This is a genomic window from Ruegeria sp. CDSB136 (genome assembly GCF_059610965.1).
In genome coordinates, this window is the sequence record NZ_JBXWOP010000009.1 from 1 (window position 1) to 57,377 (window position 57,377).

Annotated in this window: 55 protein-coding genes and 1 pseudogene (1 of these 56 running past the window's edge); 35 read left to right on the top strand and 21 right to left on the bottom strand. The window is 55.8% G+C overall.

What is annotated here, in order from left to right; translation table 11 throughout:
* The 8 genes and pseudogenes from AC2FIR_RS10975 to AC2FIR_RS11010 form a co-directional block, all read left to right on the top strand.
* Window positions 1-183 (top strand): annotated as a pseudogene (locus tag AC2FIR_RS10975) (hypothetical protein); the annotation flags it as partial.
* A 202-nt stretch (window positions 184-385) separates the two neighbouring features.
* Window positions 386-847 carry a hypothetical protein gene (locus AC2FIR_RS10980; RefSeq protein ID WP_282121544.1) on the top strand — a complete coding sequence of 154 codons (462 nt, stop codon included), beginning with the start codon at window positions 386-388 and terminating at the stop codon, window positions 845-847.
* A gap of 55 nt (window positions 848-902) precedes the next feature.
* Window positions 903-1,517: a hypothetical protein gene (locus tag AC2FIR_RS10985; RefSeq protein WP_282121543.1), complete on the top strand. Its 615-nt coding sequence runs from the start codon at window positions 903-905 to the stop codon at window positions 1,515-1,517.
* A gap of 53 nt (window positions 1,518-1,570) precedes the next feature.
* Complete coding sequence (locus tag AC2FIR_RS10990; protein ID WP_170710079.1) at window positions 1,571-1,876, top strand: hypothetical protein; 306 nt, start codon at window positions 1,571-1,573, stop codon at window positions 1,874-1,876.
* A gap of 42 nt (window positions 1,877-1,918) precedes the next feature.
* Entirely contained in the window at window positions 1,919-2,092 is a 174-nt protein-coding gene (locus tag AC2FIR_RS10995) for a hypothetical protein (protein WP_170486445.1), read from the top strand.
* A gap of 120 nt (window positions 2,093-2,212) precedes the next feature.
* Entirely contained in the window at window positions 2,213-2,857 is a 645-nt protein-coding gene (locus AC2FIR_RS11000) for a protein-tyrosine phosphatase family protein (protein ID WP_170710078.1), read from the top strand.
* A 19-nt stretch (window positions 2,858-2,876) separates the two neighbouring features.
* Window positions 2,877-4,310, top strand: a complete 1,434-nt coding sequence (locus AC2FIR_RS11005) for a hypothetical protein (RefSeq protein ID WP_282121542.1) — start codon at window positions 2,877-2,879, stop codon at window positions 4,308-4,310.
* Window positions 4,311-4,371: 61 nt separating this feature from the next.
* Window positions 4,372-5,241: a metallophosphoesterase family protein gene (locus AC2FIR_RS11010; protein WP_496762351.1), complete on the top strand. Its 870-nt coding sequence runs from the start codon at window positions 4,372-4,374 to the stop codon at window positions 5,239-5,241.
* On the opposite strand, the gene AC2FIR_RS11015 is transcribed toward AC2FIR_RS11010, so the two are convergent.
* Complete coding sequence (locus AC2FIR_RS11015; RefSeq protein WP_282121540.1) at window positions 5,242-6,000, bottom strand: DUF4956 domain-containing protein; 759 nt, start codon at window positions 5,998-6,000, stop codon at window positions 5,242-5,244. It abuts the gene before it with no gap.
* 182 nt (window positions 6,001-6,182) lie between these two features.
* On the opposite strand from AC2FIR_RS11015, the gene AC2FIR_RS11020 reads away from it, so the two are divergent.
* The 5 genes from AC2FIR_RS11020 to AC2FIR_RS11040 all read left to right on the top strand — a co-directional run bounded on the left by AC2FIR_RS11020 (window position 6,183) and on the right by AC2FIR_RS11040 (window position 12,673).
* Complete coding sequence (locus tag AC2FIR_RS11020) at window positions 6,183-7,112, top strand: SdiA-regulated domain-containing protein (protein WP_282121539.1); 930 nt, start codon at window positions 6,183-6,185, stop codon at window positions 7,110-7,112.
* Window positions 7,113-7,331: 219 nt separating this feature from the next.
* Window positions 7,332-8,876, top strand: a complete 1,545-nt coding sequence (locus AC2FIR_RS11025) for a ShlB/FhaC/HecB family hemolysin secretion/activation protein (RefSeq protein ID WP_282121538.1) — start codon at window positions 7,332-7,334, stop codon at window positions 8,874-8,876.
* A gap of 922 nt (window positions 8,877-9,798) precedes the next feature.
* Window positions 9,799-10,095, top strand: a complete 297-nt coding sequence (locus AC2FIR_RS11030) for a hypothetical protein (protein WP_282121536.1) — start codon at window positions 9,799-9,801, stop codon at window positions 10,093-10,095.
* A gap of 220 nt (window positions 10,096-10,315) precedes the next feature.
* Window positions 10,316-11,092: a 2-keto-4-pentenoate hydratase gene (locus tag AC2FIR_RS11035; protein WP_271952844.1), complete on the top strand. Its 777-nt coding sequence runs from the start codon at window positions 10,316-10,318 to the stop codon at window positions 11,090-11,092.
* A 60-nt stretch (window positions 11,093-11,152) separates the two neighbouring features.
* Window positions 11,153-12,673 (top strand): DUF2779 domain-containing protein, encoded by a 1,521-nt coding sequence (locus AC2FIR_RS11040; protein WP_271952846.1) that lies wholly within the window; start codon window positions 11,153-11,155, stop codon window positions 12,671-12,673.
* 372 nt (window positions 12,674-13,045) lie between these two features.
* On the opposite strand, the gene AC2FIR_RS11045 is transcribed toward AC2FIR_RS11040, so the two are convergent.
* Window positions 13,046-13,816, bottom strand: coding sequence for a lysophospholipid acyltransferase family protein (locus AC2FIR_RS11045; protein WP_282121584.1), 771 nt, complete (start codon window positions 13,814-13,816; stop codon window positions 13,046-13,048).
* A gap of 389 nt (window positions 13,817-14,205) precedes the next feature.
* Window positions 14,206-14,430 carry a hypothetical protein gene (locus tag AC2FIR_RS11050; protein WP_282121583.1) on the bottom strand — a complete coding sequence of 75 codons (225 nt, stop codon included), beginning with the start codon at window positions 14,428-14,430 and terminating at the stop codon, window positions 14,206-14,208.
* A gap of 31 nt (window positions 14,431-14,461) precedes the next feature.
* On the opposite strand from AC2FIR_RS11050, the gene AC2FIR_RS11055 reads away from it, so the two are divergent.
* Window positions 14,462-15,412 carry a LysR substrate-binding domain-containing protein gene (locus tag AC2FIR_RS11055; RefSeq protein ID WP_282121582.1) on the top strand — a complete coding sequence of 317 codons (951 nt, stop codon included), beginning with the start codon at window positions 14,462-14,464 and terminating at the stop codon, window positions 15,410-15,412.
* A 168-nt stretch (window positions 15,413-15,580) separates the two neighbouring features.
* The gene (locus tag AC2FIR_RS11060) at window positions 15,581-16,222 is read left to right on the top strand and encodes a GNAT family N-acetyltransferase (protein WP_282121581.1); all 642 of its coding nucleotides are present in this window, start codon (window positions 15,581-15,583) and stop codon (window positions 16,220-16,222) included.
* Between the two features lie 88 nt (window positions 16,223-16,310).
* Here the strand turns inward: AC2FIR_RS11060 and AC2FIR_RS11065 are convergent, their stop codons facing one another.
* A complete protein-coding gene (locus AC2FIR_RS11065; RefSeq protein ID WP_282121580.1) occupies window positions 16,311-17,237 on the bottom strand; it encodes a DMT family transporter in 927 nt (308 codons plus the stop codon).
* Window positions 17,238-17,562: 325 nt separating this feature from the next.
* On the opposite strand from AC2FIR_RS11065, the gene AC2FIR_RS11070 reads away from it, so the two are divergent.
* Together AC2FIR_RS11070 and AC2FIR_RS11075 are read left to right on the top strand one after the other, a co-directional pair.
* Window positions 17,563-18,630 (top strand): DUF1214 domain-containing protein, encoded by a 1,068-nt coding sequence (locus tag AC2FIR_RS11070; RefSeq protein ID WP_282121579.1) that lies wholly within the window; start codon window positions 17,563-17,565, stop codon window positions 18,628-18,630.
* 18 nt (window positions 18,631-18,648) lie between these two features.
* Complete coding sequence (locus AC2FIR_RS11075) at window positions 18,649-19,644, top strand: DUF1254 domain-containing protein (protein ID WP_282121578.1); 996 nt, start codon at window positions 18,649-18,651, stop codon at window positions 19,642-19,644.
* Window positions 19,645-20,187: 543 nt separating this feature from the next.
* Here AC2FIR_RS11075 and AC2FIR_RS11080 read toward each other — a convergent pair.
* Window positions 20,188-21,060: a bile acid:sodium symporter family protein gene (locus tag AC2FIR_RS11080; RefSeq protein WP_142639611.1), complete on the bottom strand. Its 873-nt coding sequence runs from the start codon at window positions 21,058-21,060 to the stop codon at window positions 20,188-20,190.
* Window positions 21,061-21,254: 194 nt separating this feature from the next.
* Between AC2FIR_RS11080 and AC2FIR_RS11085 the strand changes: the two genes are divergently transcribed.
* From AC2FIR_RS11085 to AC2FIR_RS11100, 4 genes are all read left to right on the top strand, one after another.
* Window positions 21,255-22,265 carry an AraC family transcriptional regulator gene (locus AC2FIR_RS11085; protein ID WP_142639613.1) on the top strand — a complete coding sequence of 337 codons (1,011 nt, stop codon included), beginning with the start codon at window positions 21,255-21,257 and terminating at the stop codon, window positions 22,263-22,265.
* 161 nt (window positions 22,266-22,426) lie between these two features.
* Window positions 22,427-23,293 carry a cysteine hydrolase family protein gene (locus tag AC2FIR_RS11090; RefSeq protein ID WP_058282012.1) on the top strand — a complete coding sequence of 289 codons (867 nt, stop codon included), beginning with the start codon at window positions 22,427-22,429 and terminating at the stop codon, window positions 23,291-23,293.
* A 48-nt stretch (window positions 23,294-23,341) separates the two neighbouring features.
* Window positions 23,342-23,827, top strand: a complete 486-nt coding sequence (locus tag AC2FIR_RS11095; protein WP_142639615.1) for a YHS domain-containing (seleno)protein — start codon at window positions 23,342-23,344, stop codon at window positions 23,825-23,827.
* A gap of 137 nt (window positions 23,828-23,964) precedes the next feature.
* A complete protein-coding gene (locus AC2FIR_RS11100) occupies window positions 23,965-24,534 on the top strand; it encodes a carboxymuconolactone decarboxylase family protein (protein ID WP_142639617.1) in 570 nt (189 codons plus the stop codon).
* Between the two features lie 19 nt (window positions 24,535-24,553).
* Here AC2FIR_RS11100 and AC2FIR_RS11105 read toward each other — a convergent pair whose 3' ends face one another.
* A complete protein-coding gene (locus tag AC2FIR_RS11105) occupies window positions 24,554-25,519 on the bottom strand; it encodes a LysR family transcriptional regulator (protein ID WP_496762355.1) in 966 nt (321 codons plus the stop codon).
* Window positions 25,520-25,601: 82 nt separating this feature from the next.
* On the opposite strand from AC2FIR_RS11105, the gene AC2FIR_RS11110 reads away from it, so the two are divergent.
* The 7 genes from AC2FIR_RS11110 (at window position 25,602) to AC2FIR_RS11140 (ending at window position 32,377) form a co-directional block, all read left to right on the top strand.
* The gene (locus AC2FIR_RS11110; protein WP_281995598.1) at window positions 25,602-26,228 is read left to right on the top strand and encodes a pyridoxamine 5'-phosphate oxidase family protein; all 627 of its coding nucleotides are present in this window, start codon (window positions 25,602-25,604) and stop codon (window positions 26,226-26,228) included.
* A gap of 60 nt (window positions 26,229-26,288) precedes the next feature.
* On the top strand, window positions 26,289-27,269 hold the full coding sequence (locus AC2FIR_RS11115; protein ID WP_281995597.1) for an alpha/beta fold hydrolase: 981 nt from the start codon (window positions 26,289-26,291) through the stop codon (window positions 27,267-27,269).
* A gap of 54 nt (window positions 27,270-27,323) precedes the next feature.
* A complete protein-coding gene (locus AC2FIR_RS11120) occupies window positions 27,324-28,235 on the top strand; it encodes a PhzF family phenazine biosynthesis protein (RefSeq protein WP_496737885.1) in 912 nt (303 codons plus the stop codon).
* Between the two features lie 301 nt (window positions 28,236-28,536).
* Complete coding sequence (locus tag AC2FIR_RS11125) at window positions 28,537-30,093, top strand: ATP-dependent nuclease (protein WP_496762357.1); 1,557 nt, start codon at window positions 28,537-28,539, stop codon at window positions 30,091-30,093.
* Between the two features lie 22 nt (window positions 30,094-30,115).
* Window positions 30,116-30,898, top strand: coding sequence for a hypothetical protein (locus AC2FIR_RS11130; protein ID WP_496762359.1), 783 nt, complete (start codon window positions 30,116-30,118; stop codon window positions 30,896-30,898).
* Window positions 30,899-30,901: 3 nt separating this feature from the next.
* Window positions 30,902-31,606 (top strand): hypothetical protein, encoded by a 705-nt coding sequence (locus AC2FIR_RS11135; RefSeq protein ID WP_496762361.1) that lies wholly within the window; start codon window positions 30,902-30,904, stop codon window positions 31,604-31,606.
* Between the two features lie 9 nt (window positions 31,607-31,615).
* Window positions 31,616-32,377, top strand: a complete 762-nt coding sequence (locus AC2FIR_RS11140; protein ID WP_496762363.1) for an HNH endonuclease — start codon at window positions 31,616-31,618, stop codon at window positions 32,375-32,377.
* A 144-nt stretch (window positions 32,378-32,521) separates the two neighbouring features.
* On the opposite strand, the gene gyrB is transcribed toward AC2FIR_RS11140, so the two are convergent.
* Both gyrB and AC2FIR_RS11150 read right to left on the bottom strand, forming a co-directional pair.
* Entirely contained in the window at window positions 32,522-34,939 is a 2,418-nt protein-coding gene (gyrB, locus tag AC2FIR_RS11145) for a DNA topoisomerase (ATP-hydrolyzing) subunit B (protein WP_170615467.1), read from the bottom strand.
* Between the two features lie 102 nt (window positions 34,940-35,041).
* Entirely contained in the window at window positions 35,042-35,614 is a 573-nt protein-coding gene (locus AC2FIR_RS11150) for a TetR/AcrR family transcriptional regulator (RefSeq protein ID WP_480914988.1), read from the bottom strand.
* Between the two features lie 100 nt (window positions 35,615-35,714).
* Between AC2FIR_RS11150 and AC2FIR_RS11155 the strand changes: the two genes are divergently transcribed.
* Window positions 35,715-36,281 carry a carboxymuconolactone decarboxylase family protein gene (locus AC2FIR_RS11155; RefSeq protein ID WP_170615471.1) on the top strand — a complete coding sequence of 189 codons (567 nt, stop codon included), beginning with the start codon at window positions 35,715-35,717 and terminating at the stop codon, window positions 36,279-36,281.
* Here AC2FIR_RS11155 and recF read toward each other — a convergent pair.
* The 6 genes from recF to mutM form a co-directional block, all read right to left on the bottom strand.
* A complete protein-coding gene (recF, locus tag AC2FIR_RS11160) occupies window positions 36,278-37,390 on the bottom strand; it encodes a DNA replication/repair protein RecF (RefSeq protein ID WP_170615473.1) in 1,113 nt (370 codons plus the stop codon). The two genes, AC2FIR_RS11155 and recF, sit on opposite strands and share 4 nt — an antisense overlap.
* Before the next feature lie 43 nt (window positions 37,391-37,433).
* Window positions 37,434-38,555: a DNA polymerase III subunit beta gene (gene dnaN / locus AC2FIR_RS11165; RefSeq protein WP_170615475.1), complete on the bottom strand. Its 1,122-nt coding sequence runs from the start codon at window positions 38,553-38,555 to the stop codon at window positions 37,434-37,436.
* 226 nt (window positions 38,556-38,781) lie between these two features.
* Window positions 38,782-40,173, bottom strand: coding sequence for a chromosomal replication initiator protein DnaA (gene dnaA, locus AC2FIR_RS11170; RefSeq protein WP_496746741.1), 1,392 nt, complete (start codon window positions 40,171-40,173; stop codon window positions 38,782-38,784).
* A gap of 557 nt (window positions 40,174-40,730) precedes the next feature.
* Window positions 40,731-40,994 (bottom strand): 30S ribosomal protein S20, encoded by a 264-nt coding sequence (gene rpsT / locus AC2FIR_RS11175; RefSeq protein WP_170575014.1) that lies wholly within the window; start codon window positions 40,992-40,994, stop codon window positions 40,731-40,733.
* A 231-nt stretch (window positions 40,995-41,225) separates the two neighbouring features.
* Window positions 41,226-42,002, bottom strand: a complete 777-nt coding sequence (gene acuK, locus AC2FIR_RS11180; protein WP_170681949.1) for an acryloyl-CoA hydratase — start codon at window positions 42,000-42,002, stop codon at window positions 41,226-41,228.
* 66 nt (window positions 42,003-42,068) lie between these two features.
* Window positions 42,069-42,920 carry a bifunctional DNA-formamidopyrimidine glycosylase/DNA-(apurinic or apyrimidinic site) lyase gene (mutM, locus tag AC2FIR_RS11185; RefSeq protein WP_480914981.1) on the bottom strand — a complete coding sequence of 284 codons (852 nt, stop codon included), beginning with the start codon at window positions 42,918-42,920 and terminating at the stop codon, window positions 42,069-42,071.
* A gap of 86 nt (window positions 42,921-43,006) precedes the next feature.
* Here mutM and ubiE point away from each other — a divergent pair, with 86 nt between their 5' ends.
* Together ubiE and ubiB are read left to right on the top strand one after the other, a co-directional pair.
* Window positions 43,007-43,759, top strand: coding sequence for a bifunctional demethylmenaquinone methyltransferase/2-methoxy-6-polyprenyl-1,4-benzoquinol methylase UbiE (gene ubiE / locus AC2FIR_RS11190; protein WP_480914979.1), 753 nt, complete (start codon window positions 43,007-43,009; stop codon window positions 43,757-43,759).
* A gap of 3 nt (window positions 43,760-43,762) precedes the next feature.
* Window positions 43,763-45,292, top strand: coding sequence for a 2-polyprenylphenol 6-hydroxylase (ubiB, locus tag AC2FIR_RS11195; protein ID WP_496762366.1), 1,530 nt, complete (start codon window positions 43,763-43,765; stop codon window positions 45,290-45,292).
* Window positions 45,293-45,388: 96 nt separating this feature from the next.
* On the opposite strand, the gene AC2FIR_RS11200 is transcribed toward ubiB, so the two are convergent.
* On the bottom strand, window positions 45,389-46,564 hold the full coding sequence (locus tag AC2FIR_RS11200; protein ID WP_480914977.1) for an acetyl-CoA C-acyltransferase family protein: 1,176 nt from the start codon (window positions 46,562-46,564) through the stop codon (window positions 45,389-45,391).
* 117 nt (window positions 46,565-46,681) lie between these two features.
* Here AC2FIR_RS11200 and AC2FIR_RS11205 point away from each other — a divergent pair, with 117 nt between their 5' ends.
* The 3 genes from AC2FIR_RS11205 (at window position 46,682) to tdh (ending at window position 49,583) form a co-directional block, all read left to right on the top strand.
* Complete coding sequence (locus tag AC2FIR_RS11205) at window positions 46,682-47,245, top strand: helix-turn-helix domain-containing protein (RefSeq protein ID WP_170615489.1); 564 nt, start codon at window positions 46,682-46,684, stop codon at window positions 47,243-47,245.
* 110 nt (window positions 47,246-47,355) lie between these two features.
* Entirely contained in the window at window positions 47,356-48,540 is a 1,185-nt protein-coding gene (locus tag AC2FIR_RS11210; RefSeq protein ID WP_321250517.1) for a glycine C-acetyltransferase, read from the top strand.
* Between the two features lie 14 nt (window positions 48,541-48,554).
* Complete coding sequence (gene tdh / locus AC2FIR_RS11215; protein WP_480904236.1) at window positions 48,555-49,583, top strand: L-threonine 3-dehydrogenase; 1,029 nt, start codon at window positions 48,555-48,557, stop codon at window positions 49,581-49,583.
* A gap of 64 nt (window positions 49,584-49,647) precedes the next feature.
* Here the strand turns inward: tdh and infB are convergent, their stop codons facing one another.
* From infB to pip, 6 genes are all read right to left on the bottom strand, one after another.
* On the bottom strand, window positions 49,648-52,122 hold the full coding sequence (gene infB, locus AC2FIR_RS11220) for a translation initiation factor IF-2 (RefSeq protein ID WP_496746744.1): 2,475 nt from the start codon (window positions 52,120-52,122) through the stop codon (window positions 49,648-49,650).
* 8 nt (window positions 52,123-52,130) lie between these two features.
* Window positions 52,131-52,754, bottom strand: a complete 624-nt coding sequence (locus AC2FIR_RS11225; RefSeq protein ID WP_170615495.1) for an RNA-binding protein — start codon at window positions 52,752-52,754, stop codon at window positions 52,131-52,133.
* Window positions 52,755-52,776: 22 nt separating this feature from the next.
* Window positions 52,777-54,390 carry a transcription termination factor NusA gene (gene nusA, locus AC2FIR_RS11230; RefSeq protein ID WP_480914968.1) on the bottom strand — a complete coding sequence of 538 codons (1,614 nt, stop codon included), beginning with the start codon at window positions 54,388-54,390 and terminating at the stop codon, window positions 52,777-52,779.
* Entirely contained in the window at window positions 54,390-54,980 is a 591-nt protein-coding gene (gene rimP / locus AC2FIR_RS11235; RefSeq protein WP_480914966.1) for a ribosome maturation factor RimP, read from the bottom strand. The genes nusA and rimP overlap by 1 nt, the downstream gene beginning before the upstream one ends.
* A gap of 160 nt (window positions 54,981-55,140) precedes the next feature.
* Window positions 55,141-55,962, bottom strand: coding sequence for an ABC transporter substrate-binding protein (locus AC2FIR_RS11240; RefSeq protein ID WP_496746746.1), 822 nt, complete (start codon window positions 55,960-55,962; stop codon window positions 55,141-55,143).
* Complete coding sequence (gene pip / locus AC2FIR_RS11245; protein WP_480914963.1) at window positions 55,959-56,939, bottom strand: prolyl aminopeptidase; 981 nt, start codon at window positions 56,937-56,939, stop codon at window positions 55,959-55,961. The genes AC2FIR_RS11240 and pip overlap by 4 nt, the downstream gene beginning before the upstream one ends.
* A gap of 48 nt (window positions 56,940-56,987) precedes the next feature.
* Between pip and ubiG the strand changes: the two genes are divergently transcribed.
* Window positions 56,988-57,377 carry the 5' portion of a bifunctional 2-polyprenyl-6-hydroxyphenol methylase/3-demethylubiquinol 3-O-methyltransferase UbiG gene (gene ubiG, locus AC2FIR_RS11250; RefSeq protein WP_480914961.1) on the top strand. It continues 357 nt past the right edge of the window, so 390 of the gene's 747 nt are visible here — the first part of the coding sequence; the start codon lies at window positions 56,988-56,990; the stop codon falls past the right edge of the window.

Consider the following 57,377-nt stretch of genomic DNA (forward strand, 5'->3'; position numbering starts at 1 on the left):
TTGCGAGATGTAGCCAACACGACGAACAATTCGCAAGTCGTGGTGCTCTCATCCGCGTTTAGCGAGGCGGGAACACAAGTCACTGTAGGCGTTGGCGAGGATCGTGCCCCTTGGAATTGCATTGCTTACAGTGATGGCGCGACAGCTGGTATCGAGTTCCTGGGCGACGAAGGCGCATTGTGAGCAGTCTGTTGCGTAACCGAAAACGGCTGCGCAGCACTGTCTCGGTCTTAGGATAGTTCGACTTGGTTTGTAGAATAACCACCATCGTATTTGCGATCCTTTACCTGTTGGCGTTGATTGCATTCTTGACAGGCACATTTGGCTGGCTGGGACAGGAACAAGACCCTTTGTCCGGGGTGTTCCTTTTGCCGTTGGGACTGCCTTGGATATTTCTAGCGGACTTGGTCTCGGAGTCAGCCAAGCCTTGGTTTGCGGCGATTGCACCGATGCTCAACCTGTTGGCGCTGGTCATGATTTGCAGATGGGCACGCAGATTGCGCCAGTAGTGGTGGCTGAACTCTTTCTCACCAAAAGGGAGGAAAACATGGGAAAAGTAATCTTGGGAATTGTGATCGGGCTCGTCCTCGGCGTGGTTGGGGCGATGACCTTGGGTGGCGGGGCCGCGGTGGGTGTCGGCGTTGCGACAGGCTTGTCCGCCGGTGTCTGCACCACATTGAAAGGAGCACAAGCCGAGAACCTGATCACCGCCGAGCAAGCGGATCAGATCCTCAACCGCGTAAATTCTGAAATGGCGTCACTGCAAGGAATTGAAACGACGGACGAGATCGTCGGCAGCGCGCAGGCATGCGATGAATTTCTGTCAAGTTTACGAGAAGCCAAGTGAGGTTCCGATTTGCACGGAACAAAACTCCAAGGATTAGCCAGCAAGGGACCATCTGATGAAACTCGATTTACTCAAACTCCTCACACCCATGTTCGCAATCGCAGGCACGGCTTCGTTTGCAATGTCTGAAGCAGACGATGCGTGTATCGATCATTTGCGACAGGTTGGAGGACCAGACGGTCAATCAGGTACGATTGAAAGCTCAGAGTTCTCAGAAGCGGGCACGCTCGTCATGTTACGTGACGCAGGCGGAACACTTTGGCGTTGCATCGCGTACAAGGATGGAAGCATCGGCGAGATGTCGGTTGTCGAAGCGATGGATGATGGCGGTGGAGCCATGGCAGGCGCCGCCGGGTCTACTGGTAGCCAACGCGTCAAATTTGATTCTGGTTCCACTGGCGCAGAACTCGTTGGTGAACTCGCGCCCGGAGCGTCTCAGCAGTATGCTCTAGGTGCTAAAAATGAACAGTTCCTTTACGTTCGCGTTGCTCCGCGAAATGGCTCCTTGGACTACGTTATTCGCAACCCCGATGGATCTGAACTGTTGGGATTGATGTCGGCGGACAAGGAGTATCGAGGACAGCTTTGGCAATCCGGTGATCATGTTGTGGAGGTTATCAATCGCAGCAACTCTTCTGTCGACTACAACGTCATTTTCGGAATTGAATAGGTGATCAATCAGAAACCCTGGAACGCAAGTCCAAAAAAGCGAGGGAAAAACAGATGAAACCCAAGGTCCTATTGGTGATCGGCACAATGTGCATTTCGGCGCTTGCAGCATGTGATGAGAGTAGCGGTTCGGTGGATGCAAGTGCATCAACTGTTGGCAGTTCTAGCGATCTTTCGTCATTTGAAGGGGCAAGAGCGGGCCAAGCTGAAATGGGTATTCAAAGTCTCGGGTTTGAACTCATCCGAAGCGAAGGGCTGACCTCGTACTGGTTTAACAAGGATACTGGTGCATGTGCTCGGATCACGACATCTGACGGAAGGTACTCAGATGTAGCTATGCTGCCATCAGGTGACTGCTGACACATTTTCATCTAGCTAACATCTGCATAAGGGAGCTCTAGTTTGCATTTCGACCTGGCACATGCGGCGGTCATCATTGCCGCTCTAGTTATCACAAACCTGGCAATGAAATCGGCCGGCGTGATCAACGAAGAAAACAAACACCAATTGAACTGGAAAGTTTTTCTGGCCTACTTCGTGGTCGTCTTTATCATCAATCTGGTGTGGCCGATTTAAAGCTTCACGGCAGAAAGATTATCGTCCACTCGATATAGCTGCCGAGAATGAGCCTCTCCAACAGACCACCAAGTGTGAAGCGTGTGAGAATATGGCGCGTGAGAAAAGAAAGGAACTGACATGCGGTTTTTGACGTCCCTCATATTCATTGGTGTTCTCGCAACCGCTGCGAATTCCGACGTAACAAGCCGAAACGGCGGTCCAAGCAACAGTCAAATGCTATCAAAGGGCGGCGATGGAGGTGTTGATGGCGTCGCTTTCTTTCGACCCGTATTGAGCGGAGTGTTGTATCGCTCCGGTTTCAAAGGCGGCGACAAGGGGCGAACGGGCCTGAGTGAAGGACAACGCGAAGCTTTGTGTGATGAGGGGTTTTCAACCGGGTTTTATGCGGACTTCGGCAAAAACACTGAATACGGTCGCACCAGTTGCGGAAACGGATCCTTTGACTATCAAGGCGCCAGATCCTCCCGACCCGATGCTGTCATGGCGTCCATACACGAGGTGATTAAAAACCCTGGAAAGGGTCCTGTCCTGGTGCACTGCATGTGGGGCGTTCATTCCTCGGGTGCATTGTCGGCAATGGCGCTCGTTCAGTTTTGCGGTTGGACGGAGAAAAGGGCCAAGGAATATTGGAATGATGCCCGAAACGGGGCCCCATGTTCAGGCGGATGCGACCAGTGGATTGATTCAAAGTTCTCCAACTTCAGCGTCGACCCCAAATTGAAGATCTCCACCGAACAACAGGCAGCGATTTGCCCTAAATGATTTTGGGAGGACTATCCAAATGAAGTTCAATCTTCTGTGGTCACTTGCTCTCATTGCGCCCACTGTCTTGTGGGCGAACGACGATGTTATCGGTGAAGCCACGACATTTGATAGTCCCAACGGCGTTACTGAACGCTGTATTCGGATCGAAAAAGTTCCAACGGGCGAGTATAAGAAAAGCGATCTTGAGGAAGAAACTACCTATTGCGAGATCGATTTCTATGCCTCCGAAATTGCTATTTGTCCTAAAACCTGGAGCACCAGTCCAGGAATGGCCGTCTACGATATTTCGGAAGGACCCTACGTGGGGAACCGTTCTGAATTCGAGAGAAACGCTTGCAAAGAGGGGAAGGCAGCAAAAGATCTGGCCAAGGACAGGGTGGCCAAATTCAAATCCACCATGAACCAAAAGGGCACCAGTGGAACCTTTTCCACCTCGTCGCTGCTTTACTATCATTTCTCCCGATATTTCGACACGACTGTCAAAGTTCCTGTCGCCGTTTGGCGCAGCATGGACGCCCAGGCGCATTTTTCAGAGGTCGCAGAGCCTGGCCTTGCGATTTCTGGTGGCTCTCGCGGCGGGCGCATGAACCATGAAGGCTGGCGGGTCTTTGCAGCTGCGGACGCTGACCCGAACTCATACCAACCAACCGACGATCTGTTCACCGCAGATCGAACGCAAATATACGGTGTGCTGCTTGATAGCCCTGGGCATCGATACGGCTCGGAAATCAACGGCACCCGTAAATCTGGTTGGGGGAAAGGTCAGAACCGCGATTTTCAGGAAACTCCTGCTTTCTTGGCTTTGCGTTCTTCAAAACCCTTGCCAGAGGCCATTGTAGAGGGCGTCGGAGAAGGTCGAAGAGACCGGATGATCAACAAGGATCTCGGTCCCGATGTCAGCGACCAACAGATGGCATTTTGGATGCAAGAACTTACCGAGATTGTACTCCTCGATTTCATCTTTAGCCAGCAGGACCGCGTAGGAAACATAGACTTCACACCCTATTGGTATTGGGTCGAAGACGGAGAACTGAAGCATAAGAAAGCCAAGCACCATGAGCCAAACGATGGAGACGTTCCCGCCGACGCGTTATTGATCCGTCGCAGCAATCTAAACGACAACGATGCTGGCGGGCGTGTCGAGTATGCCAACTTCGCGAAATCTACTCAAATGCTGGAGAAAATTCGCCACTTCTCTCCAAGCACATATCGGCGCTTGGTTGCATTGAATAGTGAACTCCAAACCCAAGGCCCAGTCTATGACTGGCTATCGCAAAGCTTTGGGTTGTCAGACAGTCAGATTGCACAAGTTGTCAAAAATACTGCGCTGGCAACGGGCATCCTCCAGAGCAATTGTTCAAATGGCGATTTGATGTTCGACTTGGATCCTGTCGCATTCTTTTTGAGAAACGACACCGAGGTAGAGGCTGTGGACTGTAATGCCCCGTAAGCTTTCCACCCTTTTTGCGGCGTTCATTTGGACCGCTCTGATCGCCTGCAAAGCGGTGGCATTGGATGTTATCGTCATATCGGATCTGAACGGAAGCTATGGTTCGGTAAGATACGATGCCCGCGTCGACAAAGCGATTGAGCGGATAGTCGAGATTGATCCAGATCTGGTTATTTCGACCGGAGATATGGTTGCGGGACAGCGCATCCCCAACTTATCCGACAAACAGGTCAGGGAGATGTGGAAGGCGTTTCACGAGGCCGTATCAGATCCTTTAGAGGCTGCCGGCATTCCATTTGCGGTCACGCCAGGAAACCATGATGCCTCCGCCTACCGTGGGTTCGAGCGTGAAAGAAAAATATACGCAGAGGAATGGACACCGAGAAAACCAGACGTCGATTTTCTGGTTTCGGATGACTACCCGTTCTTCTACGCTTTTGAGATGCAGGGCGTAACGTTTGCGTCTTTGGACGCTACGACCTTGGGACCTCTATCCGGCGACCAGCAGGACAGGCTTGAGGAACTGGGCGCAAATGGAGACCCGATTGTCACTTTCAGTCACCTCCCACTCTGGCCCTTCGCGATTCAGCGCGAACGCGAAATCATCGGTGACCCAACACTTGAAAAGATCTACCTGGAAAGCGGTGTCGTTCTGCACCTTTCAGGCCACCATCATGCCTTCTATCCAGGTTGGAAAGACGGCGTGGCTTATGTCTCCCAGGCTTGCTTGGGCGGTGGCCCGCGGCGGCTTATTGGCGATAACGCCAGATCACCTCATAGCTTCACTCATGTTACATTCCAGCCAAACGGAGAATTTGGGATAGCAGTATATCGAGGACCTGATTTCGAAAGGTCGGTAAACTTCAAGTCGCTTCCGAAAGAGATCAGATCCCCGAACGCGGTGTTGAAACGTTTGGACCTTGTCAAATGACTAGAGGTTGAGCTTCAGTTCAACTTTTTCAGGAACCATGTCGTTTATCATCTCTTCTATCCGGGCTTCCGAAAGTCCACCCGAGGTGATGAAAAGCAATGAAACGCGAGATTTGCCGGGAACGTGGTGTTTTCTGACAAGCTTCCAGCCAGCGTCTGCGGCCATGGCTTCAATGTCTCCGCTGACTTTCAACGAGTGCTCTTCGTCTGTGGCCTTGAGCGAAATTTCCACGCCCTTGTTTCGCCCTCCGAGCCAAATAAAACACCAACACACAATCGCCACCAGTGTGGCCATCAGCGGCAAGCCCAAACCAACCGCAAGACCAAGAACCGTTACGATTATCATTTCGACTGTATCGACCGGATCATCCAGATTGGAGCGAAACCTGAGCAACGCGCCAATGCCAAAGATAACGAAACCAATCATTGACCCATGCTGAACTACCAGAAAGCCAACCGCCATGCCGATAAGCGCATAGAGAAAGAAAAGCCTTGGCATGACGATATCGCTGACACTTCTACGGGCTTTGCGTCTCACCGGATGATAGACGATCAAGCCAGCCAGAATGATTGTGACGATCACATCGAGAGTGAAAAAATACAGTTCCTGTTTGCCCCGAAACTGTATCCAACGTCGTTCGATAAGTATTTCCGACTCTGAAGTACCGGCCAGCATCGTCGCGGGGTCGACTTGTGCTACCGCAGCACCTGGCAACAGCACCATCAATAGCACGGCCATGAGTGGGAAAGTCTTGTTCAACTTGTCTTCCTTCCTGCTCACGCCAAAGGCTTACGCTTCACCAAAGGCACTTCGTGCCCCATTCAATTCAATCGCAACAGGCGGGATCAGGTAAAGAGATTTCCGTGCATTCTTCGGACATCGCATCCGGACTGTGATACGAACGCTGATACAGGGATATGGTCCAAGCGCGAGAAAATCCAATGTCAGAACACAAGCTGCTTCGGTCGAAACTTGGGTTTTCACGGTGCTTCCCCAAGCTTGGGACACTGGCTTCTTTTACAAGCACTGCTTTTGCATTGCTGGCTTGGATTGAGCGCGCCCATGCCGAGAGTCCTGGCTTGACACTCGTCGACTCCTTCAAGGTGGCGGGTAAATCGGAAGGCTTCTCGGAACCTTCCGGATTGTCTCTGTCCAACGCTGAAGGCTTCTTGTGGTCAGTAAGCGACGCTGAACCTAAACTGCACCTCCTTGGAATCGACGGGACATTGGGAAACTCCTTTAAGTTGCCATCATTGGAGGGATCAGATCTGGAGGGCGTTGCATCAAGAAAAGATGGATCTGTTTTGGTGGTTCAGGAAACTGACCGATCAATTCTAGTTGTTCACCCAACCAACCCCGTTCGACTGACCACAATCCCTCTCACATCTCTCAAAGGTTACTCGGCCGCCGCTGAATTACTTGTCGGCAACCCATTGAACAAGGGGCCCGAAGGGATCGCCGTTGACCCGGAATCCGGGCGGGTCTTCATTGGCATTGAAGGACAACCAAGGCTGTTAATGGTCGTATCACCAGCGCTAGACGAAATTGTTGAGATGATTCCTTTAGCCCGCGATGCAGGTTTTATCTCCGAGCGTGTAGATGATGATGGACTGGATTTGAGCGGCCTGGCATGGTCCCCGTCCTCACGTTCTCTTTGGATTGTGAGTGACAAAGGCCGTGAAATCTTCGTTTTCAATCCAGAATCCAAGTCCGTAAGAGCTATCAGTTTGACGTTCACGGAAGATGGAAAACAAAAAGAAGTTAAACATCCCGAAGGGATCGCGCTCGATGAGACCAAAGGGCTTCTTTATATTCTGACAGACGATGCCAAGAAATCGCGGCTTTATGTTTTTGAGCAACCAGAATTGTGAGGACTGTCCTACTAGTTCTCTACTCTAACTTGTTGAAAAGCCGGGTTGTGTAAGTGAGCGCCGTCGTATGTGCGGCATATTAAGTAAATCTGCGTTCTGTTCACTGTGTTTCTTAAAAACATCACCCATCAATACATTCGAGTAGCGTCAGGTTCACACATGCGAACCACATAATAACATTGGACTTCAACATGCTCAGTCACTTTAAGGTTGTCAAAAATGCGCGTATTCAGCTCAGTTGTTTTTGCGATCATTTGCACTCTTGTGGCCACTGCATCAGTTCCAAGAAGTAGCATTGCCCAAACCTGGGACATCGCGTCCCAGCACTCGGTCAGCGGCGTAACGGTGTATGATGCGGATGAGCTGTTAACTTTTGCCGGTCAATTGGCCTTCAATCGGTCAGGGCGCATCACAGCGGTGGAGGTCGCATCAACGATCACTCAGATCTACCGAGAAGACGGTTACTTCTTGGCTGAGGCCTGGCCCGGTCCCGATGGGCAGAGCATAATTGTTGATGAAGGGCGCATTCAAACCATCGAAATTGAAGGTGTAGATACGCGCACGTTCCAAACCCTAGAGAAGATTTTTCAGCCCCTCACCACCTCCTATCCCATAACGCTGAAACGATTTGAGCGGGCGGTTATGCTAGCCGAGGACATACCTGACTTGGAGTTGTCGACCGAACTTGATTACCCGGATCAGGCTGGTGCTCGGCTGAGAGTATTGGGAGAGCCACTGCGAAAACAAGCCGGTAGTGCGACACTCGACAACCCTCCGCGTGAGCTTGGAGAAGCGCTCAGCTTCTATGTCGTGCAAGAGTTTTATTCAACGCTGACCGTCGGGGATTTGCTGCGATTTGAGGGATCAGGCAATTACAATTGGGACAAAGACGATGAGCACTCTTTATGGGGCGCTCTTACCTATCGCACGCCGCTGAACAGCAATGGTCTGTACGGTGAGATCTTCTACGGGAACATAAACGCAAAACGTGACCTCTCAGGGGACTTTGCGAGAACAGATATTGACGGCGAGAACTTCACAGTCGCGATGGGTTACCCCGTGATCCGCGATGTGGCCCGTTATGGATATCTTCTGCTGGACTATCGCCTTTCAAAAGCGGATTCAGTCAGTGGTGGCGTTCCACTATCCAGTGACGCGAGTGTCGTTGGCCTTACATATCTTTACGGGCAAAACTATCCAAAGGGACAAGCTCTGGAAGCGGGGCTAACCTTATCTTTTGGTGACAATGACAACGACACGACAGACGCGAATTTTGACGACGGGGACTCTTCGTTCTGGCATCTACGAGGCGGCATCGGATACGAAAGCCCACTAACGGGCTTGTCGCCCAACACAGCTTGGCGCACCGAGATTTGGGGGCAGTACACAACAGACCGGCTGCCCTCTGTCGAAGAGTACTTCCTTGGTGATCGCTATGCTTTGCGCGGATATCGTTTTGACGAAGTGGATGGTGATTCCGGGATTTCCGCGATTTTCGAAGTGTCTCATTCCTACTTCCCCAGTTCCCAGAGCATACATCGCTTAACGCCCTTTGCCTTTTTCGACGTGGGTTACATCTCGAACAATGACCCTGCGAGTTTTGAAGTTGACAATGCTACACTGGCATCGACAGGTCTTGGGTTGGACATTGAGTTTAAGCAAAATCTATTCCTGTCCGGATATGTCGGTGTCCCTTTGAGAGACGGTCCGTTGACCGACTCAGGCGATCCTGGCGCGTATCTTGCTCTGACAACAAGTTGGTGAGGATGTTATGAAACTGAACCGAATTGCTGTACTTACCGCAACTTGTCTAATTGCAGAACTGGCCGCTACTCAGGTCTTTGCCCGCGGAAATCACTACGGGTGGTGCCGAGGCGTAGGGAACCCACACCAGTCGAGCCAAGGGTGCGGGCAGGCTGGTGGGCAAGGGGCAGGTAATCAAGTTACTGGCCCAACTCAGCCGGTGGCAAATCAGTTACCGCCTAAGGGAACGCAGCAAACGCCCACGTCCGTTACTGTTCCAGTCCTTACGCCGGGCGCGGTCCCGAACGCAATTCCCGGTCAGGTTCCTATTGCGACACCAATAGCGGTTCCTGGTCAGGTTCCCACGCCGGTAGTAGCGCCAACTCTAGCTCCGCCTTTGGCACCAAACGCGACACCAAACCGGGTTCCGACAGCCGTTCCCAATCAGGTTCCACCATTGGCTACCGGTCCTACCGCGGTGCCGCCGCAAGTTCCGACTGCAACTCCCAATCAAGTTCCGGTCGCTACCCCTGGCCAGGTTCCGCCTCAACCCACCGGCCCAACAGCGGTGCCGCCACTTGTGCCCACCGCAACACCAAACCAAATACCAGTCGCAGTTCCTGGTCAGGTCCCACCTCAGCCCACCGGTCAAACTGCTGTGCCACCGCTCGTCCCGACTGCAACACCAAACCAGATTCCGGTTGCAGTGCCCGGCCGTGTTCCGCAACCCAGCGGTACTACGGCGACGCCACCGCTTGTACCAACCGCAACCCCCAATCAGGTTCCCACGGCGGTTCCTGGCCAGGTTCCACAGTTGACACCAAAACCGACGGCAACTCACGTGGCAGTCCCAGGACATCCGAAACCACAAGGCGTCGTGACAATCATGCGCCCTAAGCCGAGGCCGACGACCGGTACTGTCCAGCGACCTGGAACAACTCAAGTGACCCACCATATAACCCACCAAAGCAATGCGAAGAAACACGATCACGTCGCAGCAACACCTGGGCGGCATGATCCGCACGACCTACCGAGATTCCGCAACGCGGCGGCCAAGGAAGACTGGGAATGCGTTGCCAGCGGATTTGGGCAACGTCGGTATGATGCCGGGCGCGGCGTGTTGCTGAACAGCGGGGCACTACGACACCTTGGAAATGTGGATGCGATGGCTCGTGATGTACCAGCACGGCACCCGAAGCATTCCGGATGCATTATCTCGGTCAAACGAAAGCGGCAGTAGCGCCAGGCACATCTTGAAGCCTTAGAGGAATTCTTCCGAGTGGGAAGCTGGTTTCCAACCAAGGTTAAGTTGAAGAATAGACATCAACCGAAGGTTGTCATCTCTCAGAAGGTTAATGAGGCATATCCACACTTTCATTGCAAGCCTTTGAGTTTCCGACGATGGCCCTTCAAAACCTCGCTTGCATCGCAATCCAGCCGTCGGAGCGTATAATGCGAATATGACAAGAGATATTGAATCTAACGCTCAGACAATTGCTGATGCCCTGACCTCTGCCCAGCAGATACCTAAACTGTCTTCAGAGGCAGGACAGCTATCGCTGGATGACGCTTATTCGATTGCTAGTCGTGTCCGCGAGATTCTGGACAAAGAAAGAGTTGGCAGAAAAGTCGGCTTCACGAACCGCACGATTTGGCCTGTTTACGGTGTGGATCAACCCATTTGGGGAGAGGTCCACGCAGATGGGCTGTTTTCGACTGATCAGCCGGTAAACTTGGCAAGGTATTCAGAACCGAGGATTGAACCAGAAATCGTACTCGGCCTTAGACATACACCGACGGCTGAAATGAACGATGAGCAGTTGGCAGGTTGCGTGGAGTGGGTCGCTCCAGGATTTGAAATCGTCCAATCGATTTATCCCAACTGGAAATTCTCGGTCGAAGACTCAATCGCAGCACAAGGATTGCACGGCTGCCTTGTTCTTGGCGACAAAATCGAGGCGACGCATGATATCTTGACCGGCTTGGCCGAAGTGCCACTAGCGTTGTTCAAGGGCACCGAGGCTATCGAGGCCGGCAAGGGTGAAAACGCGCTCGGCGGCCCAATTAAAGTCCTGGCTCATCTTGTGTCTCTGCTTTTCAAAGACGACCAGCTTCAGGGAGGCGAGCTAGTCACAACTGGCACATTGACAGACGCATGGCCAGTGTCTCCAGGTGAAGAATGGTCAGCTGGTTTTGGTGGCGTGATGGACGCCGAGCTATCGGTACGATTTACATGAGGCTTTGGTAGAGTGGTAACGCCGACTGCACCAAAGAAAAGTTACTCTCAATAGCTGACCATGATGGTCTTCCACTGGTTTCACCAATTCTGGAATGCAAATTACACGATGCTATCCAAATCAGACTACATGTTGTTTCTCAGGCACCCTGCCTGGCTCTGGATCAAGAAGCATGCCAGGCATCTGTTGCCGCCAATTGACCCTTCGTTGCAAGCACGCTTTGACGAGGGGCACGCCTTTGAACCATATGCAGAGGAGCTTTTTGGTGATCTCGTTCGCCTCGGTTTTTCAGATTTTTCAGAATACCAGGCTCTGCCCGCGCGTACTTTGGAGGCTTGGAGAAACGGTGCAAACGCAGTGGCGCAGGGACGCTATGAAGATGGAACCATAACTTGCATCTCCGACATCGTGAGCCGCAGTGATGATGGGTACGTTCTGACAGAGATCAAGAGCGGGACTTCTGCAAAACCCGAGCACACTTTTGATCTCGCATTCCAGCGTGTCGTGCTTGAGGCGGCCGGGTTCCCCATTACGCGCTGCGAAGTTGCACATGTGAACCGTGATTACGTCAGAAACGGCGAAATCAATCCGCAAGAGCTTGTCGGCATCACTGACATCACGGATGCGGTGACTGAGCAGCTCGAAAAAACACGCACGCTTATCGATCAGGCATTGAGCGTCGTTGCCAGCGGTACGATGCCTGATCCGTCCCCCGAACGTGCGCGCCTTAAATCCTATGGTGAATGGCTGGAGATCCGCGAAAAATTCGACCCACCTCTCGCGCATGACAGTATCCACCGCCTTCCGTTCATGAATGCGGAAAAAGCCTCGGAACTCATCGCAAATGGGATCACAAAGATTGACGAGATCAGTGATCCATCTGTGTTGGGCAAGTCGACACAGCGCTACTTGAGAACAGTGGCGAACGGTGAACGCACAATCGATCATCAGGAGTTAAGCAGGTTTCTGAGCGAGATTGTCTATCCGGTTCACTATTTTGACTACGAGACATCTCAGAGTTTGCTGCCACCCTGGGACGGAACGCGTCCCTATCAGCAAGTGGCTTTCCAGTATTCCTTGCATATCCAGCATGAGCCTGGCGGAGAAATTGAGCACAGGGAGTATCTCCACCGAGACGCCAGTAACCCAATGCCAGCCTTGCTGAAAAGGCTTCGTGAGGACATAGGAAACGTTGGCTCTGTAGTGGTTTGGTATGCTCCGTTCGAGAAATCGCGCAATACGGAAATGGCGGAAACTTATCCAGAGCATGCAGAGTTCCTGAAAGGCCTAAACGCCCGCGTTGTAGATCTTATGAAGCCGTTTGCGGATGAAGTGATCAACGATCCCGCGTTCAAGGGAAGCGCCTCCATCAAGGCCGTTCTTCCAGCGTTTTTGCCAGAACTTTCATACGATGATCTGGACATCAAAGAGGGGGCGAGCGCGTCTCGCCTTTGGAAGGACGTAACACTGACGGAACCGGATGATCCAGCGCGCGAGAAGGTATATGCTGATCTTGTGGCGTATTGCACGCGCGACACCTGGGCGATGGTCGCAATTCATCGGGAATTGCTGGCGATGTGAGGCGTGCTGCGTAGCAAAAGACGTTTTGCGACTTTGCTCTGCTGGGTATCTGTGTGGTTTGTCGGCGTTAGAGCAGCCGCAATACTCAATCTTGCCACTCCAGCCGATATAAGACGTGGTGATGCGTTTGGTGATGGCGCACAAATGTCCATTCTCTTCTGAGGGTTCAGTGATAATACCAAGCAGTCCAACCATAGATAAGACTGGCTAAGAGCATACTGAAATACGGGTACTAACTAGGTCTTCGCATATCGATACCCGTTGGAGAAAACCCCACCGACAAGTACAGTTGTTCCGCAAATCTGTTATCTGCCGCTACGCGTAGCCGAAACTCAACAAACTCGGTTTCTGCATATTTCTGTCAAACAGACTTCACCGTTCAAACACAGCCATCATCTGCCTGCGCAATCGCGCCAGATCCTCATCCACACTAGCGGTAGGATCGCACGCGAATGTTGGCAATGCCTCCACACGGATCGTCCCGCTGCGCGGTAAATGTTTGCCGCGTGGAAGTAGACTATCGCTGTCGTGGATGACAATAGGGGTGATCGTGCGGCCGGTTTCTCGGGCGACTAAGACAGCACCCGCTTTAAAGTCCCCTAGCGAGTCTGTTTTGGCCCGGGTGCCTTCTGGGAATAGCACAATGGAACAGCGGGCAGGCATTTCCCGGACGGCCTTTATCAGCGTATCCATGGCCGTTGAACCGGAGTCCCGATTGATAGGGACGAGACCCGCTCCATCAAAACCAGTACGCAGGAGTTTGCTGTTCCAGAACTCTGATTTCGCCGCGAAAGTGAACCATTTGGTGTCGGGCACCACATGCATGAGACTGAAGCCATCGAGATGGCTACGGTGGTTAACCACGATGATGCTGTTGGTGTCGGCGGCGAGGGCATTCTTTTCCTCAGGACGCATCTCGACGCGAATGCTGAGGAGCCACAGCAGGCGGGAACATGACCGTTTCACCAGGCGCCAATACCAACCCCGAAACCCTCTGCGCCGAATGCAAAGAAGAGGGGCAAAGGCCACGAAGAGGAAATAAAACAGGCCGACAAGAACCAGTATGGCGCGCTTGATAAGGCGTATTGGCAATGGGTCAATGGCGCGAGTAGCGCGGTCTTGACCGTCAGTTGAAAAGGGCATGACGTCCTCTGATAGGGCCTGTGGCTGCTGCGTAAGCCACGAATAAAGGCCACCGGAGGTCCTCCGGCAGCGCTTTGACATGCGCCACTTGCGAAGGAAGACAGCCACCGCACACCTCTCTATCTGTCGAAGTCAGTACCAGATCAATGAGAAAAGACGACGTAGGGGAATGTATTTTGATGCTTCAGTGTGACTTGAGTACCAACTGACCGGCCTTGGCTTAGTAAATCGGTAAACCGTCAGATGACCGGATTGAGCCCCGCAGGGGGCTTCATTTGCAAGCCATGCTAAGATACCGCCAATCCAGTCGCACTCCACGTAATCACAATTCAGTTCCGCGAAGTTTTTGTACTGCGAACATGGAGCAGGCGTTCATAGTCCGTGAGGGTTCAGCGGATCAGAGGCGCACTCATTAGCTTCTTTCTCTCGATGTCCAACTCGTCGATTCCTGCATCTCTAAGCAGTCGATGCGTCAGGTGGACCGGGTCGCAACCTGTTTGTATCGACGGCTTGAGAAAGCCCAGAAGCCATCCCCTCAAATCAAATCGGCCAAAGTGCTTTGGAGCTGCCTTAGTTTCGTGAATCTCAAACTCGTTTTTATCAATGGGTTTCATAGTCGCCTCCAGAAATTGTCATTCCTCGACCATGCAACGCTGCGACCTTCGCCCTCAAACGTTGATACTTGACACCTATTGTTCCAAAAAGTCACAAAGGGTCGTGCCGAGACTTTTACCCCCCCTAAACGCATTGCGCGCCTTTGAAGCGGCGGGTCGATTGGGCAGTTTCACCAAGGCCGCCGCAGAGTTGGGCGTCTCCCATTCCGCCATTTCCCGACATGTAAGAGGGCTGGAGGCGCGTCTGAACGTTCATCTCTTCCGCACCCAGAACAGCGGTGTTGCACTGACCGATCAAGGTCGAACATACCTGACGGAGATTACTCCGGCCTTTGACCGGATCGCTCTGGCTACGGAGGTACTTTCGGTTCCCCCCAAAGGCACCGTTACGCTGACGACAGAAACCACAGTTGCCCAGAAATGGCTAATCCCTCGGCTTACAAGTCTTAAGACCCGTCACCCCGAAATTGATCTGAAACTGTCCGTAACTACTAAGGTCATGGATATTGAAGCCCATGATTTCGACATTGGGGTGAGATATTTGAGAACCGGATCGGTTGATGGATACCATCTGCTGTTTCAATCTGAAGTTCGGGCTTATGCGGCACCCGGTTTTGCGCCGATTTCAGATGGCAAATTGGATATTGAGGCGCTTGCTCGCGGCCCTTTGATTGAAGAAGCTACGTTCAGCCTGTGGACTGATTGGTTCAAGCGGGCCGGACTTAATGAGGTCCCTGACCTCAAATTGCCCCATCCACTTGGCGCATTATTGGCAATCCAATCGGCAGTCGCCGGTCTAGGAGCAGTGCTGATGGACAAGAATTTATGTGGACCTGAACTTCAATCGGGCGTTTTGGTTGAACTCGCGGACATCGAAATCCCATTCGGCGGGTATTACCTGGCAGTCAACAATCGCGCCGGGCGCCGCAAAGCCGTTCGCGCCGTCTGCCAATGGCTGATCGATGAATGCGCAAGCAATTGAGGAAACGAAAGGCTGAAAGCCCGTGCTATTGATTTATCGCAATTCGCAAAAGATTGAGACGATCCCGTCGACTGTTACTGCTTTGTCCCTGTTCAAACACAATCGCCAAGCGCCAAAAGCTAACATTGTGCCAAGTATTTACGCCATTTGTTTTGGGAGAAATACCGAATGACTAGTTCAGAGATCGTAGTTCGACGAATGTCAGAAACAGACAATGATGCAATGTCTAAACTGCTTGGTGATGTTTTTAGCAGGCGTGATCCTCCCGCCGTTTCAACTAAGTTCTCGCTTGAAAAGCTCGAAAAGATCGCCGAACTATTTGGATCAAAATCAGCAAAGGAGGGTTTGTCGTCTGTTGCTCTCGATGAAGCTTCTGGTGAAATAGTAGGCGCAGTTCTGGCACATGACTTCGGTCAACCGCCCCCTGATGGGATTGATGCAGTGGAATTGGACTCTGAGCCAGTCATCAAGCTAATTGATGAGCTGGAAGGCTTTTTTTCAAAGACGCACGACATTCAGGAAGAGAGGTTTCTTCATATATTCATGATCGCCGTGCGTGATGATTTCTCAAGAAGAGGAATTGCGCAAAGCTTGCTGGACTCTTGTCTAAGCCAAGCTGAAAGATCCGGCTACCGGATTGCTTTCGCCGAAGCGACAAACCGGTTTTCACAAAGCATGTTTTTGAAAGCGGGCTTCACCAGCACTCATTCGATTGGCTACGAAGACTTCGAACTCAACGGGCAGCGACCTTTTCTGGACATCAAGGACGAAGGGGCTTGTGTGCTAATGGAACTCGATCTTTCGACGTAAAAAACTACCCGCACCGCTCCGTCGTCATCTCGATAAACACCCGTGCAGAGCTTGCCCACGTCAGAGCACGGCAGCACCGAGCCCAGTACTACCGCCTTGGTGATTTTGCGAGCACGGTAGATACGGTGCGCGTCTTTCTACTTCTTGTGATCGCGATTGCGCCCAGCACTAAGGCACATGCCAAAGCTTGAGGAAAAGAGATGGCTTCGCCAAAGGCAAGATATCCCACGGCAAACATCGTGGGTAATTCGATGCTTCCGACGACCGCAGTTTGGGAAGCCCCAATAACAGGTGAGCATATCGTGTAGATAAGCTGGGGCACGAAAGCGGTAACCAGACCAATACCAACAATGAAAAGCCAATCGGATTGTTCCCTTGGGAGAAGCTCTCCAACCTCAGCTCCAAGGATGAGCGGCGCGAGGCCCAGTACAGACCCCAGAGAAACTGACGCGATACGTGCCAACGGCGCAATCCGTGACAACCTGTGTACCAGGACGCAAATTCCGAAGCCAAACCCAAATGGGGCGGCAAGCGATAGCAGCAGCGTTGGTAGGTGTTCCGCAGCCACTGACGCAGGCGAGCCAGCAATGACAGCTGCCACCATAATCAGACCAGCGGCCAACATGGCGCGTCGCGTGGGTGCATCGCCAAACACAGCCCAGGCAATAACTAAGGTGAACACCGGATAGGTCATGTAAAGCACACCCACTGTCGATGCGGGCAGCTTCTCCAGCGCCGTTACATATCCGATCCAACCAAGCCCCATTACGGCTCCGGCGGAAAGACCCCAAGTGATCTCTCGCCATTCTTTTCGGTGCACGATGAGAACAGGAAGCAGAAGAAGAGCCGCAATAATGTAGCGGTAGAATGCGACCGCATAGGGTGCAACACCCTGTTCGGTCAGGCTGCGGCTGAAAAAGGGAACCAGCCCGAAACAGATTGAAGCAAAAAGAACACCAATAACCGCAAATGCGTAAGGGATGGGCGTTCGATTTCGCGCAGATGTCGTGGCCATAATCTGGAGTTATCACGCATTTGCATCGTCGTCTTTAGAGATTCTACGAACGACTGCTTTGTCCGCATAGCGGTCGATTGCCACGTTTCGTTGGATGTCCGCATCGAGCCCTGTCTAACAAATGCTGCAATCAGCACGAACTAGGAGTATGGGCTGAAACCCGACTTTGAGGGGGTGGCAAGCGAGAATAATGATCCATGACAACGCCATGAAATGTGCACGGTGATAAAATGCAGCTATGACGTCACAGCAACGTCACCGTCCTATTTGGACTTCTAGAGATCTGTGCACATATTTTTCTGCGAAAGCACAAAGGAACAAGCCTATGCCTAAACGACTTTCCCAATCTGCGCCGTCTGTTACAGCCCTTTGCGTCGCTGCCTTGGTCTCTGGTGGTGCCGCGGCGGAATCCACAAGCGCCACGCTTGACGCGCTTGTCGACAGTCGGGAAATTCCGGTTACGGTTGATAACTTTACCCGTGCAGCGACGGATGCAGAGCTGGACAAATACGTCTCACTGGCCGGTGGCGTGAATGAATTTTTCCATTTCCGCACACCGACTCCGGTGGAAAATCAGCCGACGATCCGCATGAACCGTGACACGCTCTACAGCACAGCTGTTGTCGATATTAGCGAGGGCGCGACCCTGACGCTGCCCGAGGTGGGTGGGCGATATATGACCGCGATGATTGTGAATCAGCACCACTATATCAACGAAGTCTACTTTGGCGGCGGCACCTACACTCTGGACACAAAGACATTCGATACCCCCTATGTCATTGTGTTCATGCGCGTACTGGTGGACGCGTCTGATCCAGACGACGTGGCCGCCGTGAACGCGATCCAGGACGCGATGATGATCGAGGCGGCGTCATCCAAACCCTTCATCTCTCCGGATTACAATCAAAAGGATCTGGAGGACTTGATTTCAGAAACCCTAAAGTTGGGCCGATTTGCGCCCGATGCAACACGCACCTTTGGGCCCAAGTCCGAGGTTGATCCCTTACGCCACTTCATTGGCACGGCGGTCGGCTGGGGCGGTTTGCCGGAAACCGAAGCGTTCTATTTGAGTGTCGAACCAAACCTGCCCGTCGGAACCTACAAGATCGACGTCCCGGCAGACGTGCCTGTTGGGGCATTTTGGTCTGTCAGCCTCTATAATGCGGCCGGTTTCTTTGAGGAAAACGCACGCGATGCTTACAACGTCAACTCAATCACCGGAACGCCCAACGATGACGGCAGCATGACGGTACATCTGGGGGGCTGCGACACGGATGCGGTCAACTGCTTGCCCATCATGGATGGGTGGAACTATACGGTTCGGCTCTATCGTCCGGGGCCCGAAGTTCTGGATGGCAGCTGGACATTTCCCGCCGCCCAACCTGTGAATTGAGTGAAAAAGGAACAGACCATGAAAGCTCTACTTGCCTTCGTCCTGTGCGCTCCGACGTTTGTTTTGGCCGAAAACGTCACTGTTGAAAACTTTGTACGCGCCGAGTCGGATTTTAATATCCGGGGCAACATGAAGACCTTCGGCTTTGGCGTGGGCGAGTTGCATCACCTGCGCGAACCAACGACCACCGAGGATCAGCCAACGATCCGGATGAATCAGGATACTCTGTATTCCGGACTTGTGGTGGACCTGTCAAAGCCTGTGGAGATCACGCTGCCTGACCTGGGCGGGCGGTATCAGTCGATGCATTTGGTCAATCAGGATCACTATATGTTCGCTGAGGCAAGACCCGGGACCTACAGGCTGACCGAAGAAGAGGTCGGCACCCGCTTTGCCTTCGTGGCCTTCCGTACATTCGTTGATGTCACCAACCCTGACGACATCGCAAAGGCCCATGCCGCGCAGGACGCGATCAAAACAAGCGGCGGCGGCAAAGGACCATACGAGGCGCCGGATTGGAACCTGGATAACCTTGGGGTGGCGCGCAAGGCGCTGAGTGATGTCGCGGTGCTTGGCTTTAATTCAAAATATGCGTTTGGCACCAAAGACGAGACACGGCCCATTGACCACCTTGTCGGCGCTGCCGCTGGTTGGGGTGGCCTGCCGTTCACTGCTGCGTCTTATGTCATCGACAGCGTTTCCGAAAATGATGGCGAAACCCCACACGCCGTGACCGTCAAGGACGTCCCGGTGGACGCGTTCTGGTCCATCACCATCTACAATGCCGACGGCTACCTGGAACCTAACGGTATGGGGGTGAACAGTTACAACAACTTCACAGCAACACCAGACGATAATGGGGCCTACCTGATCCATTTTGGTGGCTGTGACGATGGCCGGGCCAACTGTATCCCGATTTCACCCGGCTGGAACTACACCGTCCGCCTTTACGAACCACGCTCCGAAATTCTGGACGGCAGTTGGACCTTCCCGGCTTTCGAGCCTGTGGACTGACTTGGGCTCGGCCCAAAATCGTGGCTCAAAGCTGACATGCGCGGAATTCATCGCCATGTTCAGCTGTGGGACGGAAGCGGCTATTTACCGAACGGCCATCAAGGTCGGAAAGGTCCGCAACCCGGAGCTGAAAAGCCTATTTTAGAAGGTCCGGTTTGGGCCGTCCGCGAAACTTTGCAAAGGTCGCTATCTGCGCATTTCTGTCATTGGGGCATCGATCAGCATCGGTCAAAGTGGGCTCGATGCGGCCATTATCCGCGGCTTGCATGTTTGGCAGGTCCAGCCCAATCCGGACACTTAATCCAAGACTTTGCAATTCCGACTTGCGGACAAAACTGACCTTGGCGTCTACACCTTCGCTGACGCAGGATCCACCGCACTGGCAACAACAGCTCTTCCCTTCAACAGGGAAAATCGCCAAAGCGGCCGTTCCACAACGGGCTTTGGAGCTCCTTGGTCGCTCTTTGACCAGACGGCGCTCTGGCATGGAAACAAAGGGGCTTGGCTCAGCGCATAACCAAAGCTAGCGAATAGGCGTCAGGATCATGAAATTGGGCTTCTTCGCGCAAGGAGGGCGAAGACAGGCAACATTGTTACGATCCAGACCACGCTATAAATTGCGGATGGTATGGCATATTCGCTTAACCCATTGGTGTTAGGCAACAGCAAAGTAGCAATTGCGATTCCCAAAGCTCCGTTTTGAACGCCGGTCTCAATTGAAATCGTCTTCGCCTCGATGTCTGTGCATCCGAGCATCCCTGAACTCATGATGCCAATAAACGTGAGTGACGCACCTACAACAAAAAGTGCGGGTCCAAGCCTAAGGTAGTTATCCGCGACCACCACCCAGTTTGAAATGATAGCGCCTCCGATGACCATCGCAAAAAGTAGCATAGAGACCTTGCTAAAGATTGGTTCGACCGCAGCTACAATTCGCGGCGCCAAGGATCGCGCGATCACCCCGGCTAGGATCGGTGAAGCTGTTAAAAAAAACATTGCTAAAGCCGTCGAAGAAATGTCGATAGCGGGCGCAGTTGCCCCCATGAACATCTGCATCGAAAACCCCAGGATGAGCGGTACGGTAACGACACAAGTCAGACTGAAGACTGCTGTAAGAGTAACGGACAAAGCGACATCCCAATTCGAAAGCTTGGTCACGATGTTACTGATCACCCCGCCCGGACAGGCCGCTAAAATCATGATGCCAACGGCTGCCTCAGCGGAAATCCCAAAGATAAAAGTCACCATCAAAGCGATGCAAGGCAGCAAAATGATCTGGTTGAGAGCGCCGACGCAAAAGGCCCGTGGACGTCGTCCGATGCGTTGAAAGTCAGCCGCTGTGAGTCCGAGGCCAAGGCAGAACATGATGACAACAACTGCGAGCGGCAGCAGCACAGATATGAAAATTTCGCCCATCTACCATGACCTCTATGGCTGCATGCTTCCGCACGCTTTCGGACGATACCGTTCAGAAAACCTGATGACGAGTGTTATCAGTTTGGCGCATTTATCCTCAAGCGCCCGAAGATCGAGGCTGTCTCTATTTATTATACCTATCACAGGGTTGGACGATCTGGCGTGAAAGAGCTTTCCAGTGCTAATCTCACTGTATGGCAAGTGTAACTTACGCATTCGCCCGCGCGATGGCCAACGCCGCCGGGATGACGCTAAACGACGATGGCGCCCTGATTTCGAATGGCGCTGTCGTGCTGCGTCTACCAGAAGCTCAAGACGGCCAATTGGCGGATGATGCGTATTTCGATCTGATCGATTGGATTCGTACGCAACAAGCGGACGAGGCCGCGTTGGTTGAGGCCTATGCGAACGCGATTGCGACCGATGATCTCGGCGTCCTTGGCCTAGCCGTAAAGACAGCTCCGACCTTGCGGCAATCTTTGCAACGGATCGAGCGTTATTTTCGTCTCGTAACGGACACCGCAGTTTACAGACTTGATGAAACCGGCGATCCGGTCCTTTGGATTTTTGAGGGACAAACATCACATCGCGCTGCCTTGGAGCTGCGCAACGAATGCGCGCTTGCGGCCTTTGCGAGGAACATGCATCGGTTTGTGGGTGATGGGTTGTCGCTCGCATATGTCACGTTTCAGCATCCATGCAGACAAGAACCAGAGCGTTACGCCGAATATTTCGGGTGCCCGGTTCGATTTGGGAGCGCCCACAACGCCATTGCTATGCGCCCTGCTATGCTGGAAAGCGAAAATCGTCTTGGCGATCCGGGCTTGTCAGATTTCATGACGAAGCACCTGGATGAGGAGTTCAACTCTCGCGATGACGACACCTCACTGAGCCAAGCAATTGTCCACCGGCTTACACCGGCCCTGAGTAACGGCGCGCCGCAAGCAGCGCATGTCGCACAAGAGATGGGAATGAGCGAGCGCACGCTTTACCGCAGGTTGGCCGAGGAAGGGCTGACCTATCGCGACGTTCTTGGTCAGGCACAAGTTGCACTTGCTCGTGACCTGCTCCGTGACGGTAAGGCTTCCATAGCCGAGATCGCCTTTATGACCGGGTTTTCGGAACAGAGCACGTTCAGCCGCGCCTTCAAGCGCTGGGTTGGCCAGGCTCCGGCACGATTCAGGCAGCAGGCGACCTCCGACTAGGCACACACCTCAATACCACATGGCAGGTTCGGCCAAAACCTTGGCAGGGCGGGCCGATACCTCAATCGATGTGGTGCATAACTTCTTCTTTGTCAGATCCACCTGGGGCGCTGCCGAGTAAAGCAAACCCATTTGCCCCTCTCAGACAAAGGAAATTTGCAATGAGCAATCATGACCACAAACATGGAGCAAGCTGCGCTTGCGACGTCACGCCCGAACGCGTTGATATGGCGCGCCGGCGACTCTTGCAACAAGCCGCCGGTGCGGCCGCGGCAGGTACAACAATAGTGGCTGGCGGGCAGGCCCTTGCCGCGACCGACGAAGCACGCGCCTACTATGCTGACCCGGAAAATCCAGGCCTTCCCCAAATCGACATGACCATCGAGCCGGGGCGTACTGCGCTTGTGGTGACCGACCCCCAGATTGATTTTTTGTCAGAGGACGGTGTGACGTGGGGCGTCGTTGGCGAAAGCGTGACCGAACAGGGCACGGTCGACAATATCGAACGGCTTTTCATTGCCGCCAAGGCTGCGGGGATGCCGGTCTTCATCTCGCCCCACTATTACTACCCACATGACCACAAATGGGAGTTCGAGGGCACTCTGGAAGCGACGATGCACAGCATCGGCATGTTTGACCGCCTGGGACCGCTCAATTTGGACAACTTCGAGGGCTCAGGTGCCGACTGGATGCCGCAATACAAGAAGTACATCGAGGATGGCGAAACCATCATTTGCTCGCCACACAAGGTTTACAGCCCTGCTCAGAATGACCTGAACCTGCAATTGCGTAAACGCAAGATCGACAAGGTGATCCTCGCGGGGATGTCGGCGAACCTGTGTACGCAGGCGCATCTCTACGAGCTGCTGGAGCTGGGCTACGAAGTCGCTGTCGTTCGCGATGCCACAGCCGGGGCCAAGGTGCCTGAAGGTGACGGGTATCTCGCCGCCATCATCAACTTCCGCATGGTCGCCAACGGCGTCTGGTGGACCGACGACGCGGTTGAGCGCATTGGCCAATCGGCCTGACCCAAATCGATCTTCAAATTTGATCCTAGCATCCTGAAAGGACATATCATGACACGCATCTTTACATTTCCCACGCTTACAACAGCGTTGACTCTCGCCCTGGCGGCGGCGGCATTGGCTGACGATGAATACAACGTTTCGAACAGTCTTACCTTGACTGGGCAGCCCCTCGGCATGCATGGCGTCGATCCTGTATCGATGTTTGAAGCCGAAATACCCGAAATGGGCAACGCCACTTTTACATCGGCCCATGATGGAGTGGACTACTATTTTGCGTCGCAGGCAGCGAAAGCCACATTCGAGGCGGATCCGACGGCACATCTGCCTCAATTCGGCGGGTTCTGCGCCTTTGGCGTCTATGTAGGCAAGAAGCTTGATGGCGATGTTCGGTATGCCGATATCGTGGACGACAAGCTCTATCTCTTTGTGAATGAAGAAATCTTCAAGAAGTACCTTGAGGACAAAGAAACCGTGATCCAAGGCGCCCATGCCAAGTGGGCAGACATCCACCACACGCCTGTCGGCAGCCTTTGATCGAGGAATTTGGTGGCTTTTGCCGGTCGGAGCCACCGCTGCCTCTCCCCTCCCCAAAAGGCCGGCATTTCTCCAAGACACCCTGTCCGCAATGACAATTCGCGTGTGTCGAAAACTCTTCCCAAAGGAAACCAGACATGACTGATTTTGAGACATATACAATCGCCTCAGCCCCTGATGCCGCGAAACCAATTCTGGAAGCATCGCTGAAAGGATATGGTTTTGTACCCAACCTTTATGCGGCCATGGCCGAAGCGCCCGCAATTTTGGAAGGCTATACGACACTTTCCAGCATCTTTGGAAAGACCAGCCTGTCAGAGACTGAGCGCCAGATCATCCTTATGACTAACAACCGGTTGAACGGGTGCAAGTACTGCATGGCCGCCCATACCACTCTTTCACAGATGGCCGGTGTCCCCGAAGACGTGATCGCAGCGTTACGCGATGGCAGCCCTATCGCCGACCCCAAATTGGAAGCACTGCGCAAATTCGCCATCGTGATCAACGAAAGCCGAGGCTGGCCCAGCGACGCACAGGTCGAAGCGTTTCTGACGGCTGGTTACACACGCCGATCTATGCTGGAAGTCATCCTCGGCACAGCGTTGAAAACCCTGTCGAACTATACGAACCATGTGGCGGAAACCGCGTTGGATGATGCCTTTGTGCCAAATGCATGGATCGCCTCGGTCGCGGCAGTGGCTGAATAGCGCGACGCCCGCCCATTTGTTAATCTTGCTTTTGGACCTGTGTTTGATTCCCGGCAAGAAGGGGATCTGATTTTAGACGTCCGACAGCAAAGTCAACAAAGGTGCGCACCTTCGCAGACACGGTTCGTCCCTCTTGATGCACAAGATGGATGGGGACTTCGGGTGGTTCATACGACTTTAGAACAGTCTTGAGCCGCCCATCTGCAATGTAGGGTGCGACTTGATAGGACAGAAGCCGCCCGACACCATGACCTTGCAAGGCCAACTCGATCACAGCGTCATTTGTGTTCATGCTGATGCGTGGGCTCATGCGTTTGGTGACAGTCTTTCTGCCCCGTTGAAAATGCCATTGGGCCGATGCATTCAAGGCAGTTGAATTAATGATTGCATGGCAGGATAAATCATCGGGCGTATCTGGTTCGCCATATTGGTCAAGATATTTACGGGAAGCAAACGCGACCTGCCTCACCGTACCACACCTGACAGCCATCAAACTGGAATCAGCGAGGTTGCCAATTCTGATCCCGACGTCGAGACCCTCATCAATCAGATTGACCACTCGGTCCACATAGAGCGTGCGCGCTGAGAGCTTTGGATACAGATCCAGAAATTCGCCCAAAATTGGAGTGACGAACATACGGCCAAACAGGACTGATGCAGTAACACTAATTTCCCCGGTCGGTTCGGCATAGGAACCGACAGCGGCGCGCTCGGCCTCTTCAAGGTCAGCCAGAATACGTCTGGCATCCTCAAAAAACCTTTGCCCGCTATCAGTCAGCATCACTGAGCGCGTTGTGCGTACAAAAAGACGTAGCCCGAGGCTGTCCTCAAGCATAGAAACCATTCGGGTCACTGTCGGTGGTGACATGTTGAGGTCGCGGGCCGCAGCAGCGAAACCTTTTAGTTCGGCGACCTTCACAAAGACTTTTAACGCGTGAAATCTGTCCAATATATTATTCCATATTTTTGAATAATATATTGCCAAGTATCCAAATTCCGCAACTTGAAAGCTCCAATTAACTTCACCTCAGTCCCAGGGCATCGCCCAGGCCGAGATGGAGAATTCAATGGCACGACCCTTTGCAGAGATCAGCTTCACGCCCTCCGTTCGCGAAACGCAGGCCAAAAACGGGTCAGCTAACGGCTACGCGAAGTTTCTGGACGGCACGCGTCAGGAGGACTCAATCAGCCCGGTCGAGGCCAGGTTCATCGGGCAAAGAGACGGCTTCTATCAGGCAACAGTCTCGGAAACCGGCTGGCCCTATGTACAATTTCGCGGTGGACCAGCGGGTTTTCTGAAAGTGTTGGATGAACGGACACTTGCCTACGCCGATTTCCTCGGCAACCGGCAATATCTCAGCACTGGGAATCTGCTGGGCAATGACCGAATCTCGCTGATCCTGATGGATTATCCCAATCAGCGACGCCTCAAGATCTGGGGTCGGGCGAAACTCATTGATGCCAATGCCGATCCGGCGCTGATGCAACGCCTGAGTGAGCCGGGCTATCGCGCTCATCCTGAGCGGGCGATTGTGATCAAGCTTGAGGCGATGGACTGGAACTGCCCGCAGCACATCCCCCAACGCCTGACCCTTGAAGAATTTGAAGATTACCTCGTCCCGCTTCGCACTGAGCTGGAAGCACTGAAAGCTCGAAACGCAAGGCTCGAAGAGGCACTGGGTCAGCAAAACTGACCGATATCAAGCCCCGCGCGTTCAAGCACGCACGCCGTAACCTGAAGAAAGGAAACATCCATGTCGCGCAATCTGAAATCCGTCCTGAGCGCCAGCATTCTCGCACTTTCCATTGCTGCGCCATTTACACCGGCGCCAGCAATCGCCGCAGAGACTGGAATTGAAGCTACGCAGGCTGTCAGCTTCCGCACGGAAGAAATCGGCGACATCGCTATCGCCTATCGTGAAGCAGGAGATCCAAACAGACCTACTGTCCTGCTGCTTCACGGCTTTCCGACCTCATCACATATGTTCCGCAACCTTATCCCTGAACTGGCCAAGCACTACCACGTGATCGCACCCGATTTTCCCGGATTTGGAGCGTCGGAGATGCCAAAGGCCGAAGGCTTCGAGTATTCCTTCGCGAATATCTCCGAAATGATGACATCGCTGCTCGACCGGAAGGGAGTCGAACAGTACTCGGTCTATTTGATGGACTATGGTGCCCCGGTTGGTTTCCGAATGTTTGCGGAACAGCCCGAGCGGGTAACCGGCTTCATCATTCAAAACGGGAATGCTTACGAGGAAGGGCTGCGCGAGTTCTGGGATCCAATCAAAGCCTATTGGGCCGAGCCATCGCAAGAGAACGGCGACCAGCTTCGTGGATTCCTCACTCTGGATGCAACCAAATGGCAGTTCACCCACGGCGTTAAAAAACCGGAACTGATCAGTCCCGACAATTATTGGCATGTCCAATACCTGCTCGACCGCGAAGGTAATCAAGAGGTGCAACTTGAACTCTTCCTAGACTACGGCACCAATGTTGCCGAGTACCCAAAATGGCAAGCGCTGTTTCGGAAGCATCAACCCCCGGCGCTACTGATGTGGGGTAAGAATGATCACATCTTTCCGGTCGAAGGCGCCTATCCCTATGAACGCGATCTGAATGATCTCGAGTTTCATCTGCTCGATACGGGTCACTTCGCGCTGGAAGAATATGGGCCCGAGATTGCGGCGCAAATGACCGCCTTTCTGAACCGCATCACCGCCGCCAGCAACTGACGTAAAACTGGCCGCACCATGCTCAAAGGTGCGGCCGACGTATGGAGAAAACCAATGAATACGCAAGCAAATACTGTCAGACAGGTAACGGTTGAAATCGTACACGGCTTTGTCGACGGTGGCGCCGGTGGAAATCCCGCAGGCGTCGTCCTGGATGCTGATGAATTGGGCGAACAGGATATGCAAACCGTCGCGGCAAGGGTTGGATTGTCCGAAACGGCCTTTGTGTCGCAGTCCAAGACAGAGGGCTTCAAACTGGATTTCTTCACACCGAACAGGCGCATCGCTCATTGCGGTCATGCAACAATTGCCGCCTTCTCTCACCTTGACGCGCTGGGCCGGATTCCCAATCCCAACACCTCGAAGGAGACAGTTGATGGGCCAAGGCGCATACTAATGAAAGAGGGTGCCGCCTATATGGAACAGCTGGCCCCAAAATACGCGATACCAGAGGACTGGGTGGAAAAAGGTGTAAGCATCGACGATGTACTGAACTCCCTTGGGATCAACAGACATCATCTTGATCAGGAAATACCACCGGTTTTAGTCAATACCGGTAACAGTTTCATTGTCATCGGCCTCGCTGATGCCGATGGTCTTGCCAATGTGAAACCAGATTTTGCCAAAATCACGCAAATCAGCGAACGACTGGATTTGATCGGCTACTACGTCTTCACAAGAGACCCATCGGCGACCGACCGAGACGCTACAACCCGCATGTTTGCGCCCCGATACGCGATTGAGGAAGAAGCCGCGACGGGGATGGCTGCGGGGCCCTTAGCATGTGTATTGCACGACTTTGTCGTATCATCTCAACGATCATTTCAAATCGAACAAGGGGTGTTTATGAACCCGGCGAGTCCGAGCCTGATAAAAGTCGATCTGGAAATCGACAATGGAACAATCTCTGGCCTCTTGGCAGGTGGTTTCGGCAAGGTCATGTGCTCGCGTCGAATTAGTTTCTAGCGTTGCGCTCGCGGCGAATGGCTGGCTTGGCGGGCCGCACCGCAGCAACGACGCCCATCGGGCCACGTCCGAATTGGGCCGTCCGCTGAATTTTGCAAAGTCCGGATTCCTGCGCATCGCTGACCTTACGGCACGGACAAGCACTTTGTGTTCTCGGCTCAACGCTACAACTGATCTAGATTTCACGACTGACCGTTGTTCGGGTGCAGCAGGTGGTTGGCTGACGAGAGCGAAAACGCTGCATAATCGCGACTTATGTTAAATTTGAGCCCGCTCTTCTGAGAAGGGATCCTCACCAACCGTGGAACAGCTTCAAGTTGCGCGTTGCCATTGCAACTTTCAGGCTTTAGCTACTAAGCTGACGCGATACTTCAGGAATATTATGAGTTTCCAAATTACCAAAGTAGACATTCGGAATTTCCGCTCTGTCCGCAACCTGTCGCTTTCACCAGGGAAACTAGCTGTATTGGTTGGCAAGAACGACTCTGGGAAGTCGAATATCCTCAGAGCATTGAACTTGTTCTTTAATGGTCGAACCATGCCAGCTGATGACCTTGACTTTGAGGTTGATCACAACGTGTTCAATACGCCCAACCGAAGGGCCAAAGAAATTTCGATCAAACTCGAGATAGAATTGCCCGAAGCGTATCGCGCTACGAATGGCGATTACGTGGTTTGGGAGCGTCGCTGGCGCTCTGAAGGACTAGTTCACGACGAATACTCTGGGCGGCGGCGTATTGCAGGTCCACGTGGGGGGAAAGCCGTTGAAACAGTGGATATCCCGAAACAATCCAATGCGCACGCATTACTGCGAAATATCAATTTCGTATACGTACCCGCGATCAAGGACTTAGAGTACTTTTCCGAACTCCGAGCAAGTATATATGACATCATTGCTGAAGTGGCCGACCGTGAATTTCGCAGCTCGAGCCAAGACTTCGAACAATCGATTTCAGACCAACTTCAAGATTTGACGGAACAAATCACGGTATCTCTAGGGTTCAAGTCTCGCCTTGCCCTACCCAAAGACCTCAGCCATGTGTTTGAAAGCCTGGACTTTCTGAGTGAAGGCCAAAATATTTCGCTGGATGCCAGGGGCGACGGGATTAAGGCTCGTCACATTCCTCTGATACTCAAGTTCATGGCGGATAAGAAACGTGGGCTTCAGGTTCGAGGGGCCCAGCCACACATGTTCATCTGGGGCTACGAAGAGCCAGAAAACAACTTGGAACTATCCAGCTGCGTTGAACTTGCCGACCAGTTCTGGGATTTTGTCGACGAAGGTATCTCCCAAGTATTTCTTACCACACATTCACCGGTCTTCTACAATCTACACCGCAGGCAGACGGAAGCCGAAACCCGAATTTCCTGTCACCATATCTTCCGAGAAGCGCAAGAAGACGGCACTAAACAGGTTACAGAGCTTGGGGATCTTGATGACCGGATGGGAACGACGGCTCTTTTCGCACCCATGGTTACCAAGCTGGAAGACAGGGTGCGGCGCCAAGAACACGCCCGTTCTGAGGTCGAACAACTGGCTTTGGCCAACCGCCGCAAGATATTTGTGGAGGGCGACACCGACAAGATTATCTTAGAAAAAGCTTTAAGGGTATTTTCCCCAGATAAAGCTGGAGAGATCGACGTGGAAACGAAGGTCGGGGCAGGCATCAACTACGTAATTGACATGCTTCAATCGTGGCGCAGCAAGTCTAAGCATCATCCGGAACTACCTAAAGCTGCGGGGGTTCATCAGCATCGCACCAGAAGGCGAAGTCTCAAGCTACTCACCGACTGTAATTCTCAACTTCTTTTCTGGCTCGAACAAGACAGACTCACAGTTTTTCGAGGAATTCTATAAGCAGGGTCCCCGAGGTGATCTTTTGCCTGTTCTGAGGGGAGCAGACATCTATCAATATGACCATCGTTTTGGTCATGAGCTAAATGACCGTTCAGCGGATGTTGAATGGCGCGGAGATGGGAGATTTGTCCCAGCAAAAGAAGTGCATCAGCGCTTGGCCCAAAAAGGATGGACAAAGGGATGGTTAATGGGTTGGCGCGATATTACCAACTCAGCAAGTCAACGAACTGTAATTGCGAGTGTGATTCCAGTTTCTGCGACTGATGACACCCTATCACTGATGCTTCCTTCTCTTGATGATGCGAGCTTCTCCGCCGCCCTGCTAGCTAATCTAAACTCTCTAGTCCTTGACTATGCGGCCCAGTCTAAGGTTGGAGGAGCGCATATCAGGAAAGGAACAATTGCGCAGTTCCCGGTCGTTTCGAAAGGTTTCTACAACCAAGCCCGACTTAATCTCGTTGTCCCCAAGGTCCTTGAGCTTTCCTACACCTCGCACAGTCTAGCCCCCTTCGCCCGTGATCTGGGCTATGACGGCCCACCCTTCGACTGGGATGAGGACCGGCGCGCACTTCTCCGCGCCGAGCTCGATGCCTTCTACGCCCGTGCCTACGGCCTTACCCGCGATGAACTGCGCTACATCCTCGACCCCGCCGATGTGAAGGGCCCTGACTACCCCTCGGAAACCTTCCGCGTCCTCAAGGAGAGGGAATTCCGCCAACACGGCGAATACCGCACCCGCCGCCTCGTCCTAGAGGCGTGGGATCGGATGGAGGCCAACGGCGATTTCAGCGCGATGGGGATGTAGAGGATGGAATTCTTGCTGGCCGCTTTGTTCGTCCTCGCTTTGCTGGTCATTTTGCTCTGGCTCTTACTGGCGCTAATCCTCCGTGGGGTGCGGCTAGTAGGTTGGGACACCAATATCTCGTTTGAGCGCGCTGGACGCTTCATCGGGCAGCGCAACGTGCCAGGCCGTTCACCGATCCTACGGTTCTTTGTTGCAAGGAAGGCCGAACGGGAACGACGCGAGGAAGAAGCGCGACGCAAAAAGGCCGAGGCGGAAGCCCGCGCCCGTGCAGAACGCGACAGGGCACAGAAGGAACATGATGCGCTGGTAGAGCGGCCAATTCCCCCGGATATCAAGCGAGATATGCGCGCCTTTCTGGATGGCTCCTTCGTCGGTGAAGACCGCTCGCCCTTGGCCTATGTCGGATACAGGGTTGGAAAGACCCGTGGCCTCGCCAGTCGTGAAAGGCAAATGCGGCTGGATGTCTGTTTCCGGATCGAGATCCCATCAGACCTTGATCCTAAATACCAGGGATGGGGCGCACCCGCGACATACCAGCGGTTCCGATCAATCGAGAGGCATTTAAAGATGCTAGCAGACTTGCGGCGCGGTCGAAACAACCAAAGGTTTGCTGTCGCAGATTGGGAAGAAGACCGCGAGTGGTTTCTGCGCGAGTACCGCGAATTGGCCGGATTGTTGCAGCGCCACCCTCCACGGCGTTACTGGTGAAGTGTAGCTATGGCAATTGAGTCTCCCCAATCTTTTGTAACTTATTCCGCCAGCGAACAAGCGGCGTGGCAGAACGGCTTCCGCAAGAAACTCGGCCAAGAAAATGGATGGGCAGCTTTCGGATCGACAACGGCGAGAGGAACGATTTTTCTAGCGTCAGACAGTGAAAACGGATCCTGGTATGTCGCAATCGACCACCCGGGCGTTGTCGCCGAGCTTCCATCTCCAAAGGCTCACGTCACACACCCCGGTATCGCCGCCTACAGCGCCGCACAGATGTCCGAGTTGTATCCTGTGCTAACCCGCATCTACGAGCTGTCCGTGAGCCTGCCAGACGGCCCTCTGGAGGAATTTCAGGCTGCAACCGATGGTTTGCCGGAGAAAACCGAGGCAGAGCGGTTGGTCAAGCAGCGCATTGGTCAGGATATTTTCAGAAATCGATTGATCTCTTATTGGCAGGGTCGGTGCCCGATTTCGGACATTTCTGACACTGAACTCCTTAGAGCCTCACACATTAAGCCGTGGAAAGACTGCGAAACTGATGCTGAGCGGTTGGACGTCCACAACGGAATTTTGCTGTCAGCATTATGGGACGCAGCATTCGACAAGGGTCTGGTGACTTTTAAGGACGACGGGACACCTTGGTTTTCGAGTAAACTGTCCGCGCCGGCAATGAGCTCGTTGTCCGGACATTCCAAGCGGATCTCTGGTCTAACTGCTGGGCACAAGGAAAACCTGATCTGGCATCGCGATCAGGTGTTCAATCCTTGAGAAACTGAAATCTATCCTTTAGCACCCGCATAAGGCGATTTACCTGCTCTTCTCTGCACTATTATCGCGAAACAATGCAAACTTATGGGCAAATCTTGCAAACTTATGGGGTGCATGAAGGTTTGTGCGCGTCCCTACACCTAACTAGAAATCCAAGTTCTCAACACTCAGCGCGTTTTTCTGGATGAACTCCCGCCGCGGTTCGACCACGTCGCCCATCAGTTTGGTAAACAGATCATCCGCCTCGACCATATCATCCACCCGCACCTGCAACAGTGTGCGTGCGTCGGGGTCCAGCGTTGTTTCCCAAAGCTGGTCGGGGTTCATTTCACCCAAACCTTTGTACCGTTGCAGCGACAGGCCCTTTTCGCCTTCTTCCAGAATTGCGCGCAGCAGGTCCAGTGGACCGTGAATCGATTGCATACGGTCCCGGCGGATCAGGGTCGCAGGGGTGTTGTAAACCTCTTGCAGGCTTTGCGTGAAACTGCCCGTCTTGCGCGCCTCACCCGAGCGCAGCATGGGGCCATCCAGCGTGCGCACTTCTTCGACACCGCGCAGGATGCGGGCCAGCCGAATGCCGTGGTCCTGCGTGATCCGGCCCTGCCACCCGCGTTCATATTCAAGCGCGATCAGGTCCAGACGGGCGGCGACCTTGTCGGCCACGCCTTGCAGGTCGGCATCAACCGCGCCCGGCACAAAGGCCCCGGCAACGGCAGCTTGTTCCAGTATATGGCGCGGGTAGTGGGTCGGGAACGCATCCAGTACACGTTTCAACTGCCGTGCTTCATCGACCACGCGGGTCAGATCCTGGCCGGTGATTTCTTCCCCCGAACCGAGTTTCAGCACCGCGCCCTCAACCCCTTGATTGATCAGATAATCGTCCAGCGCGGCCTGATCCTTCAGGTAAACTTCTGACTTACCACGCGAAACCTTGTATAGCGGCGGCTGCGCGATATAGAGATACCCGCCCTCGATCAGCTCCGGCATCTGCCGATAGAAGAAGGTCAGCAGCAGGGTTCGGATATGCGCGCCGTCCACGTCGGCATCGGTCATGATGACGATCTTGTGGTAGCGCAGCTTTTCGATATTGAACTCATCCCGACCAATGCCGGTACCCAGGGCCATGACGAGGTTGCCGATTTCCTGAGAAGACAGCATCCGGTCGAACCGGGCACGCTCGACGTTCAGGATCTTCCCACGCAAGGGCAGAACGGCCTGAGTCAGACGATCCCGGCCCGTCTGCGCAGAACCGCCAGCCGAGTCCCCCTCGACGAGGAAGACTTCGGTCTTGGACGGATCTTTCTCGGAGCAATCCTTTAGCTTGCCCGCCAGATAGTTCACGTCCATCGCCGTCTTGCGACGGGTCAGTTCGCGGGCCTTGCGAGCAGCCTCGCGCGCCAGAGCAGCCTCGATGATCTTGCCTACGATGGTCTTGGCCTCGTTCGGGTTTTCTTCGAACCACTCGGCCAGCTTTTCGTTCATCAGACTTTCGACCGCCGGGCGTACTTCGGAGCTGACCAGCTTGTCCTTGGTCTGGGACGAGAACTTCGGATCGGGGACTTTCACCGACAACACACAGGTCAGGCCTTCGCGCGCGTCGTCGCCGGTAAAGCTGACCTTTTCCTTCTTGGCGATTCCGCTGGACTGCGCGTAGTTGTTGATCGTCCGGGTCAGCGCGCCCCGGAATCCGGCCACATGTGTCCCGCCATCGCGCTGCGGGATGTTGTTGGTGAAGGGCAGAACCGTCTCGTGGTAACTGTCATTCCACCACATTGCGATTTCGACACCGATATCATCGCGCTCGCCCTTGATATAGATTGGCTCGGGCATCGCAGCAGTTTTCGAACGGTCCAGGTATTTGACGAATTCTTTTACGCCGCCCTCATAGAACAGTTCGGTCTCAAGCCGCTCCGCCGGACGTTCGTCGATCAGGATGATCCGCACGCCCGAGTTCAGGAAGGCCAGTTCGCGCAGGCGCTTTTCCAGCGTCTCGAAGGAATACTCCAGGTTCGAAAACGTATTGGTCGAAGCCAGGAACCGCACCTCTGTCCCGGTGCGGCCACCACACTCGGCCACGACCTTCAGATGCTCGGATGTCTCGCCCCCTTCAAACCGGGCAACATGTTCTTTTCCGTTGCGCCAGACCCGCAGCTCCAGCCAGTCCGACAACGCGTTCACCACCGATACGCCCACGCCGTGCAGACCGCCCGACACCTTGTACGAGTTGCTGTCGAACTTACCGCCCGCGTGCAACTGGGTCATGATGACCTCGGCGGCAGACACGCCTTCTTCGGGGTGGATATCGACCGGAATCCCGCGCCCGTTATCGCTGACCGAAACGCTGGAATCGGCGTGAATTTTTACGGTCACATGGTCGGCATGACCGGCCAGAGCTTCGTCAATTCCATTATCGACAACTTCGTACACCATGTGGTGCAGACCCGAGCCATCATCGGTATCACCGATATACATGCCAGGGCGCTTGCGGACGGCCTCTAAGCCCTTGAGAACCTTAATAGAATCCGCGCCGTATTCTTGTGATGCCTGTGCGTCTTCGGACATGCCGTTAGTACCTATATTATTTTGGTAACTTATACGTTTTCTGGTGGGGAATGTCACGCGATCCCCCCACATTTTGTGGCGGAACTTGGTTTTTTCAGCAGATCAAAGCCGGTCGATATCCGCCGCGATATCCGCCGCGATTTCCAGGGCATTCACATCGCTGCGCTCGGCCGACAAACGCAGCCCCAACAGGTCGGATTGATACCGCGCCGCAAGACGGTCCGGATCACTATCCGCGCCGATTTCTCCGGCCTCCTGCGCGCGGCGAAACAGCGTTGCAAAACACACTTTCATATCCGCCATATGACGGCTCGCCTTTTCGGCCAGTTCGTGATCCTTCGACTGCAACTCGGCGTAGGTTTTGGCCAACATGCAGGCCCTTGCAGGCATCTGGGCAGAATCGATCACGATCCGTGGCTGCGCCTTCAATGCTTCAAGCGGCCCTAATTCCTCGGCCAGCGCCATAAGGCGCGCCACACCATCCTGCGCGTACCGTTCCAACGTCAGCGCATAAAGCGCATCCTTGGACCCAAATGCCGCATAAAAACTGCCCGGTTTGAGGCCCAACTCGCGTTCCAGATCCTTCAGCGACGTCCCGGCCCAGCCCTGACGCCAAAAAATATCCCTGGCCTTCGCGATCAGAGCGTCTCGGTCATATGCGGGTTTGCGGGGCATCTTCTTCACCTATTCTTGAACGCTCGCTCAAATATATACTTGAGTGATCACTCAAGAAAGACTATTTCGGACTCAGTCGCCAGAAAACAGGAGTTCCGACATGGCCAACTTCCCCTCCCACGACCTCGAATCCGCACCAGAAGGATCCAAACCGCTTCTCGAGAAATCCCAGGCCGCGTTTGGCCGCTTGCCCGGCCTGCACAAGGTGATGGCTGAAAGCCCCCAGCATCTGGAAGGTTATCAGGTCCTGCACGGCCTGTTCATGCAGACCGATTTCGACAATGACGAGAAAACCGTCGTCTGGCAGACCATCAATGTTGAAAATGAGTGCCACTACTGTGTGCCCGCTCATACCGGCATCGCGAAGATGATGAAGGTTTCGGATGAGATCACCGAAGCGCTTCGCAACGAAACCCCGCTGCCCAATGCCAAACTCGAAGCACTGCGCACCTTTACCCTGCAAATGATGCAAACCCGCGGCAACGTCACCGAGGCGCAATTGCAAACCTTCTTTGATGCTGGCTACTCACACCGTGCTGTTCTGGACGTGGTACTGGGTCTGGCTCAGAAGACCATGTCGAACTACGTCAATCACATGGCTAAAACACCTGTGGATGAAGTCATGCGCAGCTTCCTTTGGGAACGCAAGGTCAGCGAACCCGCCTAAGGCGTCACGACCGAGCCTTCGTCGCCTTCCGTGACAACCAGCGTCTGGGCCCTCTCACCCAATTCCGCAAACAACTCAGGCCCGGTGCCCGTCATCCAGGCCTGAGCACCAAGCGCGCAGATCTCATCATAAAGCGCGGCCCGTCGGGTGGCATCCAGATGGGCGGCAACTTCATCCAGCAACACGATCGGCGGCGCACCCACCATCCCGGCCAAAGCCCGCGCGTTGGACAGGATCAGCGAAACCAAAAGCGCCTTCTGCTCGCCGGTTGAACAATCCCTGGCAGGCACGCCCTTGGCCGCATACGCCCCATACAGATCCGACCGATGCGGCCCAACCAAAGTCCGCCCCGCCGCCAAATCGCGAAAGCGGCTTTCATTCAATGCGTAACGCAAGTCTTCCGCCGTCCCGGGCATCGTCCCTTCGGTCTGCACCAGCTCCAGTTCAGCAGACGGAAATGCCGTTTCTGCCTGATCCTGCGCTGCCCGCAGATGGTCCAGCGCCGATAACCGGGCCACATTTATCCGGTGCCCCATCTCCGCCATCTGACCTTCCAGGGCGGCATACCAATGGGCATCCCTCGCCTGCTCCTTCAGCAAGCGATTCCGTTCCCGCATGGATTTTTCGTAGATCAACGATGCCTCGGCATGGCTTGGGTCGAAACTCAGCGCGATCCGGTCCAAGAACCGGCGCCGCCCTTCGGCGCCCTCGATCCACAACCGATCCATCGACGGAATCAGCCAGACCACCCGAGCCAGCTTGCCCAGATCGATCTGACTGGCGGCCTTGTCGTCAATCCGAACCTGCCGCGCCGCACCACCTTCCGACCAGGTCTCAATCTCGTATCGCTGTCCCTGCGCCTGCAACAGCCCGGACAGCTTCCAGCCCAGCGCCTCGGGTCGCCGCGTCATCTCTGCCGCGCTCGCCCGTCGCATTCCACGACCCGGCGAAAACAGTGAAACCGCTTCTAGGATATTGGTCTTGCCGGCCCCGTTCGGTCCATGGATCGCCACGGGCCGCCCATCCAAAGACAAACGCGCCAGTTTGTGGGACCGGAAATGCGAGACCGTAAGTTCGGTCAGGGCCAAAGCCACGACCCCTCCCTTCATTTTTTCAAAATACTCCCGCCGGAGGCATCGCGCGCCAGCGCGATCAGACACGCATCGGCATGACAACGTAGACCGCGCTCTGGTCATTGCCTTCACGCATCAGCGTCGGGTCTCCAGCCGAATTGAACATGAACACCGCATTCTCGCGATCCACCTGAGAAGCGATCTCCAGCAGGTACTTCGCGTTGAACCCGATCTCCAGCCGCTCGTCGCCATAGGCTACGGCCAGTTCTTCCTCGGCCGCACCGCTATCCGGCGCGTTCACCGACAGGACCAGCTTGTCCGCATCCAGCTGCAGCTTTACCGCCCGCGACCGCTCTGATGAAACGGTTGCAACACGGTCCACGGCCTGCGCGAATTCGGCAGCGTCGACTTCCAACTTGCGAGTGTTCCCCTGCGGAATGACACGGGTGTAGTCGGGGAACGTGCCATCGATCACTTTTGAGGTCAGCGTGATATCCGGCGTTGCGAACCGCACCTTGGTTTCACTGACCGAGACGGCGATATCCATCTCGTCATCGTCCAGCAGCTTGCGCAATTCGCCCACGGTCTTGCGCGGCACGATGACGCCCGGCATACCCGCCGCCCCATCCGGCAGGTCGGCGTCAATGCGCGCCAACCTGTGTCCATCGGTGGCCACGCAGCGCAGAACCTTGCCGCCCTCGGACCCATCCGCCACATGCATGTAAACACCGTTCAGGTAGTACCGGGTTTCTTCAGTCGAAATGGCGAATTTGGACTTGTCGAACAACCGGCGCAGCAACGCTGCGGAGGCTGTGAAATTCGACTGGTACTCCGAAGAAGCCATCACCGGAAAATCTTCTTTCGGCAATGTCGCCAGCGAGAAGTTGGATCTCCCGGCCTCAACCGTCAGGCGACCCGCAGCACTGTCAGCCGTCAGCGTGACCAGCGCGCCGTCGGGCAGCTTGCGCACGATCTCGTGCAGGGTCGTTGCCGCCACCGTGGTCGCCCCGGCTTTTTCAACCTGCGCAGGGGCCTTGTCCACCACTTCGATATCCAGATCGGTGGCGCGGAACTGCACTTGGTTGCCTTCAGCCTCGATCAGTACATTGGCCAGGATCGGAATTGTGTTGCGGCGTTCCACAACGGATTGGGCCTGCGAAACGGCCTTGAGAAGGGTGCCGCGTTCGATGCTGATCTTCATACCCTCAATTCCTCTGACTTGCGTGCCGACATGGGCGGGACTGGCACGTTAGCGGTTCCACCCTGAGGCACAAGGATTTTTTATGGTTTTCTGGGTCGGATTGCCCAACACGTCAAGGGCCGCGTGGTTTCCAAAGCACAGTTCCAGGCCAGGCGTGGACAATAGCGCACATGATTACGCCCCGGACCTGGTGAACCGGGGCGTTGATGAAGGGCTTGGGTTGAAATCAGGCTTCCAGAGACCGCCGCAGCATTTCAACGTCTTCCGCGATCTGACCGTCGGTCAGCTTCAACTCTTCGATCCGCTTGACGCCATGCATGACCGTGGTGTGGTCACGCCCGCCAAAGCGGCGGCCGATCTCGGGCAACGAGCGGCTGGTCAGCTGCTTGCACAGATACATCGCAACCTGACGCGGACGCGCGTATGAACGCAGGCGCTTCGGACCGATGATGTCGGACAGGCGGATGTTGTAGTAGTCCGAGACTTTCCTCTGAATCTCTTCAACGGTGATCTTACGCTCGGACGCGCGCAGGACGTCGGCCAGACAATCCTGAGTCAGTTCCATATCGATCTCGCGCCCAACCAGCGAGGCAAACGCAAAGAGACGCGTCAAAGCCCCTTCAAGCACGCGCACATTGGTTGAGATGCGGTGTGCGAGGAATTCCAGAACCCCGTCCGCGATGGTCAGATCCGGATATGTGCTGCTGTACTGCTGAACCTTGTTCTGCAGGATGCCAAGGCGCAATTCGTAGTCGGTGGGGTGCAGGTCCACCACCAATCCGCATTGCAGGCGCGACTTCACTCGATCCTCCAGATCCTTGATTTCACCCGGGGCGCGGTCGGCCGAGATGATGATCTGCTTATTCTGATCCACCAAGGCGTTGAAAGTGTGAAAGAACTCTTCCTGAGTTGAATCCTTGCCCGCGATGAACTGGACATCATCGACCATCAGAACATCAACCGACCGGAAAAGATGTTTGAAATCCATCATCCGGCGCTCGCGCAGAGCCTGTACAAAGCGGTACATGAACTGTTCGGCCGACAGATAGAGCACATTCAACTCAGGGCGCTTGGTTTTTAGCTCCCAGGCGATAGCGTGCATCAGGTGCGTTTTACCCAGCCCGACACCGCCATAAAGGACCAGCGGATTGAAAGTAACCGGCCCGCCTTCTGCAACCCGGCGCGCCGCAGCATGGGCCAGTTCGTTGGGCTTGCCGACCACAAAGCTGTCAAACGTGAAGCGGGCATCCAACGGTGCCGCCTGCAGCGAATCCAGGGCACCATTGCCATCATCCTGATAAGATGGTTCGACCCTTTTGGGTTCCGCCACTTCCCGCGCTGCCGTTACGGGTTCCACTGCCGGCCGCGCGGGCGAGTTGGCCGCGACGCGAAAGGCCAGACGCTCTACCGGTTCACCGGAGGTGTTCAGTTCATAGAGAATGAGATCCGCAAAATTCTGACTCACGTAGTTGCCCATGAAATTCGTCGGCACCGAAAACACCGCTACACCGTCCTCCAACTCCTGAAATTCAAGAGGTTCGATCCAGGTGGTGTAGTTGTTCCGGCCAACAACCTTCAGCAACTTGTTACGCAGCAGTCCCCATTTCTCTTGTGTCATTCAGCGCCTCACGCATCCCATTCTTTATAGGCCTTCAGGCCTTTTTTGAATTTGTCCGGATCACCCGGTCTTCTGGGCGTTCACTCACGCAAAAGGCACCCTTGCGCCGAACCAAATAGAACGGCGGTAAGATTTTCTTTTTCTGCGCATCGCTGATACTGCTACGCTCCAACAGCCGGAGCGCGCCCGAAAACCAGGTTACGCATCACCTTCCAATTTTAGACAGGACCGAGCACCTCGGTTTCCCGAAACCCGAAGCAGATCGCCAAACCGGCCAGACCGGTCGCCGACATTCGTCCATGGATCTTCCTGATGCCCGTCAGTCCGATCGCCAGGACAGCCTGTCCCCCCAAGCGAGTGAATCGCTGGAACAGTGGTAACAAGACCGAACGGCCGGCGGCAATGAATCTCTGATATTGACTCAGGAATCCGGCGGAAAGAATCTCTCGGTTTTGTGAAGGCGCGATATATCGGCAACAGCAAAAAGGCGCCGCACATTGCGACGCCTTCTGAAATGGATCAGCCTTGTTTACCTGACGCTAGGTCAGGCACCGGCGTCAGCCCAGTGCTTTTACGCGCGACGACAGGCGCGACATCTTGCGGGCGGCAGTGTTCTTGTGGAAGACACCTTTGGTGACACCGCGCATCAGTTCGGGCTGGGCTGCGCGCAGGGCTGCGGTTGCCGCGTCCTTGTCGCCGGATGCGATTGCTTCTTCAACTTTGCGCAGATAGGTGCGGATGCGCGAACGGCGTGCTTTGTTTACAGCGAAACGCTTTTCGTTCTGACGTGCGCGTTTCTTTGCCTGAGGCGAGTTAGCCATGTGTTTCTGACCTTTGTTCGGTACGGTTATCTAGGGTTGCGCGCCACGGAAACATCCGCACCGGATCAGAAATCACGAGTGTGAGTCGGGCCGAGCGGGCCGCACGCGCATGTATAGCGGCGCTTACTATCCAAGTTGGCGAGGTTTGCCAAGCCGATTCTTTTAATGCGCAAGGCAGGTATGAAAAAGGCGGGCAAAGGCCCGCCTGTTCCGATCTGGTCAGGGCACCGCTTACTTGTCGCGGAACTGCGCCGCGCGTTTTTCAAGAAACGCGGCCATGCCCTCTTTCTGGTCTTCTGTCGCAAACATCGAGTGGAACACGCGCCGTTCAAACAGCATTCCCTCGCTCAGCGGCAACTCATAGCTGCGGTTCACGGCCTCTTTTGCCGCCATCGCCGTCAGTTGCGATTTCTCTGCGATCTTCTGCGCGGCCCCTATCGCCTCTTCGATCAGCTTTTTTGCCGGAACAACACGGCTGACCAGCCCCGAACGCTCGGCCTCTTCCGCATCCATGAAGCGCCCGGTCAGGTTCATGTCCATCGATTTGGACTTGCCGACAAAGCGGGTCAGGCGTTGCGTGCCGCCGATACCGGCGATGACACCCAAATTGATCTCGGGCTGGCCGAACTTGGCAGTATCAGCGGCAATGATGAAATCGCACAGCATCGCCAGTTCACAGCCGCCACCCAACGCATATCCTGCCACCGCAGCAATGATCGGTTTACGAATAGCCGAGACGCGATCATTCGCTTCGCCAAACAGGTTCTGACTGTAGACATCGACAAAGCTCATCTCGGACATCTCTTTGATATCCGCGCCCGCGGCAAAGGCCTTTTCCGAGCCGGTGATGACGATGCAGCGCACCTTGTCGTTTTCATCTGCCTCTTCCAGCGCGGTGTACAGCTCACCCATCAACTGGGTGTTCAGCGCGTTCATCGCGTCCGGTCTGTTGAGCTTGATAAGGGCAACGTGGTCTTCGATTTCGACGATGATCGTCTCAAAAGCCATGGGATGTAAGCTTCCGGTTGTTCCGTTCAAGTACGATTCCTTACCACGCGAAAAACTTGGATCAAGCTATCTTTGGCATTGCGCACAATAGAAGGATGAGCGACCGGACTGGGTGATTCTCCTGATCACGGCGTCACAACCTTCGGTCCGGCAGGGCTCGCCCTCTCGGCCATAGACATCAAAGTTGTGCTGAAAATATCCAAGTTCTCCATCAGCTTGGCGGAAATCCCGCAGCGACGATCCACCCGCCTCAATCGCCTCCTGCAGCACCTGCCGGATAACAGGAACCAGCGCCGCGACCCGCGCCGCAGAAATTTGCCCGGCCCTGCGACGTGGCGACACCCCGGTACGATAAAGCGCCTCGCAGACGTAAATATTGCCGAGCCCGGCAACGATTCCCTGATCCAGCAATGCAGATTTGACCGGTGTGTTCTTTCCGCGAAACGCATCGACCAAGTGTTGCTCGTGAAAATCATTGCCCAGGGGTTCCGGCCCCAGAACCGACAGAAGTTTGTGTTCCTCAGCCGTGGCCGTCGGCAGCAGATCCATTGCCCCGAACCGGCGCGGGTCGTTGAAGGTCACCCGCGCGCCATTGGCCATGTGAAACACGACGTGATCGTGTTTTGCCGGCATCGGATGCTCGTGCACGAACTGCCCAAGCGGATCGCCCGAGACGGTCATCCGCCCGGACATGCCCAGATGGATCAAAAGCGTCTCGCCGCTGCCGAGATCGGCCAGAATGTATTTGGACCGCCGTCGCAGCCGGTCAACCCGCTGGCCCGTCAGTCGCTCGGCCATGCGTTCCGGAAACGGCCAGCGCAGATCCGGTCGGTTCACATCCGCCTTTTCGATCATCACCCCCTCCATTGCAGGGGTCAGGCCGCGTCTTACTGTCTCGACCTCGGGCAATTCCGGCATTACACGGCTCCTAATCCAAAGGGCCGCATTGTGCCCCGGTTCCAGAGCCCTATAACAGAGGCGAAATTCGACAAACGGCAAGGCAAATGTCCGACAACAGCGACAAGACCACACATTTCGGGTTCGAAACCGTGCGCGAGGCTGAAAAAGCCGGGCGCGTACAGGGCGTGTTCAACTCGGTCGCCTCGAAATACGATGTGATGAACGACGTCATGTCGATGGGCATCCACCGTGTCTGGAAAGACGCGATGATGGACTGGCTGGCTCCGCGCCCTGGTCAGCGGCTGTTGGATGTGGCGGGCGGCACGGGCGATATTTCTTTTCGCTTCCTACAACGCGCGGGCCACGGCCACGCCACCGTTCTGGATCTGACCGAACCGATGCTGATCGAAGGCCGCCAGCGCGCCGAAGCCGACCAGATGTCGAACAGCCTCAACTGGGTGGTCGGTGATGCCATGGCACTGCCTTTCGAGGACAACACGTTTGACGTCTACACCATCTCGTTCGGAATCCGGAACGTCACCCGCCCGCAAGAGGCGTTGAACGAAGCGTTCCGTGTTCTCAAACCCGGTGGCCGCCTGATGGTGCTGGAGTTCAGCCAGTTGCCCAATGACGGGCTGCAAAAGCTCTATGATCTCTACAGCTTCAACGTCATCCCGCGCATGGGGAAGCTGATCGCCAATGACTACGACAGCTATCAGTACCTGGTCGAATCGATCCGCAAATTCCCGGATCAGGAAACCTTTTTGAACATGGTCCGCGCAGCGGGATTCGAGAATGCCAAATACCGCAACCTGAGCATGGGCATCGCGGCGCTGCATTCCGGATGGAAGATCTGACCTATGCGCGGCCCTCATAATATCATCCGCCTGATCCGCACAGGCGCCACCTTAGAGCGCACGGGTGCCATGAATGTCGTGCTGGATGCGTTTGAAGCCCCGCGTGCCGTGCGCATCCTGGCGCATACGTTGGGCAAACCCTTCCAATGGCTGGGTTACAAAGGCGATCCCAAGATGCCGCCGGCGACGCGTGCCCTGACCGCGCTGGGTCCGGCCTACATCAAGTTTGGCCAGGTGCTATCGACCCGCCCGGATGTTGTAGGCAACGAACTGGCAAGCCAGCTGCGTGTGTTACAGGACAAACTCCCCCCTTTTTCCCGCTCAGCAGCAATGGCCGAAGTGGAAAAGGAACTGGGGCAGCCGGTGGCCGAAATCTTCAGTGAATTCAGTGATCCGATTGCCGCCGCTTCGATCGCACAGGTTCACAAGGCCAAACTGACCAGCACGGGCGAAGACGTCGCCGTCAAGGTCCTTCGCCCCGGCATCGAACGCGCCTTCAAAAAGGATGTCGAAGCTTTCTATTTTGCCGCCCGCATTGTTGATCTCTTTGCCCCCGGCGCGCGCCGGTTGCGCCCGATGGAGGTCATCGAGCATTTCGACGGAATCGTACGCGGCGAACTAGACCTGCGTCTGGAAAGCGCGGCTGCTTCGGAATACGCCGCCAACACCAAAGACGATGCGGGCTTCTGGCTGCCGCCCGTGGTTTGGTCGTTGTCCGCACGCCGGGTGATGACGCTCAGCTGGGCAGATGGAATCCCGCTTGGCGACAACGAGGCTCTGGATGCCGCGGATCATAACCGCAACGATCTGGCCCAGCGGGTCTTGCGCCTGTTTTTGCTGCACGCCCTGCGCGACGGCTACTTTCATGCCGACATGCATCAGGGAAACCTGAAAGTCGCGGCAAACGGCGACATCATTGCCTATGACTATGGCATCATGGGCCATATCGACGAATACACCCGCCGGGTCTATGCCGAGATCCTGTTCGGCTTCATCCGTCGCGACTACAAGCGCGTGGCCGAAGTGCATTTCGAGGCGGGCTATGTCCCCGCCAATCAGGACGTCGACGAGTTCGCCCGGGCCCTACGCGCGGTCGGAGAGCCGATCTTCGGTATGGACGCTACCCATATCTCCATGGGGCGTTTGCTGAGCTACCTGTTCGAAGTAACCGAACGGTTCGGGATGGAAACCCGGACGGAACTGATCCTGCTGCAACGCACCATGGTTGTGGTCGAAGGCGTCGCGCGGTCACTGGACCCCCACATGAACATCTGGGAGGTCGCGCGTCCCGTGGTTGAAGATTACATCAAACAGTCAATCGGCCCGCGCGCTGTTATGCGGGACTTCGGCAAGACAGCAATGGTTCTGGCCCGGTTTGGCCCACGCCTGCCTGGATTGGTTGAAAACGCGCTGATTGCGCAGACCCAGCAGGAAGAAACCAAAGGCAACGGAATCGTGGCGTCACTTCTGACCGCCGCAATCGGCGCCGTTTTCGGTGCGGCGGCGGTGCTTTTGATTACAGTATTGGGTTAACGCCGGCCCGCCCGCTTCATCTGGCCAAAAATATCCTCGGGGGGAATCGCGCCATGGCGCGATGGGGGGCAGACAGCCCCCCTCCCCGATCTCAGATCAAAGGCGCTCGATTGCTATTGCAATCCCCTGACCGCCCCCTATGCACATGGTGATCAGACCTTTGGAACCACCGGTGCGTTCCAACTCGTAGAGGGCCTTCAAAGTGATGATCGCACCGGTCGCGCCCACCGGGTGGCCCAGAGCGATCGCACCACCGTTGGGGTTAACCTTCGATGCGTCCAGCCCAAGCTCCTGATTGACAGCCAAAGCCTGCGCAGCGAACGCCTCATTGCTTTCAATGACATCAAACTCTTCGGCGGACAGCCCGGTCTTCTTTAGCAGATTCTGAACCGCCGGAACCGGTCCGATCCCCATCACTTCGGGCCGAACCCCGGCATGGGCATATCCCAAAACGCGCGCCCTGGGCTTCAATCCGGCTTTCTCGGCGGCGTCTGCCGTCGCCAGAACCATGGCCGCTGCCCCGTCATTGATACCCGAGGCATTTCCGGCAGTAACACGACCGTCTTTCTTGAACACCGGTCGCAAACCTGACAGCGCCTCAAGCGAGGTTGCTTTCGGGTGCTCATCAATCTTGAAATCGACCATGTCGCGCTTGACCTTGACCTGCACTGGCGCGATCTGGCTTTCGAAATAACCCGCCTCGATCGCTTCCGCCGCGCGGGTCTGGCTGGTCATTGCAAAAGCGTCCATCTGCTCACGGCTGATCTGGTGCTCGTCCGCGACGTTCTCGGCGGTGATACCCATATGCCCGGTTCCGAACGGACAGTTCAGTGCTCCCAGCATCATATCCAGCGAGGTGACATCACCCATCTTTGCGCCCCACCGCGCCTGCGGAATGATATAAGGGCTGCGCGACATGCTTTCGGCGCCGCCTGCAATGGCGAATTCCGCATCGCCCAGCATCAGCGACTGTACCGCCGACACGATCGCCTGTGCACCAGACCCGCACAGCCGGTTCACGTTCATTGCGGGGGTGCCGTTTGGAATTCCTGCCTGCATCGCAGCGACCCGCGACAGATACATGTCACGCGGCTCGGTGTTGATCACATGACCGAACACAACATGCCCGATTTGCGCGCCTTCGACACCGGACCGCTCCAGCGCCGCCTCGGTCGCAACGGTCGCCAGATCAATCGGCGCGGTCGAGGCCAGAGCCCCGCCAAAGGTGCCAATCGCGGTGCGAGCACCATCGAGAATTACGATGTCGGTCATGGATCACTCCTCCTGAATTTGACCGCAGTATGCACACGCAGAATGATGATGTCGCGCAAGACGTCCCGTCACGGACGGAATTGACAATGCTCCGCTCAGCGCGCATGAAATTCCGTCATGACGGAAAACACAGACGATATCCTGACACGCCTCCCCGCCCGCCTGAAAGAGGCGCGCCGGGCCAAGGGCCTGTCTCTCGAAGCGGTTGCCAACTTGAGCGGCGTCTCCCGGTCCATGGTCAGCCAGATCGAACGGGGCGAAAGCAGCCCGACCATTTCGACACTATGGAACCTGACCCGCGCCCTGCAGGTGGATTTTGCGGGCCTTCTGGAAGACTCCAAAGCCAAGGATCAAATCGAGGTGCTCAAGAAAACCGAAGTGCCGAGTATCGATAACATGGGCGAGCGATGCCGGATTCACATCCTGTCGCCGCCGGAAGAGGCCGGTGGGCACGAAGTTTACGATATTCAGTTCGAAGACGGCGGTGCGTTGAACAGCCAGCCCCATAAGCGGGGCGCACGGGAACAGTTAACCGTTTTGGAGGGCGCCGTCCGGGTCACTTCGGGGAACGCCGTTTCGGACCTGAAGCAAGGCGATACCGCCCGGTATGCGGCGGATATTGCGCATTCCATTTCCGCCGATGGCCCGGCACGGGTTTTCCTGATCGTGAAAAACGCCTGACATCAGCAAATTTCCGCCTTCACGGAAATTTTTCCTTCATACTGTAATTCCCCTATTTGGGAATCTTGTCCGCTATGTTAGAAGCGCGACTCAGATGAACGGAGGTCGCCATGGCAGATGCATTCTTGTCCCACATCACGGACACCCTTGCGCAGATCGAAGCAGAAGGCCTGTACAAACGCGAACGAATGATCACCTCGCCCCAGGGCGGTGAGATTACGGTGGGCGACAGGCAGGTTATCAACCTGTGTGCAAACAATTACCTGGGTCTGGCCGATCACCCGGCGCTGATCGAGGCTGCCACGAACGCGATGGGACCTAAAGGGTTCGGTATGGCTTCGGTGCGTTTCATCTGTGGTACGCAGGATATTCACCGGGAACTGGAACAGGCGTTGGCGAAGTTCCTGAACAAGGACGATTCCATCCTGTTTGCAGCCTGTTTCGACGCCAATGGCGGACTGTTCGAACCTTTGTTAGGCCCGGAAGACGCCATTATCTCGGACAGTCTGAACCACGCGTCGATCATTGACGGCGTGCGGCTGTGCAAGGCGAAGCGCTATCGCTACATGAACAATGATATGAACGACCTTGAAGCCTGGTTGAAACAGGCGCGCGAGGACGGGGCGCGGCATGTCATGATCGCTACTGATGGCGTGTTTTCCATGGACGGCTATCTGGCCAACCTGCCAAAAATTCGCGAACTGGCGGACAAGTACGATGCCATCGTCATGGTAGATGACTGCCACGCCACCGGCTTCATGGGGCCGAACGGTGCCGGAACACCGGATCACTTCGGTGTCGACGTAGACATTCTGACGGGAACTCTGGGCAAGGCACTTGGGGGGGCAATCGGCGGCTATATCGCCGGGCCGCAGCCAGTGATTGACCTGCTGCGGCAGCGGGCGCGGCCCTATCTGTTCTCAAACTCGCTGCCGCCTTCCATCGTCGCCGCAGGGCTTGAAGCCATCCGTCTGGTCGAACAGGGCGACATGCTGCGCGCTCAGCTATTCGGCAATGCGAAATACTGGCGCGCGGGTCTGGAAAAGCTTGGATTTGATCTGCTGCCCGGCGAGCACCCGATCATCCCCGTGATGCTGGGAGAAGCGCAGTTGGCGCAGGACATGGCCGCACGACTGTTTGACGAAGGCGTCTATGTTTCGGGCTTCTTCTTTCCTGTCGTGCCACGCGGAAAGGCGCGGATCAGAACCCAGATGAATGCGGCCTTGACAAGGGACGAACTGGACAGCGCACTGGCGGCCTTCGGTAAGGTCGGCAAGGAGCTGGGAGTGATCTGATGCGACCCAACACAATGAAGGCGCTCGAGAAGTCCAGGCCCGAGGAAGGGCTTTGGATGGTGCGGGCTCCAGTGCCGGAAATCGGCCCTGATGAGGTGCTGATCAGGATCAACAAGACCGGTATCTGCGGCACCGATATTCATATCTGGAACTGGGATGAATGGGCCGCGCATACTGTTCCGGTGCCGATGATCACCGGCCACGAGTTTGCCGGAGTGATTGTTGAGATCGGACGCAACGTGACGGGTCTTGAGGTTGGCCAGCGGTGCTCGGGGGAAGGGCATCTGATCGGGACCGACAGCCGACAGAGCCGCGCAGGCAAGTTTCACCTCGACCCCGGCACGCGCGGCATCGGGGTAAACGAACAGGGGGCGTTTGCCCAATACCTGAAGCTGCCCGCCTTTAACGTTGTGCCCTTGCCGGACGACGTCCCGGATGAAATCGGAGCGATCCTTGATCCGCTCGGCAATGCGGTGCACACGGCGCTCAGCTTTGATTTGCTGGGAGAGGATGTTCTGATTACCGGAGCGGGTCCCATTGGCATCATGGCTGCTGCGGTCGCCCGTCATGCCGGGGCACGGCATGTGGTGATCACCGATATCAACCCGGATCGTTTGAAGCTTGCCGAACATGTCGTACCCACAGTGCGCGCCGTCGATGTCAGTCGCGAAGACCTGAAAGACGTTATCGCTGCGCTTGGAATGCAACAGGGGTTCGATGTGGGCCTGGAGATGTCAGGCTCACAAGCCGCGCTGGATCAGATGGTCGAAGCGCTGGTGATGGGCGGCAAGATTGCCCTTCTGGGTATCCCGCCCGGCAAATCCCCGGTCGACTGGTCGCGCATCGTGTTCAAGGCGATCACCATCAAAGGCGTCTATGGCCGCGAGATGTTCGAGACCTGGTACAAGATGATAGCCATGCTTCAGAACGGCCTGGATGTCAGCCGGGTTATCACTCATCGGTTCAACGTCGACGATTTCGCCAAAGGGTTTGAGGCCATGAAATCCGGTCAATCCGGCAAAGTGGTGCTGGACTGGACCTGAAGTGACAAAACGAAAACAGCGGCCCGAATGAGCCGCTGTTTTTCTTTGTCTGATTGTGTCTGGATCAGTCCAGCGTGCGGGTAACTTCTTCGCGTTCGAAGATTTCGATGACGTCGCCTTGGCGGATGTCATCGTAGTTCTCGAATGCCATACCACATTCCTGACCCGACTGGACTTCGGCCACTTCGTCCTTGAAGCGCTTCAGCGTCTTCAGCGTGCCTTCGTGGATCACCACGTTGTCGCGCAGTAGACGGACGCCTGCGGAACGACGGGCAACACCTTCGGTGACCAGACAGCCAGCAACCTTGCCAACACCGGTGACCTTGAAGACTTCGCGAATCTCGGCGTAGCCGATGAACTTCTCGCGAATTTCGGCGCTCAGCAGACCCGATGCAGCCGCTTTCACGTCATCAACGAGGTCATAGATCACAGAATAATAGCGGATCTCAACACCCTTCTGGTTCGCCGTATTCCGGGCTGACGCGTTGGCACGTACGTTGAAACCAAAGACCGGCGCGCCGGAGGCTTCAGCCAAGCCGACATCCGTCTCGGTAATCGCACCAACGCCCGAGTGCAGTACACGCACGCGCACTTCGTCGTTTCCGATCTTCTCCATCGCCTGAACAATGGCTTCGGCAGAACCCTGCACGTCGGCTTTGACGAGGATCGGCAACTCGGCCACGTTCTCGTCTTCCTTGGCTTTCTGCATCAGCTGCTCAAGGGTGGTCGCTGCACCGGCGGCGGCGCGTTTGTCCTTGGCGGCTTGTTCGCGGTAGGCTGCGATCTCACGGGCCTGTGCTTCGGTCTCGGTCACGTTCAGAACGTCACCGGCCTCGGGCGTACCATTGAGGCCCAGGACTTCGACCGGAACCGAGGGGCCAGCTTCCTTGACGCGTTCGCCCTTGTCGTTGATCAGCGCACGGACCTTGCCGTACTGTTCACCCACAACGAAGATATCGCCCTGACGCAGCGTGCCGTTCTGAACCAGAACAGTGGCCACAGGACCACGGCCCACATCCAGCTGCGCCTCGATCACGGCGCCCTGGGCGGCGCGGTCGGGGTTGGCTTTCAGTTCCAGAATCTCGGCTTGCAGCGCGATGGCCTCCAGCAGTTCGTCCAGGCCCTGACCGGTGATGGCCGACACTTCGACGTCCTGAACTTCACCCGACATCTTCTCGACGATCACTTCGTGTTGCAGCAGGTCGGTGCGGACCTTGTCCGGGTTCGCGTCCGGTTTGTCGATCTTGTTGATCGCCACGATCATCGGCACTTCGGCCGCCTTGGCGTGGTTGATCGCCTCGATCGTCTGCGGCATCACCGCGTCATCGGCCGCAACCACCAGAACCACGATATCCGTGACCTGGGCACCGCGCGAGCGCATCGAGGTAAAGGCCGCGTGGCCCGGCGTATCCAGGAAGGTCAGCGTGGTGCCGCCATCAGTTTCGACCTGATAGGCGCCGATATGCTGGGTGATGCCACCGGCCTCGCCTGCGACGACCCGCGCATCGCGGATCGCGTCCAGCAGCGAGGTCTTACCGTGGTCAACGTGACCCATGATCGTAATGACCGGCGGGCGCGGTTGCAGATCTTTTTCGCTGTCTTCGACCTCTTTGATGACGTCCTCGACATCCGAATCGGAAACACGGGTGACCTTGTGGCCGAACTCTTCGATGATCAGCTCGGCTGTATCGGCGTCGATGGTCTGGTTCTGCGTCACCATCATGCCCATCTGCATAAGGGATTTGACTACATCGGCCACGCGCTCGGCCATACGGTTCGCCAGTTCCGAAACCATGATCGCTTCGGGCAACTGTACGTCGCGGATCACCTTTTCGCGCTCGACCGGGCCGCCCATGGCTTTCTGACGCGCACGCTCCTGCTTGCGCTTCATCGACGCCATCGAGCGCTGACGGTTACCTTCGCCACCGGTGGCCTGACCCAGTGTCAGCTTGCCGGACCTGCGGTTGTCGTCACGCCCTTTGCCGCGACCACGTTGTTCGCGTTCGCGATCCTGCTTGCGCGGAATCGCCGCTGGCGCAGGCTTGCTGGCCGGGCTGCGGGCCGCCTTGGGTTCTTCGGGGGTCGGGGCCTCAGCGGCGCGTTTGGCGGCTTCTTCCGCCTCTTTGCGCTTGCGCTCTTCGTCTTCTGCCTTCTGGCGCGCACGTTCTTCGGCCTCACGCTGTTCGCGTTCCTTGGCCTCTTGCTCGGCACGGCGGCGGGCGCGTTCTTCTTCACGCGCCTTTTCTTCCGCCTCGCGGGCAGCAGCCTCGTCGGCCTCCCGCGCCTTGGCGGCCTGCAATGCCTTCATGCGGCGCGCCATTTCGGCATCCGAGATGCCGGCCGGACGACGTGAAGGATCACCCGACGGCGCAGCGCCGCCACCTGGCTTGCTGGCACCCGGCTTGGGAACCACCACGCGTTTGCGTTTGGTTTCCACCACGACATTCTTGGTGCGTCCGTGGCTGAAACTCTGTTTCACATTTCCGGGGCGTGCCCCGCCACGAAGACCCAATGTCTTTTTGCCGTCACTATCGCTCATAAAGCTTCTTACCCTTCCGAGCGGCCCTTGCCGCCGTCATCCGTTTCGCGCAAGCCACGCAGGCGCTGCGCTTCCTCTACAACACGTTTGGCGAGTCCGCCAGAGGCCAGAGCCGCATGAATCACGGTTTGGCGCCCAAATGCCTGTCCCAACTCGTCCGCCGTCAGCCAACCGATGTATTTTCCAAAATGCGGCGTGCTCAGTTTCGACTTGCCGCGCCCCGATCCATCGGTGGCCTGAATCAGTACCTGGGCCTCTTCCCGGTCCAGCCACGTCTTGACCTTTTCGTAGCCGGCGACCGCATCGCCGGACTTGCGGGCCAAGCTCAGCAGTTCAATCACCCGGCGCGAAATCTGCCGCTCGACCTCATCCGCCAGATCCTGCGGTATGGTCACCTGAGCCTTGAACCCGCGTGCAAACAGTTTCTTGCCCACGGCCCGGTCCAGTGCGGCGCGATCCGCCGCCACATAGACCCCACGTCCCGGCAGTTTCGCCGCGACATCCGGATAGACCTGACCGTCCGGCCCCGTCACAAAGCGTATCAACCCATATTTAGGCTGAACTTCGCCCGTGGCGATGCACTTGCGTTCAGGTCCTTCGGACCGGTCTTTATGGACGCCACCGCGACCCATTCACGCCACCCGAGGCCTGAAATCAGGCCTCGGCCTCCTCGTCTGCAATTTCACTGTCTTCTTCGGCCTGCTGCAGTTCGGCCGGGTCAACCCAACCCAGCATGATGCGGGCCGTCATGACCAGATCCTGTGCTTCTTCCAGCGTGACGCCGAAAGGCTCCAGAACACCGTCATCCTTGATGCGTTCGCCGTCGACCGTGGTCCAGCCACCGGCCAGTTCCCAGTCCGCGCAGGTCGCGAAGTCTTCCAGTGTCTTCACATCGTCCTTGGCCAGCGCCTCAACCATCTGGGGTGTCAGGCCTTCGAATTCAATAAGGCTATCCTCGGCGCCCAGGGCGCGGGCAGCATCCAGCGCGGCCTTGGCCTGTGCTTCCAGGAATTCCCGCGCGCGGGTTTGCAGTTCCTGCGCGGTGCCTTCGTCAACACCGTCAATGACCAGCAGCTCGTCGATCTCGACGTAAGCCACCTCTTCGAGGTTGGTGAAACCCTCTGAGACCAGCAACTGAGCAAAGAATTCGTCCAGATCCAGGCTTTCCATGAACAGCTTGGTGCGGGCTTCGAATTCCTTCTGACGACGCGCCGACTCTTCGGCCTCGGTCATGATGTCGATGTCCAGACCGGTCAGCTGGCTGGCCAGACGCACGTTCTGACCCCGGCGACCGATGGCAAGGCTCAATTGTTCCTCGGGGACCACAACCTCGATCTTGCCGGCTTCTTCGTCCAGAACCACCTTGGAAACCTCGGCGGGTTGCAGCGCGTTCACCAGGAATGTCGGCTGATCTTCGTTCCACGGGATGATGTCGATCTTTTCGCCCTGCAGCTCGTTCACGACGGCCTGCACGCGGCTGCCGCGCATACCGACGCAGGCACCGACGGGATCAATTGAGCCGTCATAGGAAATCACGGCAATCTTCGCACGCGAGCCGGGGTCACGGGCCACGGCCTTGACCTCAATGATGCCGTCATAGATTTCCGGCACTTCCATCTTGAACAGCTCAGCCATGAATTCCGGCGCGGTACGCGACAGGAAGATCTGGTGGCCGCGAACCTCGCGGCGGACTTCCTTGATATAAGCGCGCACACGGTCATTCGGGCGATAGCTTTCGCGGCCAATCTTGTCGTTGCGGCGCAGAACGGCCTCGGCACCACCCAGATCGACGATGACATTGCCGAATTCTTCGCGCTTGACGGCACCGTTGATGATGGTTCCGGCGCGATCCTTGAATTCTTCGTACTGACGATCACGCTCAGCCTCGCGGACCTTCTGCAGGATCACCTGTTTCGCCGACTGGGCAGCGATACGACCCATTTCGACCGGCGGCACCTCTTCAGCGAAGACGTCACCGACTTGCGGGTCTTCCATGTACTGCTTAGCCTGCTCGACGGTGAACTCGGCCTGATAGTTTTCCAGCTCGTCATCCTCGACCACGGTACGAACGCGGGTAAAGGTGGCCTTGCCGGTCTTACGGTCGATGCTGACGCGAATGTCCATCTCGGCGCCGTAGCGGCTCTTGGCGGCGCGGGCGAGCGATTCTTCCATCGCTTCGACAACCAGACCGGGGTCGATCATCTTTTCGCGGGCCACGGCCTCGGCGGTCTGCAGCAGCTCCAGCTGGTTGGCTGAGGTGATTGCCATCAGTTCGTCTCCTCTTCGGACCCTTCGGTCTCAATATCGTCGAAAGCGTTTTCGTTCAGGGCACCGGCATCCTTGCGCTGGCGCAGCATTTCCTTGATCAGGTCGTCGGTCAGGACCAGCTTGGCGTCGCTCAGCCAGTCGAACTGCAGACCGATGGTGATCGTTTCTGACCCTTCGGGGATGTTTATCAGAACCTCGTCCCCTTCGATCCCGGCCAATTCACCCTTAAAGCGGCGGCGGCCGTCGATCAGCTCGGCAGTTTCGATCTTGGCTTCATACCCTTCGAAAGTCTCAAAATCCTTGAGACGAGTCAGAGGGCGGTCGATACCGGGGCTGGACACTTCCAGCGTATAGGTGTCAAGGATCGGATCCTCGACATCCAGCGTGGCGCTGACCGCGTTTGAAATCTCGGCGCAATCATCCACTTCGATACCGCCATCGGGCTTGTCGGCCATGATTTGCAGCGTGGTCTGTTTGCCGCTCATCAGGCGAATACGGACCAGCTCATACCCCAGATCCTCAATCACGGGGGTAATGATCTCGGCCAGTCGCCGATCGATGGCAGCTTTGGCTATCAGGTCGTTTGTCATCAGGTTCTCTACCCATGAATCGGGCACAAAAAAACGGGCGCGCGGCCCGTCGATCTTTTCCGGTGGAGCCCCGGACCCTAGCCCGACACGCCGCTGTTGAAACTGCATATACGCAGGGTTTTCCGAAACTGCAACCCCCGGCAGTTCACACTGAACGGAATTACGCCACCCACCACCTTTCGGCGATGCGCCCGTCGTCGAGCGCGCGGCCCTTTCCGATCTGGCGGGGCATTCCCACATGAGCAGCCAGCGCCAGTGCCATCTCCGATTCGGCGGGATAAAACCGCAAACCTCTCTGGCCCTTCAGCCCCTCCGAGGCAGGCAAGGCAGCGATGTCGACATACCCATCCCGCAATGCTTCAGCGCGGACATTTGGATCCGGAATGACGATGATTTCCACGGAGTCCGCCCAACCGGCCTGTCCGTCCTTGTAGTGGCCGCTCACCTTGCGCCCGAGGAAATGGCGGCCATCCTCGGCACGCTCGACACGGTAACACCCCGTCCCGTTCGCGGCGTGCAGTGGCGTGACCCCCTGCCCCTTGCGTGTAATGACAAACCGACTGTCGGCCAGAAGAAACGGCAGGCCCGGATTGGCCGCGGCCAATTCCAATCGTATCGAAGTCAGGGAAAGCGGTTCGGCCTGTCCGACTTCTTCCAGAACGGCCAGAACATCACCCATTTCCAAAACCGCGCCATCGTGAAACAGAACATTCTGTCGCAGCTCGAAATTCCAAACGCGCGCCTCGGCATCGGTTTGCCAACTGGTTGCCAGTTCTCCACGCAAGGTGCCATCCGGCGCAATCTCGGTCAGCGTATCGAACACCGCGCCGCGCGCCACTTGCTCGAGGCTGTCATCACGGGGCACGGCCAACCGCAAAGCCCCGCCCGATTTCGGCGTATCCGCAAGCGAAGCTCCGGTCGCCGCCAGCAGAGCGGCGGCGGCACCCGACGCAAACAGGGCTCGGCGGTCGATCCGTGTCATGCTACAGCCTCCTCGGCCACACGGTCCATGATACGGACCAGTTCGGCGCTAATTCCGGGCTCAGAGAGGGCGTGGCCTGCCTGCCGCACCATTTTCAGCTCGGCGTTGGACCAACGGTCGGCCAGATTCCAGGCTGCCTGCGGCGGGCAGATCATGTCATAGCGACCTTGAACGATATGGCCGGGAATATGTGCGATCCGATCCATCCGATCCAGAATCTGGCCGTCTTTCTCAAGAAATCCACCATTCATGAAATAGTGGTTTTCAAGCCGAGCAAAGGCGCGCGCATACTCTCCGGGGCTTTCCCCGGTCGATCCGTTGGAATGGATCGAAGCCAGCGCATTCTCCCAACTGGACCAGGCGCGGGCATACAGGATTTCGGTCGCGCGATCGCCTGAAAACAGGCGTTTGTGATAGGCGGTGATTGTATCGTGCAGTTCAGATTCGGGCAGCAGGGACGTGAATTTCGCCCACTGCTCGGGCCAGAATTTTCCGGCCCCACCGCCATAGAACCAGTCCAGTTCGGCCTTTGTCATCAGGAACACGCCACGCAGCACCAGACGGGCAACGTGATCCGGATGGGCCTGCGCGTAGATCAGCGCCAAGGTGGCCCCCCAGCTGCCGCCAAAAACGATCCACTCATCTATGTCCAGCAAAACCCGCAAGCGTTCGATATCGTCAACCAGATGCCATGTCGTGTTGTCCTCGACCGCAGCGTGGGGCCGGGACCGGCCACAGCCGCGCTGGTCGAAAAGAATCACCCGGTAAACATCAGGATCAAAATAGCGGCGCATCGCCGGACTGCAGCCGCCACCCGGGCCGCCATGCAAAACCACGACCGGTATCCCGTCGGGATTGCCGCATTGTTCCATATAGATGCGATGCCCGTCGCCCACATCCACCATCCGCTGATCGAACGGGTCGGTCGGCGGGTAGAGATATTGAACTGCGCGCTTTTGGTCCGGGTACTTGTCCATTATTGGCCTATATAGTCCTTACGGGTAAAAGAGCATACGGAGACAGGAATGCAAGCGCATCCGAACACGGTCGACCCTTCCGAGATCGCAAAATTCGAAGCGATGGCCGCGGAATGGTGGGATCCGCATGGTAAATTCAAGCCATTGCACATGCTGAATCCGTGCCGTCTGGACTATATCACACAACAGATTGCGGGCGAGTTCGATCGCGACCTGAAGGACCCTGATCCCTTTGAAGGCCTGCGTTTGCTGGATATCGGATGCGGTGGCGGATTGCTGAGCGAGCCGATGTCCCGACTGGGGGCCGAGGTCGTCGGCGCCGACGCCGCCGCAGGCAACCTGCCCGTCGCACGTATTCATGCGGAACAATCCGGGCTGCAAATCGACTATCGCCACACAACGGCCGAATCGCTGGCCGAGGCAGGCGAACAGTTCGAC

Excerpts from the sequence above, each read along its gene's own strand:
- rimP (WP_480914966.1), bottom strand. The coding sequence starts at position 54,980 with ATGACAAACGACCTGATAGCCAAAGCTGCCATCGATCGGCGACTGGCC.
- AC2FIR_RS11155 (WP_170615471.1), top strand. The coding sequence starts at position 35,715 with ATGGCCAACTTCCCCTCCCACGACCTCGAATCCGCACCAGAAGGATCC.
- AC2FIR_RS11000 (WP_170710078.1), top strand. The coding sequence starts at position 2,213 with ATGCGGTTTTTGACGTCCCTCATATTCATTGGTGTTCTCGCAACCGCT.
- nusA (WP_480914968.1), bottom strand. The coding sequence starts at position 54,390 with ATGGCAATCACCTCAGCCAACCAGCTGGAGCTGCTGCAGACCGCCGAG.
- tdh (WP_480904236.1), top strand. The coding sequence starts at position 48,555 with ATGAAGGCGCTCGAGAAGTCCAGGCCCGAGGAAGGGCTTTGGATGGTG.
- AC2FIR_RS11075 (WP_282121578.1), top strand. The coding sequence starts at position 18,649 with ATGAAAGCTCTACTTGCCTTCGTCCTGTGCGCTCCGACGTTTGTTTTG.
- AC2FIR_RS11005 (WP_282121542.1), top strand. The coding sequence starts at position 2,877 with ATGAAGTTCAATCTTCTGTGGTCACTTGCTCTCATTGCGCCCACTGTC.
- AC2FIR_RS11060 (WP_282121581.1), top strand. The coding sequence starts at position 15,581 with ATGACTAGTTCAGAGATCGTAGTTCGACGAATGTCAGAAACAGACAAT.
- AC2FIR_RS11120 (WP_496737885.1), top strand. The coding sequence starts at position 27,324 with ATGAATACGCAAGCAAATACTGTCAGACAGGTAACGGTTGAAATCGTA.
- mutM (WP_480914981.1), bottom strand. The coding sequence starts at position 42,920 with ATGCCGGAATTGCCCGAGGTCGAGACAGTAAGACGCGGCCTGACCCCT.
- AC2FIR_RS11045 (WP_282121584.1), bottom strand. The coding sequence starts at position 13,816 with ATGCCCTTTTCAACTGACGGTCAAGACCGCGCTACTCGCGCCATTGAC.
- AC2FIR_RS11040 (WP_271952846.1), top strand. The coding sequence starts at position 11,153 with ATGATGGTCTTCCACTGGTTTCACCAATTCTGGAATGCAAATTACACG.
- AC2FIR_RS11240 (WP_496746746.1), bottom strand. The coding sequence starts at position 55,962 with ATGACACGGATCGACCGCCGAGCCCTGTTTGCGTCGGGTGCCGCCGCC.
- AC2FIR_RS11095 (WP_142639615.1), top strand. The coding sequence starts at position 23,342 with ATGACACGCATCTTTACATTTCCCACGCTTACAACAGCGTTGACTCTC.
- recF (WP_170615473.1), bottom strand. The coding sequence starts at position 37,390 with ATGAAGGGAGGGGTCGTGGCTTTGGCCCTGACCGAACTTACGGTCTCG.
- AC2FIR_RS11070 (WP_282121579.1), top strand. The coding sequence starts at position 17,563 with ATGCCTAAACGACTTTCCCAATCTGCGCCGTCTGTTACAGCCCTTTGC.
- AC2FIR_RS11020 (WP_282121539.1), top strand. The coding sequence starts at position 6,183 with ATGTCAGAACACAAGCTGCTTCGGTCGAAACTTGGGTTTTCACGGTGC.
- dnaA (WP_496746741.1), bottom strand. The coding sequence starts at position 40,173 with ATGACACAAGAGAAATGGGGACTGCTGCGTAACAAGTTGCTGAAGGTT.
- AC2FIR_RS11225 (WP_170615495.1), bottom strand. The coding sequence starts at position 52,754 with ATGGGTCGCGGTGGCGTCCATAAAGACCGGTCCGAAGGACCTGAACGC.
- AC2FIR_RS11150 (WP_480914988.1), bottom strand. The coding sequence starts at position 35,614 with ATGCCCCGCAAACCCGCATATGACCGAGACGCTCTGATCGCGAAGGCC.
- AC2FIR_RS11090 (WP_058282012.1), top strand. The coding sequence starts at position 22,427 with ATGAGCAATCATGACCACAAACATGGAGCAAGCTGCGCTTGCGACGTC.
- AC2FIR_RS10990 (WP_170710079.1), top strand. The coding sequence starts at position 1,571 with ATGAAACCCAAGGTCCTATTGGTGATCGGCACAATGTGCATTTCGGCG.
- AC2FIR_RS11135 (WP_496762361.1), top strand. The coding sequence starts at position 30,902 with ATGGAATTCTTGCTGGCCGCTTTGTTCGTCCTCGCTTTGCTGGTCATT.
- AC2FIR_RS11110 (WP_281995598.1), top strand. The coding sequence starts at position 25,602 with ATGGCACGACCCTTTGCAGAGATCAGCTTCACGCCCTCCGTTCGCGAA.
- AC2FIR_RS11085 (WP_142639613.1), top strand. The coding sequence starts at position 21,255 with ATGGCAAGTGTAACTTACGCATTCGCCCGCGCGATGGCCAACGCCGCC.
- AC2FIR_RS11050 (WP_282121583.1), bottom strand. The coding sequence starts at position 14,430 with ATGAAACCCATTGATAAAAACGAGTTTGAGATTCACGAAACTAAGGCA.
- infB (WP_496746744.1), bottom strand. The coding sequence starts at position 52,122 with ATGAGCGATAGTGACGGCAAAAAGACATTGGGTCTTCGTGGCGGGGCA.
- gyrB (WP_170615467.1), bottom strand. The coding sequence starts at position 34,939 with ATGTCCGAAGACGCACAGGCATCACAAGAATACGGCGCGGATTCTATT.
- acuK (WP_170681949.1), bottom strand. The coding sequence starts at position 42,002 with ATGGCTTTTGAGACGATCATCGTCGAAATCGAAGACCACGTTGCCCTT.
- ubiB (WP_496762366.1), top strand. The coding sequence starts at position 43,763 with ATGCGCGGCCCTCATAATATCATCCGCCTGATCCGCACAGGCGCCACC.
- AC2FIR_RS11100 (WP_142639617.1), top strand. The coding sequence starts at position 23,965 with ATGACTGATTTTGAGACATATACAATCGCCTCAGCCCCTGATGCCGCG.
- rpsT (WP_170575014.1), bottom strand. The coding sequence starts at position 40,994 with ATGGCTAACTCGCCTCAGGCAAAGAAACGCGCACGTCAGAACGAAAAG.
- AC2FIR_RS11140 (WP_496762363.1), top strand. The coding sequence starts at position 31,616 with ATGGCAATTGAGTCTCCCCAATCTTTTGTAACTTATTCCGCCAGCGAA.
- AC2FIR_RS11055 (WP_282121582.1), top strand. The coding sequence starts at position 14,462 with ATGCAACGCTGCGACCTTCGCCCTCAAACGTTGATACTTGACACCTAT.
- AC2FIR_RS11080 (WP_142639611.1), bottom strand. The coding sequence starts at position 21,060 with ATGGGCGAAATTTTCATATCTGTGCTGCTGCCGCTCGCAGTTGTTGTC.
- AC2FIR_RS11035 (WP_271952844.1), top strand. The coding sequence starts at position 10,316 with ATGACAAGAGATATTGAATCTAACGCTCAGACAATTGCTGATGCCCTG.
- AC2FIR_RS11200 (WP_480914977.1), bottom strand. The coding sequence starts at position 46,564 with ATGACCGACATCGTAATTCTCGATGGTGCTCGCACCGCGATTGGCACC.
- dnaN (WP_170615475.1), bottom strand. The coding sequence starts at position 38,555 with ATGAAGATCAGCATCGAACGCGGCACCCTTCTCAAGGCCGTTTCGCAG.
- AC2FIR_RS11025 (WP_282121538.1), top strand. The coding sequence starts at position 7,332 with ATGCGCGTATTCAGCTCAGTTGTTTTTGCGATCATTTGCACTCTTGTG.
- AC2FIR_RS11205 (WP_170615489.1), top strand. The coding sequence starts at position 46,682 with ATGACGGAAAACACAGACGATATCCTGACACGCCTCCCCGCCCGCCTG.
- AC2FIR_RS11210 (WP_321250517.1), top strand. The coding sequence starts at position 47,356 with ATGGCAGATGCATTCTTGTCCCACATCACGGACACCCTTGCGCAGATC.
- AC2FIR_RS10985 (WP_282121543.1), top strand. The coding sequence starts at position 903 with ATGAAACTCGATTTACTCAAACTCCTCACACCCATGTTCGCAATCGCA.
- pip (WP_480914963.1), bottom strand. The coding sequence starts at position 56,939 with ATGGACAAGTACCCGGACCAAAAGCGCGCAGTTCAATATCTCTACCCG.
- ubiE (WP_480914979.1), top strand. The coding sequence starts at position 43,007 with ATGTCCGACAACAGCGACAAGACCACACATTTCGGGTTCGAAACCGTG.
- AC2FIR_RS11065 (WP_282121580.1), bottom strand. The coding sequence starts at position 17,237 with ATGGCCACGACATCTGCGCGAAATCGAACGCCCATCCCTTACGCATTT.
- AC2FIR_RS11115 (WP_281995597.1), top strand. The coding sequence starts at position 26,289 with ATGTCGCGCAATCTGAAATCCGTCCTGAGCGCCAGCATTCTCGCACTT.